At 64.6% G+C, this 57,671-nt stretch carries 52 protein-coding genes and 1 pseudogene (2 of these 53 cut by a window edge); 28 read left to right on the top strand and 25 right to left on the bottom strand.

Annotation, left to right across the window (positions count from 1 at the left end; translation table 11 throughout):
* The 20 genes from B5F40_RS01695 to B5F40_RS01615 all read right to left on the bottom strand — a co-directional run.
* Positions 1-340, bottom strand: the beginning of a protein-coding gene (locus B5F40_RS01695; protein WP_140396378.1) for a hypothetical protein. It extends 1,109 nt beyond the left edge of the window; 340 of the gene's 1,449 nt are visible here — the first part of the coding sequence; its start codon is at positions 338-340; the stop codon falls past the left edge of the window.
* A gap of 10 nt (positions 341-350) precedes the next feature.
* Complete coding sequence (locus tag B5F40_RS01690; RefSeq protein WP_087192650.1) at positions 351-2,039, bottom strand: PBSX family phage terminase large subunit; 1,689 nt, start codon at positions 2,037-2,039, stop codon at positions 351-353.
* Positions 2,040-2,152: 113 nt separating this feature from the next.
* A complete protein-coding gene (locus B5F40_RS16145; RefSeq protein ID WP_162610857.1) occupies positions 2,153-2,818 on the bottom strand; it encodes an HNH endonuclease signature motif containing protein in 666 nt (221 codons plus the stop codon).
* Positions 2,815-3,054, bottom strand: coding sequence for a hypothetical protein (locus B5F40_RS16140; RefSeq protein WP_162610856.1), 240 nt, complete (start codon positions 3,052-3,054; stop codon positions 2,815-2,817). The genes B5F40_RS16145 and B5F40_RS16140 overlap by 4 nt, the downstream gene beginning before the upstream one ends.
* A 175-nt stretch (positions 3,055-3,229) precedes the next feature.
* The gene (locus B5F40_RS16135) at positions 3,230-3,661 is read right to left on the bottom strand and encodes a RusA family crossover junction endodeoxyribonuclease (RefSeq protein WP_162610855.1); all 432 of its coding nucleotides are present in this window, start codon (positions 3,659-3,661) and stop codon (positions 3,230-3,232) included.
* Complete coding sequence (locus B5F40_RS16130; protein ID WP_162610854.1) at positions 3,658-3,858, bottom strand: hypothetical protein; 201 nt, start codon at positions 3,856-3,858, stop codon at positions 3,658-3,660. Before B5F40_RS16130 ends, B5F40_RS16135 begins: the two co-directional genes overlap by 4 nt.
* Complete coding sequence (locus tag B5F40_RS01675; RefSeq protein WP_087192647.1) at positions 3,855-4,118, bottom strand: hypothetical protein; 264 nt, start codon at positions 4,116-4,118, stop codon at positions 3,855-3,857. Before B5F40_RS01675 ends, B5F40_RS16130 begins: the two co-directional genes overlap by 4 nt.
* 387 nt (positions 4,119-4,505) lie before the next feature.
* Complete coding sequence (locus B5F40_RS01670) at positions 4,506-6,755, bottom strand: AAA family ATPase (protein ID WP_087192646.1); 2,250 nt, start codon at positions 6,753-6,755, stop codon at positions 4,506-4,508.
* A 3-nt stretch (positions 6,756-6,758) separates the two neighbouring features.
* Complete coding sequence (locus B5F40_RS01665; protein WP_204217287.1) at positions 6,759-8,369, bottom strand: DEAD/DEAH box helicase; 1,611 nt, start codon at positions 8,367-8,369, stop codon at positions 6,759-6,761.
* The gene (locus tag B5F40_RS01660) at positions 8,369-8,902 is read right to left on the bottom strand and encodes a hypothetical protein (protein ID WP_087192645.1); all 534 of its coding nucleotides are present in this window, start codon (positions 8,900-8,902) and stop codon (positions 8,369-8,371) included. The genes B5F40_RS01665 and B5F40_RS01660 overlap by 1 nt, the downstream gene beginning before the upstream one ends.
* Before the next feature lie 16 nt (positions 8,903-8,918).
* Positions 8,919-9,953: an ATP-binding protein gene (locus tag B5F40_RS01655; RefSeq protein ID WP_087192644.1), complete on the bottom strand. Its 1,035-nt coding sequence runs from the start codon at positions 9,951-9,953 to the stop codon at positions 8,919-8,921.
* Entirely contained in the window at positions 9,954-11,372 is a 1,419-nt protein-coding gene (locus B5F40_RS01650; RefSeq protein WP_087192643.1) for an AAA family ATPase, read from the bottom strand.
* Between the two features lies 1 nt (position 11,373).
* Complete coding sequence (locus B5F40_RS01645; RefSeq protein ID WP_162610853.1) at positions 11,374-12,666, bottom strand: ParB/RepB/Spo0J family partition protein; 1,293 nt, start codon at positions 12,664-12,666, stop codon at positions 11,374-11,376.
* A gap of 44 nt (positions 12,667-12,710) precedes the next feature.
* Positions 12,711-13,277 carry a hypothetical protein gene (locus tag B5F40_RS01640; RefSeq protein ID WP_087192641.1) on the bottom strand — a complete coding sequence of 189 codons (567 nt, stop codon included), beginning with the start codon at positions 13,275-13,277 and terminating at the stop codon, positions 12,711-12,713.
* On the bottom strand, positions 13,274-13,666 hold the full coding sequence (locus B5F40_RS01635; protein WP_162610852.1) for a hypothetical protein: 393 nt from the start codon (positions 13,664-13,666) through the stop codon (positions 13,274-13,276). Before B5F40_RS01635 ends, B5F40_RS01640 begins: the two co-directional genes overlap by 4 nt.
* Positions 13,657-13,779, bottom strand: a complete 123-nt coding sequence (locus tag B5F40_RS16790; RefSeq protein ID WP_255396399.1) for a hypothetical protein — start codon at positions 13,777-13,779, stop codon at positions 13,657-13,659. Before B5F40_RS16790 ends, B5F40_RS01635 begins: the two co-directional genes overlap by 10 nt.
* Entirely contained in the window at positions 13,776-14,018 is a 243-nt protein-coding gene (locus B5F40_RS01630; RefSeq protein ID WP_087192639.1) for a hypothetical protein, read from the bottom strand. Before B5F40_RS01630 ends, B5F40_RS16790 begins: the two co-directional genes overlap by 4 nt.
* Before the next feature lie 72 nt (positions 14,019-14,090).
* Complete coding sequence (locus B5F40_RS01625) at positions 14,091-14,447, bottom strand: hypothetical protein (protein WP_087192638.1); 357 nt, start codon at positions 14,445-14,447, stop codon at positions 14,091-14,093.
* Positions 14,448-14,469: 22 nt separating this feature from the next.
* On the bottom strand, positions 14,470-14,688 hold the full coding sequence (locus B5F40_RS01620; protein ID WP_087192637.1) for a hypothetical protein: 219 nt from the start codon (positions 14,686-14,688) through the stop codon (positions 14,470-14,472).
* Between the two features lie 47 nt (positions 14,689-14,735).
* The gene (locus tag B5F40_RS01615) at positions 14,736-14,954 is read right to left on the bottom strand and encodes a hypothetical protein (protein ID WP_087192636.1); all 219 of its coding nucleotides are present in this window, start codon (positions 14,952-14,954) and stop codon (positions 14,736-14,738) included.
* 117 nt (positions 14,955-15,071) lie between these two features.
* Between B5F40_RS01615 and B5F40_RS16905 the strand changes: the two are divergent.
* The 4 genes and pseudogenes from B5F40_RS16905 to B5F40_RS01600 form a co-directional block, all read left to right on the top strand.
* A pseudogene (locus B5F40_RS16905) lies at positions 15,072-15,242 on the top strand (helix-turn-helix domain-containing protein); the annotation flags it as partial.
* Between the two features lie 69 nt (positions 15,243-15,311).
* Positions 15,312-15,734, top strand: coding sequence for a LexA family protein (locus B5F40_RS16525; protein ID WP_239442847.1), 423 nt, complete (start codon positions 15,312-15,314; stop codon positions 15,732-15,734).
* Positions 15,735-15,800: 66 nt separating this feature from the next.
* Positions 15,801-16,664 carry an SHOCT domain-containing protein gene (locus tag B5F40_RS01605; protein WP_087192634.1) on the top strand — a complete coding sequence of 288 codons (864 nt, stop codon included), beginning with the start codon at positions 15,801-15,803 and terminating at the stop codon, positions 16,662-16,664.
* Between the two features lie 183 nt (positions 16,665-16,847).
* Complete coding sequence (locus tag B5F40_RS01600) at positions 16,848-18,140, top strand: tyrosine-type recombinase/integrase (protein ID WP_087192633.1); 1,293 nt, start codon at positions 16,848-16,850, stop codon at positions 18,138-18,140.
* A gap of 111 nt (positions 18,141-18,251) precedes the next feature.
* Here the strand turns inward: B5F40_RS01600 and B5F40_RS01595 are convergent, their stop codons facing one another.
* On the bottom strand, positions 18,252-19,916 hold the full coding sequence (locus B5F40_RS01595) for an FAD-dependent oxidoreductase (RefSeq protein ID WP_087192632.1): 1,665 nt from the start codon (positions 19,914-19,916) through the stop codon (positions 18,252-18,254).
* A gap of 260 nt (positions 19,917-20,176) precedes the next feature.
* Between B5F40_RS01595 and B5F40_RS01590 the strand changes: the two genes are divergently transcribed.
* From B5F40_RS01590 to leuB, 7 genes are all read left to right on the top strand, one after another.
* Positions 20,177-21,694, top strand: a complete 1,518-nt coding sequence (locus tag B5F40_RS01590) for a response regulator transcription factor (RefSeq protein ID WP_162610851.1) — start codon at positions 20,177-20,179, stop codon at positions 21,692-21,694.
* A 28-nt stretch (positions 21,695-21,722) separates the two neighbouring features.
* On the top strand, positions 21,723-22,772 hold the full coding sequence (locus tag B5F40_RS01585; protein ID WP_087192630.1) for a polyprenyl synthetase family protein: 1,050 nt from the start codon (positions 21,723-21,725) through the stop codon (positions 22,770-22,772).
* Between the two features lie 177 nt (positions 22,773-22,949).
* A complete protein-coding gene (locus B5F40_RS01580; RefSeq protein WP_087192629.1) occupies positions 22,950-23,855 on the top strand; it encodes a peptidoglycan-binding domain-containing protein in 906 nt (301 codons plus the stop codon).
* Between the two features lie 736 nt (positions 23,856-24,591).
* The gene (locus B5F40_RS01575; RefSeq protein WP_087192628.1) at positions 24,592-25,137 is read left to right on the top strand and encodes a hypothetical protein; all 546 of its coding nucleotides are present in this window, start codon (positions 24,592-24,594) and stop codon (positions 25,135-25,137) included.
* 230 nt (positions 25,138-25,367) lie between these two features.
* Positions 25,368-26,636: a 3-isopropylmalate dehydratase large subunit gene (leuC, locus tag B5F40_RS01570; RefSeq protein WP_087192733.1), complete on the top strand. Its 1,269-nt coding sequence runs from the start codon at positions 25,368-25,370 to the stop codon at positions 26,634-26,636.
* Positions 26,637-26,686: 50 nt separating this feature from the next.
* Complete coding sequence (locus B5F40_RS01565) at positions 26,687-27,181, top strand: 3-isopropylmalate dehydratase small subunit (protein WP_087192627.1); 495 nt, start codon at positions 26,687-26,689, stop codon at positions 27,179-27,181.
* 181 nt (positions 27,182-27,362) lie between these two features.
* On the top strand, positions 27,363-28,472 hold the full coding sequence (gene leuB / locus B5F40_RS01560) for a 3-isopropylmalate dehydrogenase (RefSeq protein WP_087192626.1): 1,110 nt from the start codon (positions 27,363-27,365) through the stop codon (positions 28,470-28,472).
* Positions 28,473-28,609: 137 nt separating this feature from the next.
* Here the strand turns inward: leuB and B5F40_RS01555 are convergent, their stop codons facing one another.
* Complete coding sequence (locus tag B5F40_RS01555) at positions 28,610-28,837, bottom strand: hypothetical protein (RefSeq protein WP_239442846.1); 228 nt, start codon at positions 28,835-28,837, stop codon at positions 28,610-28,612.
* A 55-nt stretch (positions 28,838-28,892) separates the two neighbouring features.
* Entirely contained in the window at positions 28,893-29,690 is a 798-nt protein-coding gene (locus B5F40_RS16125; RefSeq protein WP_162610850.1) for a response regulator transcription factor, read from the bottom strand.
* Between the two features lie 836 nt (positions 29,691-30,526).
* Here B5F40_RS16125 and B5F40_RS01545 point away from each other — a divergent pair.
* From B5F40_RS01545 to B5F40_RS01520, 6 genes are all read left to right on the top strand, one after another.
* Entirely contained in the window at positions 30,527-32,143 is a 1,617-nt protein-coding gene (locus B5F40_RS01545) for an FAD-dependent oxidoreductase (protein WP_087192624.1), read from the top strand.
* Between the two features lie 183 nt (positions 32,144-32,326).
* Positions 32,327-32,455, top strand: a complete 129-nt coding sequence (locus B5F40_RS16520; protein ID WP_342395009.1) for a hypothetical protein — start codon at positions 32,327-32,329, stop codon at positions 32,453-32,455.
* A 434-nt stretch (positions 32,456-32,889) separates the two neighbouring features.
* Positions 32,890-37,977: an SHIRT domain-containing protein gene (locus tag B5F40_RS01540; protein WP_087192623.1), complete on the top strand. Its 5,088-nt coding sequence runs from the start codon at positions 32,890-32,892 to the stop codon at positions 37,975-37,977.
* Between the two features lie 376 nt (positions 37,978-38,353).
* Entirely contained in the window at positions 38,354-38,899 is a 546-nt protein-coding gene (locus tag B5F40_RS01535) for a PadR family transcriptional regulator (protein ID WP_239442844.1), read from the top strand.
* A gap of 177 nt (positions 38,900-39,076) precedes the next feature.
* Positions 39,077-39,457 carry a NifB/NifX family molybdenum-iron cluster-binding protein gene (locus tag B5F40_RS01530; protein ID WP_087192622.1) on the top strand — a complete coding sequence of 127 codons (381 nt, stop codon included), beginning with the start codon at positions 39,077-39,079 and terminating at the stop codon, positions 39,455-39,457.
* Positions 39,458-39,948: 491 nt separating this feature from the next.
* Positions 39,949-42,687: a hypothetical protein gene (locus B5F40_RS01520; protein ID WP_239442843.1), complete on the top strand. Its 2,739-nt coding sequence runs from the start codon at positions 39,949-39,951 to the stop codon at positions 42,685-42,687.
* 435 nt (positions 42,688-43,122) lie between these two features.
* Here B5F40_RS01520 and B5F40_RS01515 read toward each other — a convergent pair whose 3' ends face one another.
* On the bottom strand, positions 43,123-43,455 hold the full coding sequence (locus B5F40_RS01515) for a CGGC domain-containing protein (protein ID WP_087192620.1): 333 nt from the start codon (positions 43,453-43,455) through the stop codon (positions 43,123-43,125).
* An 81-nt stretch (positions 43,456-43,536) separates the two neighbouring features.
* Entirely contained in the window at positions 43,537-44,469 is a 933-nt protein-coding gene (locus B5F40_RS01510) for a LysR family transcriptional regulator (protein WP_239442842.1), read from the bottom strand.
* A 421-nt stretch (positions 44,470-44,890) separates the two neighbouring features.
* Between B5F40_RS01510 and B5F40_RS01505 the strand changes: the two genes are divergently transcribed.
* The 11 genes from B5F40_RS01505 to B5F40_RS01455 all read left to right on the top strand — a co-directional run.
* Entirely contained in the window at positions 44,891-45,754 is an 864-nt protein-coding gene (locus B5F40_RS01505) for a respiratory nitrate reductase subunit gamma (RefSeq protein WP_087192618.1), read from the top strand.
* Between the two features lie 3 nt (positions 45,755-45,757).
* The gene (locus B5F40_RS01500) at positions 45,758-47,368 is read left to right on the top strand and encodes a (Fe-S)-binding protein (protein WP_087192617.1); all 1,611 of its coding nucleotides are present in this window, start codon (positions 45,758-45,760) and stop codon (positions 47,366-47,368) included.
* Between the two features lie 131 nt (positions 47,369-47,499).
* Positions 47,500-48,825 (top strand): glutamyl-tRNA reductase, encoded by a 1,326-nt coding sequence (gene hemA / locus B5F40_RS01495; protein WP_162610849.1) that lies wholly within the window; start codon positions 47,500-47,502, stop codon positions 48,823-48,825.
* Complete coding sequence (hemC, locus tag B5F40_RS01490; protein WP_087192615.1) at positions 48,822-49,748, top strand: hydroxymethylbilane synthase; 927 nt, start codon at positions 48,822-48,824, stop codon at positions 49,746-49,748. Before hemA ends, hemC begins: the two co-directional genes overlap by 4 nt.
* Before the next feature lies 1 nt (position 49,749).
* Positions 49,750-51,285 (top strand): uroporphyrinogen-III C-methyltransferase, encoded by a 1,536-nt coding sequence (gene cobA / locus B5F40_RS01485; RefSeq protein WP_087192614.1) that lies wholly within the window; start codon positions 49,750-49,752, stop codon positions 51,283-51,285.
* Positions 51,282-52,256, top strand: coding sequence for a porphobilinogen synthase (hemB, locus tag B5F40_RS01480; RefSeq protein WP_087192613.1), 975 nt, complete (start codon positions 51,282-51,284; stop codon positions 52,254-52,256). Before cobA ends, hemB begins: the two co-directional genes overlap by 4 nt.
* Before the next feature lie 9 nt (positions 52,257-52,265).
* The gene (gene hemL, locus B5F40_RS01475) at positions 52,266-53,555 is read left to right on the top strand and encodes a glutamate-1-semialdehyde 2,1-aminomutase (protein ID WP_087192612.1); all 1,290 of its coding nucleotides are present in this window, start codon (positions 52,266-52,268) and stop codon (positions 53,553-53,555) included.
* A 61-nt stretch (positions 53,556-53,616) separates the two neighbouring features.
* On the top strand, positions 53,617-53,805 hold the full coding sequence (locus B5F40_RS01470; RefSeq protein ID WP_087192611.1) for a 4Fe-4S dicluster domain-containing protein: 189 nt from the start codon (positions 53,617-53,619) through the stop codon (positions 53,803-53,805).
* Between the two features lie 33 nt (positions 53,806-53,838).
* Positions 53,839-55,029, top strand: coding sequence for a dissimilatory-type sulfite reductase subunit alpha (gene dsrA / locus B5F40_RS01465; protein WP_087192610.1), 1,191 nt, complete (start codon positions 53,839-53,841; stop codon positions 55,027-55,029).
* A gap of 105 nt (positions 55,030-55,134) precedes the next feature.
* On the top strand, positions 55,135-56,190 hold the full coding sequence (dsrB, locus tag B5F40_RS01460) for a dissimilatory-type sulfite reductase subunit beta (protein WP_087192609.1): 1,056 nt from the start codon (positions 55,135-55,137) through the stop codon (positions 56,188-56,190).
* 138 nt (positions 56,191-56,328) lie between these two features.
* A protein-coding gene (locus B5F40_RS01455) for a YeiH family protein (protein ID WP_087192608.1) crosses the window boundary here: on the top strand, positions 56,329-57,671 show its 5' portion. 25 nt of this gene lie beyond the right edge of the window; only the first 1,343 of its 1,368 coding nucleotides appear in the window; the start codon lies at positions 56,329-56,331; its stop codon lies off the right edge, out of view.

Raw genomic sequence — 57,671 nt, 5'->3', positions numbered from 1 at the left:
GGGCGCGGTCCGCCCACATGATGCGGGCGAGCCACTGCTGCAGCCATGCGTCGGCGCCGGGGTCGTCGGGCACGCTCACGCTCGCGCGCTCGTTGTAGATGAGGCCGGCCATGTCCTCGCACACCATGCCCGCGGGCGTGCAGCTGCGCACGGGCACCTTCACCACCTTGCCGTTCTGGTCGCGCTCCTCGCGCACGTAGAACTCCGCCTCGGCGTTGACGTAGCCCCACCACTCGCGGATCTTCGCGTCCATCGGGGTCGCGAGGCTCGCCGCCGGATACCCCAGCGACGCGAGCCAGTCCGTCATTGCTCCGCTTCGTTCTGCTATCGCCACGACCATGATCTGCTCCTTACGCTATGTCGGGGTCCGATATGAGGTCGAACGCCGCGTAGCGCACGGCGTCGATGGTATGGTTGTCCTTGTCGGGAAAGCCCAGGAAGCGCCCCTCGTCGTCCTCCAGTGCCCGGTACCGCGCGAACTCCTGGTAGGCGAGCGGGCAGCGCCTGCGGTCGATCACGATGCGGCGGCGCTTGGCGAGCCATCTGATGCCGTCGGCCACGGGCACGCGCTTGCTGGCGGGCACGCACTCGATCCCCAGCGACCGCCACGTGGCGATGTCCTTGGGGGCGGCAGCGTCCGCACGGCACTCGTTCTCCGGCTTGCGGCGCTCGAACGCAGGCGAGCCGTCGGGCAGGCGCAGAACCGCGCCGCTTTCGTCGTGCTCGGCCATGCGCTCCTTGACGGCGCGCACGTTGTCGGCGTCGAGCACGCCCGTCGAGAACACCTCGTCGGCTATGTACAGCGTCGCGGTCTTGCGGTCGTAGCCGACCGTGAGCCACACGAACGGATCGTTCGCGAAGCCCCAGTCGATGCCTCGGCGCACCCATTTCATGGCCGCCACGTCCTCCGGCGCCACCTCCGCCGCTTCCACGTTATTAAACACGCGCCCGGTGAGGCCCACGGGCTCGCCGAGGTACTCGTTGCGGTACGCCTCCTCACTCACGGACTTGAGCCGTTCGGCATCCTTGAAGAACTCCTCGCCCAGGAACTCGGGCGGCACGTCCAGATACGTGCTGCGCAGAACAAGCGCGTCGCCGGATTCCTCCATACGTTGCGCGTAGAGGTGCGCCCAATGCTCGGGGTCGGCGGGGGTGTTGAAAGCGCGGAACGTCCAGAAGCGCGGGGCGGCGCCGCGCTTGACGGTCTGCTCGACGCGGCGCACGGAGCGCTCGCCCTTGATCTGATCGAACTCCTCCCAGCAGGCGAAACCGATGTAGAGATCAGGGCTGTCGAGCGTGAGGGACTTCGCCTTATCCTCGTCATCCAGGCCGCGGAACATGATCGTCTGGCCGGTGGAGGGGCGCAGGATGCGCATGGGGGAGCTCGTCCACTCGAACTCGGACTCCGCGCCCAGGCGGCGGATCGCGCTCACGAGCGACGCGAAGATCGAGTCGCGCAGGGTGTTCCCGACTCGCCGGAACGCCACGCCGCACAGGCGCGGGTCTTTGAGCATGAGGACGACGGGGGCGAGCGACAGCAGCACCGTGGACTTGAGCGAGCCGCGCCCGCTCTCGCCGATGTACTCCGAGTGCCCGTGCTCCATGATGTCGCGCCACGCGTCGGCGTAGCATCCGGGGACGAGGGACGCGGTGTCGATGAGGGGCAGGCCCCCCTCGCGCCCGGAGGCTGCCCCTGCGGCCCGCTCCGCCTCCTCGGCGGCCTCCGCATCGTCCAGCGCGCCCATGTTGCGCGACAGGGCCTCGTACGCCTTGACGTCGCCGCCGGCGGCGGCCATCACCATGCGCGCCGTGACGAGCGCGGCGTTCGTGCGCTCGTCCGGATCCAGCCCGAGGGTCGCCAGGTTCTCCCGCGCCTCGGGGCTCACCACGTCCATCGACAGCACCACGCGGGCGGCCTTCCGCAGGCTGGCGAGCTCGCGGCGGCGCGCGCCCGAGCGCAGGCCGCCGGCGCGGCCCTTCTCCCGCGCTTCGCTCGCGGTTCGGATCTTGTGCGGCTCTATGTTCTCGGGGTTCGGCATGGCGCCAATGATGGGGGACGCGTCACAGGGAGGCGGCCCGCGGCAGGGGGACCGCGGGCCGCCCGAGGAGGGGCCGGCCCTCTCGGCCGGCGAGGTGCATGATGGGGGAGGTGTCACCCGCGCGGGTCGCGCGCCCTCCCTTTCGCCGCCCTCTTAAGCTTCGCCAGCGCGCTGCACGCCTTCAGGGACTCCGCGTCGTAGTAGCGGGGCATCTTCGTGTTGTTCAGCAGGTTGTAGTCGCCGCGGCTGACGCACACGAGGTTTTCCGGCGCGAAGTTGCGCTTGTCTCCGTCCGCGAACACGATGAAGGATTCATCGGGGACGGGCTTGCCGTTCTCGCGCTCCCACGCTAGGTGATGCTTCAAGCGCCAGCACTGCGAGGACTTCGCACCCGTGGCCATCGCATCGCGCGAACTCTCGCACACCTTCACGTACACGTAACCGTCCTTGCCCTCGCGCTCGGAACCGACGGGGTAGCGCATACCCTTTGCCGACATGTTCCCCGGCTTGTATAGGTGCGCTCGGATGTGCTCCTGCTGCTCGGGCGTGTACAGATCGTCCCACGTCTTACCCTTGTTCGGCGCGGTCATGCCCTTGTGAAAGCGTCCTTTGTTGACAAGCCCTCCTATTCCGTTGGCCCTGCACGCCATGTAGATGGCCTTGCGGCTCGCAGTCGTGCCGAACCTCGAATTGAACATGTCGGCCAACTCTTGCGCTGAATGGCCGGGGGAATGCTCTCTCAGGAACCCGACGCGCTCGGGCGTGTACCTCGTCCTCACTCTCCGTCGCCCCTTCCGAGGAGCATCTTGGGAACCTGCACGGACTCCGCCGTGGCCATACTCGCCCTGCTGGCCTCGAGCACCAGCTTGCCGTTGCCGATGATGGTCTCGGCGATCTTGCACACGCTGTTGGCGCGGCTCACCTCCGTCTCGAGCTCGTCGGACGTTCCCGCGCCCTCGATTCGCTCGAGCTGGCGGAACAGCGCGTCGTTCAAGCCCTTCAGGTTCGCGTCCATGAACCTCTCTGCCTCCTTCGCACCATTGGATTCTCTTTTCGCCGCGGTCTCGCTCGTGTAAGGCCTCGGCCTGCCGCAATCCGGGCAGAACCGCTGCGTCCTGCTTGCGGGCAAGTAGGCCCGCAAGCATCTCTCGCACACCCTCTCCGTCTCGCCGGGCCTGGCCGCTTCGAGTCTAAACCCCATCGCACGCCGCCCCCTCCCCGCGCGATCCCGGCAGCTCCTCCATCCTCGCGTAGATTCCCGCCGGGTCGCTCCACAGCTTCGCCGTCGTGTGCAGCGCGATCCGGCTGTCGTTTTCGAAGAACCCGAGGGAGGCCATGACGTCGAACACGGTCTTCTCCACGTTGTCGGCGTCCGGCTTGACGGCGTGGGGCGCCCCTTGGGGATGGGTTCCCCCCGTCGGCCAGCAGATGCGCATCTCGACGGAGATCGGGCCCCTGAGGGGCGCTGCAGGGGCGTGGCGGGCCAGATGCGCGCGCCATGCCGCCTCCGCCTCGAGCAGCGCGTCGGACTTGCGGATCGAGGGCCTCCCTCGGCGCATGCACGGCTCCAGGTCGTTGTGCGTGGCCGTCGGCGGCACCATCGGCTCGAAGAACTCGATCATGGCAGCACCCCCATGGCCTTGAGGGCGGCCCAGCAGACGATGGCGACGCAGGCTACCGCCGCAACGGGCTTGGCGAGCCGGCACAGCAGCGCCCAGGCAAGGAATGCGATGCAGGCGAGGATCATCGCTGCGGTCATCAGCGCCATGGCGAGGTAGTACGGCAGCTCGTCGCGCAGCCACATGGCAGCCGTCCTCATGCCCCAGGCTCCTTTCGCCTGCATGGCAAGGCAACGCTGTTGGCGTCATGCATCTCCTCGCAGTTCCAGCAACCAAGGTTCCACCGCTCGGGATCCGGGCAGCCTTTCGGGCAGTGCCTTTTCGCCCATTCGCGCTCGTCGATCTTGCCGCACGCGTAGTCGGGCACCGCGCACGTGCCGCACGCCGTGTACCCCTTGCGCCTCGCCTCGGCCGCGTCTTCGTAAGGACACGTGGTTGTCGCCTCCATTTCCCAGCTCATGATGCATCGCCTCCCTTCTCGGGGCGCATGGTGGCGGTGACGCCGTTCTCGTCCGCCGCGATGTCCGTTCTCACGATCCTGCCGAAATTCATATTGCTACCTTTCGTCTATCAGTTAGACTTGAGAATTGCATGCTTTGTCAGAGGCAGGGGAAGGGAGGACGGCGGGCGCAGCTTTAGCCCGCCTTCCTTTCCCCTCTGACCGGAGGGAAGGGAAACCCTTTACCCCCCGTAGGGGGGTACCGTTACTCCCGGATCGGGAAAATAGCCGGGATTCCCGCTTTTTTCCTCCCGATCCGGAAAAGGGAAAATAGCGGAGGTTTCCCGATCGGGAAGGAAGGGAAAATAATCGCTATTTTCCCGATCAGGGAGCAGGGAAGCGAGCACGCTATTTTCCTTCCTTCCGTCTTCCGATCGTGCCGCCCTTGACCCAGAACCCGCCGTGCTCCGCGGCCCTCGCGCGGGCCGTCTTCTCGCTCACGCCCATGAAATCGGCCACCTCCTTGACGGTCACGCCCTCGCCCATGTCGCACGCCCCGAACGCCTCCTCGACGGCCTGCCTGCGCTCTGCGGCCTTCTCCGCCTTGCTCTTCGCCTGGCGGTTGCGCCCGGGCCTCCCCGCCCAGGCGTTGCCCGCCCCGTCGCTCTCGAGGTCCGCGAGCGCGCCCGTGGCGTCCGTCCGGTGCACCGGGTGGTCGAACCACAGGTTCAGCGGCTCGAAGCGAGGGAACTCGCGCAGCGTGCCCTCTATGCGCCACGCGGTGCGCTGGGAGGCCGCCTTGCGCGCCGTGTGCACGGCGTCGAGCATCGCCCGCTCGTCCTCCCGGCCGAGGAGCGCCCGCGCGCCCTCCAGGAACCGCTCGGCGCTCGCGCGGTCGTCCTCCCCGACCACGTCCTGCCAGCCGCCCGGCCCGCGCTCGGCCATGACGCGCTCGAGCGCGGCGCACACGGCGGCGTCCTCCTGCTGCCGGCGCAGCGCGTCGGTCTGCTCCAGCTCGATCATGTCCAGGAGGGCGTCGGGGTCGCGGGCGAACACGCCCGAACCGCTCACGCGGTCCATGCTGCGCTTCTGGCCCTGCAGTCCCTTGCTGTGGTGGTGGCAGTACACGACGGCGCACCCCAGCTCGGTGGCCACGCGGTCGAACTGGTTGCAGAACGCCGCCATCTGGTCGGCCGAGTTCTCGTCGCCCGTGATGACCTTGTAGATGGGGTCGATCACGACCGCGATGGGCCGTGTCTTCAGCGCGCGGCGTATGAGCGAGGGGGCCAGCCGGTCCATGGGCTTGCCCTTGCCGCGCAGGTTCCACACGTCGATGCTGGCCAGGTTCGCCGGCTCCACGCCCATGGCGTCGTACACGTCGCGGAAGCGGTGCAGGCAGCTCGCCCGGTCCAGCTCCAGGTTCACGTAGAGCACGCGGCCCTGGGCGCAGCCGAAGCCGAGCCAGGGGACGCCCTCCGCGATCGACACGCACAGCTCGATGAGCGCGAACGACTTGCCCGCCTTGCTGGGGCCGCCGAGCATCATCTTGTGGCCCTGGCGCAGCACCCCGTCGATGAGCGGCGGGGACAGCTCCGGCAGGTCGTCCCAGACGCCGGCCAGGCTCTCGGGATCGGGCAGGTCGTCGTTCTGCTCGTCGATCCACTCGCGCCATTCGTCCCACGACGCCTTTCCAACGTCCGTGGCCACGAGCCACTGCTTGCGGCCGGAGCGCATCACGCCCGGCATGCGGGACAGGCGGCTGGGGTTCTTGTTCTGGGTGTCGATCTTGAGCCCGTTGTCGAGGCATGTCCGGTAGAGGTAGTCCACGCGCCTGCGGTACTCGTCGTAGTCCTTCGCCTCCACCTTGACGACGGCGTGCAGGCTCTTGTTCCCGCTGTGCACGAGGGCCGCCACGGGCAGCTCCAGCTCCTCGATGATGGCCAGCTGGCGCTCCACGGGCATGTCGTCGCTCTCCACGAGGGCGTGGCGGTACTCCGCGACGTTCTCGTTGCGCACGCCCTTGCCGTCGAGCGGGTTGAACCGGATCCACGCGCCCGCCTCGGGGTTGGGCTGCCCGATGGACGCGCCGAGGTCGTCCTTGTATTTTGTAAGCGCCGCCACGAGCTCTCCGGCGGTGCGGCCGTGCGGCCCCTTGCCGGACGGCACCCATCGCCCGTCCTTGTCCCAGGCCTCCACCACGTAGCCCACCACCTCGTCGGCGTCGAACAGCGCCTCGAGGTAGCGCACGGCCTCCTGCCAGCCGCGCCACTCGCCGGCCGGCTCGACGACCTCGCGCGCTTCGACCCACGACGGGTCGACGATGCGTCCGCCCGTCCCGTCGCCGCCCACGTCGTCGTCCCAGCCCAGCGCCTCGCCGCGCCCGTCCGCGCCGTCCGGCGACCATCCCGCGTCGCGGGCCATCTGGACGAGGGTGCCGCCCTTGACCTCGCTCGGCGACCGGCCGAAGCCGCGCCACTTCTTCGCGCACTCGCCCTCGCGGAAGCGCGCCGTGTCGCGCCGGCTCCACGCCTCCCACACATCGCAGCCGTACCCCTCGGCGTGCAGGGCCATGCCCGCATGGAGCCACTCCTCGTAGCTCAGCGAGGCCGGGTCGATGGCGGCCAGGCACTCGGCCAGGTCGTATCCTCTCCCGTCCATGGCCTACCTCCCCAGGGCGGGGTCGTACTCGGCGGGGCGGATGCCGGCGGGCGTGCGCCAGCCGTTGGCGGCGATGCGGCTGATGAGCGCCGACGCCTGGCCGGCCGTCCATTCGCCCACGCGCCGGAAGCCCCGGCCCTCGAGCTGCCGTATCTGGCGAGGGGTGGCCAGCCCCTCGGCCCTGCGCTTGGCCAGGCGGTCGAGCAGCAGGCTCGCCTTGCCGGAGCACTCCACGCCGTCGGGGTCGATGCCGGCCCTCTCCAGGGCGCTGCGCTGGGCCTCGCTCGCCGGGGCCGCCTCCCAGCCGAACGACGGCACGTAGCCGGACAGGTCCTCGGCCATGATGCTCATCTCGTACTGGAGCGGGTCCACGAGGCGGCGCTTGCGCCTGCGCATGGACGCCAGCTCCTCGGCCAGCCTCCGCTCGCGCTCCTCCACCACGTCCTTGGCGGCCTCGCGCTCCACCTCCTCCAGGTCCTCGGGGCGCCCGGCCGCCTCCAAGCGCGCGGTCATGGCGCGGGCCACCTCCTCGCCCTCGGCGACGAGGTGCGCGGGGCGGCACAGCTCGTGGCGCTCGACGTGCCACAGGAAGTCGAGCAGGAGCAGCTCCGTCTTGCCCGTCTCCGGGGACAGGCGCGTGCCGCGCCCGACCATCTGGCAGTACAGCGAGCGCACCTTCGTCGGGCGCAGCACCACCACGCAGTCCACGCTCGGGCAGTCCCATCCCTCGGTGAGCAGCATCGAGTTGCAGAGCGCGGTCCCGCCTCCCGCCGCGTCGAACTTCGCCAGCACTTCGGCCCGGTCGAAGCTCTCGCCATCGACCTCGTATGCGTTGAAGCCCTTGGCGGCGAGGATCCCGCGGAACTTCTTCGCGGTCTTGACGAGGGGCAGGAAGCACACGGTCTTGCGCTCCATGCAGCCCGCCGCCAGCATCTCATCGGCGATGCGGTCCAGGTACGGGTCGAGCGCCGTGCCGAGGTCGCCGGCCGCGTAGTCGCCCGACTGCACCTTCACGGCGGACAGGTCGATCTCGAGCGGCACCGTCTGCGCCTTGATGGGGCAGAGGTAGCCCTCCTTGATGGCGCGGGGCAGCGTGTACTCGTAGGCGATGCTGTCGAAGAGCGCGCCGAGGTTTTTGCGGTCGCCGCGGTCGGGCGTGGCGGTCACGCCGAGCACGCGCGCCTCCGGGAACCAGTCGAGCACCGCCCGGTAGCTGTCGGAGAGCGCGTGGTGCGCCTCGTCCACGACGATGTGCGTGTAGTGGTCGTGGCCGAACCGCGCAAGTCGGCTCTCCCGCATCAGCGTCTGCACGCTGCCCACCGTCACGCGGAACCATTCGCCGAGGCTCGTGCGCTCGGCCTTCTCCACGCTGCACCCGAGCCCCGTGGCGGCCCCTATCTTGTCCGCGGCCTGCTCCAGCAGCTCGCCTCTGTGGGCGAGCACGAGCACGCGTCCGCCGGCGTCCACCGCGTCCTTGGCGACCATCGCGAACACGACGGTCTTCCCGGTGCCGGTGGGCAGGACGAGGAGCGTCTTCGCGCGCCCCTCGCCCCACTCGCGCTCGACGGCCTCGCGCGCCTCCTGCTGGTACGGCCTGAGCTCCACCGGCGCCATCACATGTCCCAGCTCTGGTGCGCGGGCTGGGCGGGCGCGGGCTGCTCGTGAACGGGGATGCTCGTCTGCGCGGGCTCGGGCCGCTCGGGCCACTCGGCGGGCCTGAGGTAGGTGTCCACGTCGTTGGCCTCGCCCTCGCCGCCGTCCTTCTTGGCGTACGTCCGCACCTTGATCTTCGCCCAGCCCTGCCTGCCGACGATCTCGTTCCAGTGGGGGCGCATGACCATCTTGCCCTCGGCGTTCGGCTCCTTCTCGAACCCGAGGCTCTCGAAGAACCTGGCCACGCGCCATGCGGTCTTGGTGTTGAGCATGAGCCGGTCCACAAGCGGCACCCATCCGGTGTCCGTGAGGACGTTGAGGGTGACCGCGGCGCGCGGGCAGGGAGCCATCTTGTTCGATCCCTCGAAGTACTCCTTCTCGACCTTCGCGACTTCGAACGGGTACGTCCCGGCCGGCAGGAGGGTGAACCCTCCCTCGTCGGACACCTCGTCGTCCCAGTCCAGGGCCTCGCCCAATTCGGTGTTGTCTGCCATGTGTCGGTCCTCTCTCTTAGATCTTGGTCATGTCCGGAGCGCCGAACGGCACCGGCTCGCGCTCCTTGCGCAGCTTGCGGATCTCCTCGACCCACTTCGGCCACTGCGCCACGATGCATCCTTCGACGTAGGCCTGCTCGTAGTTCTTGGCGGGTGTGTCGGTGGAATGGTGGCCCTTCGCGGCGCTCACCGCGCGCACCTCGTCTACCGTGGCCCCGATGCCCTCCATGAGCTGCAGGGCCGGCGCCCAGAAGCCGGGCAGGGCCGCGTCGGGCGTCCCGCCATGGGGCGCGGGGGCTTGAGGCGCCGGGGCGGGGGACGCCTCCGGCGCGGAGGCTGGCCGGAGGAACGGAGCGATCTGCCCGTAGTCGGCCGGGACCTCGTCGGGGAGCCCCCAGCGGTTCTTCGCGTCCCAGCACGCGTGGTGCTGGCAGAACATGGTGCGCCTGGCGTTGCGCGCCTTGGCCTTTCCGTCCCCGACGGCCTCGACGGTCGTCTTCCAGTTCAGGAACAGCACCGCGTCGGCCCATTCCTTCACCATCGGCGCGGTCTTGCGCTGCAGCTTGAGTTCCCACCGGTCGTAAGCGCTCGCCTCGTCGGGCTGCTCGAACTTCCGCATCATGGCGTGCGCGCACACCGCGACGTGCATCCCGGCCGCGGCGACGTCGGAGAGCAGGTTGAGCAGCTTTCCGAACTCCTCGGCGAGGTAGGTGTAGCCCTTCCCGTAGCCCGGATCCTCGATGCCCTTCCACTTCCGCTCGGCGCACACGTGGGCGATGCAGAGCTGCTCGGCCCAGTCGGCGGTGTCGAGCACGAGCGTGGCGCAGGGGCGCTCCGCCTTGACGGCGCGCACCGTCTCCAGCAGCGCCTGCCAGCTCGCCGGCGCGGGGTCCACGCGCGCCACGTCGCAATGCCCGGTCGATCCTTCCACGTCGATGAAGAGCGGGTCGGGGAACTGCGCGGCGAGCGTCGTCTTGCCGATTCCCTCGGGGCCGTACACCACGACCCTCTGGGCCTTGTCCATCTTGCCGCGCGTGATGTTGAGGGCCATTTACATCACCCACTTCGCGGCCGGATCGATGGCCTCCTCGGGGTCGTCCGCGCGCTCGCACGTCCCGTTGCGCGGGATCGAGCACTCGCCGCAGCCGTTGCCGTCGGCGCACTCCGCCAGGCTCTTCGAGACTGCGATCTCCTCCGTCGCCCTGTCCGCGGCCATCCCGTAGCCGTCCTCTATCACGATGCTGCACTCGCCGCCGGTGGACACGCGGGTGGCGATCACCTGCAGCCCCTCGGCCTCGGCCCACTCGCCGAACCCGCGCATCGTCTCCGCGTCCATCTGCTCCAGCTTGTCCACCAGGACGAAGCCGCACTCCGGCTTGAGCCTGCGCACGATGGCGGTGGCCACGCGCAGCTGCTCGGACCCGCTCATGCAGTCCCATCGCCGCCCGCCGTAGGCGAGCGCGCCGCCCTCCACGGAAAGCCCCGGCAGGGGCAGGTCGGCCCCGTCGAGGAGCGCCCGCTTGGCGGCGCGCACGGCCTCTATCCGCTCGGTCATGTCCTCGTACTGGGCCGCCAGCTCCTCGGCCTCGCGCGTTGCGTCGGCGCGGCGCTGGTTGTCGCGCACCTTGGCGTTCACCGTCTCGATCCGCTCCAGCTGCTCCTCGATCTCGACGGTGGACTCGTCGACCAGCTGCTCGGCGGTCTTCGCCGCCTCCGCGCATTCGGACGCGATGCCCGCGAGCCTGCTCTCCGCGGCGGCGAGGCGCTCGTTGGCGAGGCGCACCTGCTCCTGGGCCGACGCTACCTCGGCCGCGGCCGCGCTCCGCTCTCCCTCGAGCTCGGCGCGCCGCTGGCGCTTGCGCTGGTTCTCGCCGTTGCGGGCCAGGATCTTCTGCTGCGCCTGTATCAGATCCATGGCGCTCACGGGCTCGGCGGGCGCGTCGGGGTGCATCGGCATGTCCGCGGCGGCGCCCCGCTTCCGGTCGCGCATCTGGCCGATGCCGGTCCGCTGGTTGTAGAGCGTCCGCTCCTTCTCCTCGAGGCGCGCCAGCTCCTCTCCAACGCCGATGATGCGCAGCAGGTCGTCGGCCTTCTCCTTGTCCGACTTCATCAAGAACTTGGGCAGGTCGAGGGCGAGCGCTTCGACGAACGAGTCGAGCAGCTGCTGGCCGCCCTTGCGCCCCTCGGGGTCGGTCACCCTGAGCGACGAGTTCTTGCCCTTGCGCTCCACGACAACGCCGTTCGAGAGTGTCACCTTGAGATGCGGGTCGGTCGCGCTGCCCTCGCGCCTCGCGTCGGTCGGGCGCTTGCGGTCGCCGCCGAGCGCCCACGCGATGGCGTCCAGCACGCTCGTCTTGCCCTGCCCGTTGCGCCCGCCGATGACGGTGAGTCCGCTCTCGGACGGCTCCATGGCGACGGCCTTCACCCGCTTGACGTTCTCGATCTCCAGGCTGCTGATCTTCACGGCCATGCTACTCCTCCTCCTCTCGTGCGGTGGCCAGCGCGTCGTCGACCATGTCCGCCAGGGCCTCGTCGGCCTCGTCGGCCTTGTACCCGTCGAGGCAGCACGTGTTCAGCCACCGCAACCACCGCTCAGCATATCCGACCTCCCATTCGCGCAGCCTCCCTCCGTCGACCAGGTTGCGGGCGTACCAGAGCGGGAGCTCGCCGTTCTCTGTCTCGTACAGGTACGCCGCCATCGCGCCCGACAGCGCGCGGGGGATATCGGGCGCGATCCCCGCGCGCTCGACGAACCTCTCCAGTTTGTCGGTCGGATCGCTGTCGAGCCTGGACTCGTCGAAGAAGGAGTCGAGCAGCATGCCCCTCACGTTGGGGCACGCGTCGGCGTCGGCGACCGTCCGCGCGAACCAGCGCAGCCTTCTCTCCGCGCCCGACTTGATCATCCCCTCGGCCTCGTGGGCGAGCTCGGCGCGCCTCTCTGCATCGGGGTCCGCCGCTCCGTTCACGGGCCAGTAGAAGCGCACCTCGGGGCCGCCGTAGCTCTTCTCGCAGAGCCACGCGAGCGAGCCCTCGGGGAGCCTTCCGAACGCCTCCGCCACCGCCGACGGGCGGCTCTCGCTCGTCCGGTACACGTAGCCGTCCTCGTAGCCCGGGACGTCCTCTTCGAGCGCGATCCCCGCTTCGGCGCACGCGCGGCGCAGGGCCTCGGTCTTCTCGGCGGTCTCGCGCTCCTCGCGGATGCTGCGCGCCACGGCCGACCACTCGGCCTCCCGGCAGCTCGCCAGCCGCTCCACGGCCTCCGCGTCGCCCGCCTCCTCGAACTCCGCGATGGCGAGCATCCGGTCGAGCGTCATGTCGTCGCCCGCGTCGTCCACGGCCGCCCGCGCACGGCGCAGCCTGGCGGCGCTGCCCTTCGGCATGCGGCCGACCCGCTCGACGCGCTCCGGGTCGACTCCCAGGAGCAGCATCTGCTGCACGCCGCGGCTGCGCTCGATCTCCGAGAGCTGCTGCTTGTCGTCGGTCGCCACCATGGCCACCAGGGAGTTGGCCTCGTCCAGGTCCTCGCACACCACGGCGTGGCAGCGCTTGAGCTTGTTCATTTTCATCGCCTTGTACCGGCGCTCGCCGTCCACGATGCGGTAGATACCCCCGTCGGCCACCACGACGATCGGGTTCACCGGCTCGCCGGGGCTGATCGCGTTGAGCATGCAGCTCTCGGCGAGCGCGGCGATGTCGCCGAAGTCCTTCCTGGGGTTCTTCTCGTCGGGGTAGACGTCCTCGACGGGTATCTCTCTGAGTTCCACTATTCTTCTCCTATCTGGGGTTTCTGTCGAAACCCCCACTTATTTCATTGTTTCAAACTCTTTCGCGGGTTCGTCCCCGTCACTTCCCGCATGCGGCGCAGCCTCGTCTTGGCGGCGTCGTAGGGGAGCTTGAGGCGGCGGTGCTCCCATTCCTCGATGTCGAGCAGGTAGGCGGCCTTCGCCCGCTCGCGCTCGTAGCGGCTGATGGGGCAGCTCCCGGCGATCCTCGGCTTCGGGCGGGCGGGGAACCGCCTCGTCCCCCTCTTGGCCTCGTTTTCGTCGTACACGGCGCGCTGCTCCGGCGTCATCGCCGCGAGCGCCTCGGCGCACGCGGCCTCGCGTCCGGCCAGCCTCTCGCGCATCGCGCACACGCGGCACCTGCCGTCTTTGTCGATGCGGGAGCGCCAGCTGGCGCACTCGTCGCACCAGACCAGCTTGGACACGTAGCATCGAAGCGACAGGCCCAAGCGGGCTGCGGCGTGCTCCACCGACTTGCGCGAGCGCTTGAGCTGCCGGCATATCTCGCGTCGCGTGATCCTTCCGGCCATGTTTCTGAGTGCCTCGACGTCGTCGGTCGTCCACGGCCTCTGGGCCGAGCCCTTGCGCGTCACAGGGAGGCGCACCCCCTCCTGGGCGCGTGTCGCCAGCTGCGCACCGCCGGCCGCCGTCCCGTCACGCGGTGGAACTGCAGCTGCAGCCATGCGACGCCGGCCTGGCCGTCGAGCGCCTCGACGTACTGGGGGTGTACCCTCTCGGAGAGATCGGGCCGGTCCATGACGAGCATGCGCGACAGGCACGCCCAATGGGCCATGCTCAGGCCCGGCAGGTCGAGCACGACGGGGGTTCCGGGGTCGTTTTCCCGCACGGCGCGCAGGGCGTCGGCGAGCAGCCGCTCGTAGTTGGTCTCTCCGGGCGCGCCCCCGCTCTCCTCCATGGCCCAGGCGACGGCGGCCTCGGCCGCGGCCATGGCGGGGTTTCGCTCGACCATGGTCACCACCATCCAGCCTGCATGCCGTGGGCGACGAGGAGCATCGCCGCGTAGCCGGCGGCGAAGATGCCGATCAGGAGCAGCCCCTCGACGAGCGTCCTCGGGTCGAGCCTCGGCGCCCTCATTCGAGCCCCGCTTTGCGCCGGAGCCATCCGGGCAGCTCGCCGACTATGACGCGGTAGGTGCTCCTCCCGGTCTTGAACCCGGGCAGGCGGTCCCGCGGGTTGGCCACCTTGCTCTGCCCAAGAAGGTACTCGTACGAAAGCCCGGCGATCTCCGCGGCCTCTTGGAGAGAGCATGTGAGCCGCCCCCGCGGCGCGGCGCGCTCCTCCCCCTGCTCCGACGCTGCTGCAAGCGCCTCCATTGTGGTATCCTTTCTCTCGGATGCGGGCGGCGATCCCTGCAAGGCGCGCCCGCTCTTTCTCGGGGCCGCGGCTCATGCCGTGGCCTTCTTCGTCACTACGTGGCCCGGCAGGCGCATATCGACCGCCGTGACCGTCTGCCCGTTGCCCGTGCGGACGGTCATGGTCGCCTTGCCGCTCCGCGCGGCCGCTCTGATCGACGCCTCCACGACCTTCCGCGGATCGTCGCGGTCCATCGGGCTGATCTCGTCGCCGACGGCCACGGGGACCCCGTAGGCGTCGGCCAGCCCCAGCCGATCGGCCAGCTCGTCGGCGTCTATCCAGACCGAGGCGCGCTCGGCCTTCGGCCCCAGGCGGGCCTCGAGGCGGCCCACCGCCTCCTTCAGCTCCTCGAACTCCGCGAGGGTGGGGTACTTCCTCGGCGTTGCCACTTCATCTCCTTTCCTTCGCTTCCTATCGGCGGCTCTCGTCCCGCCAGATGGAGAGCTCGCCGTCATTGACTTGGTACTCGATGCCGCAGACCTCGAACATGCAGTAGCGCGAGGGGTCGTCGTCGGCTTCGAGGGGGACCACCTGAAAAGGATCGAACCCGAACGTCCTGTTCGCGATCCTCCTCACGCGGTCGCTGACGATGGCCGCGCTGCGCAGATCGGCGGCGTTCTTCTCGGTCATCTGGTAGCTTCACCTCCTTTGCAATTTCGTTAAACAGAATTTTGTACTCAAAAAAAGATGCCGTAGATAGCATCTCGCAGCAGCTTCTTTCCGGATTCGTTCATCGAAGCATTGAGGGCTGCCAGTTCTGACAGATGGAAGTCCCCGGCCTTCTTCTCGCGAAGCTGGTAAGTCTGACGAGCAATTCCACAGATAGATGCGGCATTTTCAAGAGTGAGGCCGGATGCTCTTCGTGCATCCGCAAATTTGGAGCTGTCGATATTCATTTGCCACCTCCTTTCAATTCCCCATGATAATCTGCAATTCCGTATAACGCAAGAACTATTTTGGAAAAGAGAACTAACACAGTGTAAAATGAATAAAACGCAAACTAAGGAGAAGAGATGGGCCTACCGGAAAACATCGACGCGTTGCTCGTGAAATTTGACATAAATCAGGATGCGTTGGCGCGTGTTGCAGGTGTGGCTCCTTCTTCGGTTACTCGTTGGCGGAATGGTGCCCAGATGAGGCGTGAACCGCTTGAAAAAATTTGCGACTATTTTGGCCTTACCGAGGATGACATGTTGTCCAGTAGTGTTGGTCTCGCCGCGAAAGAGCATGGTTACGTGCTTCCGAAAGGTGCCATGCCCGTCTACTCTTCCGGCGAGGCGACCGTCCCGCTGCTCACCCTCGGGCGCGTCCATGCGGGTGCGTTGACCGACGAGGAGGGGGTGGAGCGCCGCGTGGAGGTACCCGCGTCCATCTGCTCGCGGCATCCGCGCGCCTTCGCCCTCGTGGTTGAGGGCGGCTGCATGAACCGCGTGATACCGGAGGGCTCGCACGTACTGGTCGATCCCGACCGCGAGCCGCAGAACGGCTCCATCGTAGTGGTGGAGACTGAGGGCTATCAGGCCGTGATGAGGCGATGGTACCGGGGGAGCAGCACGCTCATGCTCACCGCTGACAGCTACGAGAAGCACGAGGACATGGTTTTCGGCATGGACGACGGACCGGTGCGTGTCGTCGGCACCGTCGTGTGGTTCCAGCCAAGTAAGGAGATGGAGTAAGGAGATGGAGTAAGCTCGCTCAGGACGGGGTGGCACGCAAGGAGAAGCGAAGAGAAGGGATTTGAAATGGGATTGTTCGGCAAGGCTAAGGAGATGGCGGCGAGCGCGGCAAGCGCAGCCGGCGACATGGCAATGCAAAAAGTGGACGAGGCAAAGCAAGAACAGATCGCAAAGGCCGAACGTAAGGAGCTGGACCGTCAGGCGAAGGATGCCGACAAAGCTCAACAGGACGAGTACAAAAGGATTTTCCACGCAACAAACGATATGGGAGACGTCTCGATAGACAGCACGAACGGCCTGTTCAGGGTGAGGCGCGCATCTGCTGACATCCCCAAGCAGTCCGGAGCGATGATGAAGGCCATGAAAGCGACTGCTGCCGTCTACACACTCGGTGCGTCGGTGGCTATCGAGCACGCCATGAAGCCGAGCGACCGCATCTTTCGCTTCGAAGAGATCCGCAGCTTCGAACTCCTTGAAGACGATTCTCAGGTGGTCGGCGGTGGCGTCGGCATGGCGCTTGTCGGAGGGGCTTTCTTCGGCGCGGCGGGAGCCGTCGCCGGCTCTATCGCCGGAGGGAAGAAGACTAAGAAGACCTGCGACAGCATGATCCTGCGCATAGACCTCAACAGCGTCGATATGCCATGCATCCTCATCCCCTACGTGAAGAAGACGGTGAAAAAAACGAGCAACGACTACCGGAAAGCGCTGAGCGAGGCGCAACAGACCGTGTCGTGCTTGCAGATGATCGTGGATGCTTTGGAAAAGATGAAGCCCGTCGAGCCGCAGCGCGTCGTTGTCGAGCACGCAGGTGCTGTAGCACAATCTGATGACTCAATCGAGAAGGTGAAGAAGCTCAAAGAGCTTCTCGATATGGGGGCGCTAACCCAAGAGGAGTTTGATGCGAAGAAGCGAGAGCTGCTCGGCCTGTAGAATAGCGTCGTCGGCGACAGCGTGGTGATGTTCTAGGAAAGGAGGGACAGGTCATCATAGAAGGTCCCGAATCCATACTTATCTACGATGACTACATAGAGTGAATAGCGCACCCCCGCGCTAGTTTGGCGACCGGGGCGGGGGTGCAACCTAACCTGAACGGAAAGGCAGGTGCATTGTACCATGAAGCGCAAGCCGTACAGCGTCGAGCCGCTCGAGCCCGGCGTGCCACGGGAGAAGTGCAGGCGCTGGATGATCCGCGTGTCGGCCGGCCACGATCCCGTGACGGGCAAGCGCCTGCGCCCCTACGAGACCTTCGAGGGGACGGAGACGGAGGCCAACCTGCGCGCCATGGCCATGAAGGTGGAGCGCGGCCTCGTCCCGACCACGGGCCTGACCGTCGCCGAGTACTTCGTCGGCGTCTACCTCCCTTGGGCCAAGAGCCGCGTGCGCCGGGGGTCCTACGACGGCGGCCCTCGCGACAAGGGTAAGATCACGCGCGAGACGTACCGCAACTACGAGCAGACGGTCCGGCGCAGCATCGTCCCCATGTTCGGGAGCATAGGCCTCACGGACCTGAAGCCGTACTACGTCGAGTCGCAGCTGTCCACGATCCCCACGATAGGCGCGCGCAGGGTGGTGTACAAGGTTCTGCGCCAGGGCTACCGGCGCGCCGTCAAGTGGCAGCTCGCGACGTTCGTGGTCACGGACGCCGTGGACGAGCCCATGCCCGAGAAGGCCGTGAAGCCCGTCGTGAAGTCGAGCCAGATGTGGGACTACATCGACGCGTTCGAAGGCGACGAAGCGCTGGCCGCCGTCGTCATCGCCTTCGCGGTCGGGCTGCGGCGCTCCGAGATCCTCGCCATCGACCGCGAGGAGATCGACTGGTCGGTCTCGACGCCGGAGGCTCTCGGTCGGTTCCGCGTCTGGCGGTCGTACCACTACATGGACGGGGAGGGGTACTTCGAGCCGCCCAAGTCGTTCACCTCCGCGCGCACGCTGCTGCTCCCGCGATGGGCCGGGGAGATCGTGTGGCCCCTTGCGCAGGGCACGGGTCCGTTGGTGGTGCACGACGGCAAGCGCATGCGCCCCGACCACCTGTCGCGCCATTGGCGGGAGGTGACGAAGGCCGCCGGGCTGCCGGTGGACATGCCGCTGAAGAACACGCGCCACAGCTGCGGCACCATGCTCGTGCGCGAGGACGGCCTGCCTATCGCCGACGTGCAGCAGCTGCTCGGGCACAGCACTCCGGTGGTCACGTCGGAGTTCTACGTGCAGGCGGGGGAGGAGTCGGTCGAGCGCGCCGTGGCCGCCATGAACAAGAGGGCTCGCCCGACTGGCCCAAATTGTCCCAAACCTCCGAAAAACGACGGAAAACGCCCGGAGGGCAATGGTGGGAATGATCTTAAAAACATCGTTTCACCTGGTATTTTCAAGATCATCAAGCCTGACTTCAAGCGAGCCTCCAACAGCTGACGGCTCTTAAAATCTTCCGACTCCGGTCGTGCGGGTTCGAGTCCCGCCGCCCCTACCAGACGCTAAAAGCCTAAGGGCTCGCCATGGCGAGCCCCGTCTTGCTCGACGTCGCTACGCGCTCCACATGCCTTTCACTTCATCATATGCTGCGGGTTGAGATGGCTCGAGCCCTCCCGTCAGGGCATGGATTGCGGCATAGCGCCCCATGGTCATGTATGAACCGCAGCAAAGGCCTCCTTGGTACAGGTTCCACTCCAGCCCTCCGCATACGTTGCCGGCTCCCGAGCCGACCGAGTACAATCCTGGTATGGGCTCGTCGTTCTCGTCGAGCACGCGGCAGCACCCGTCCACGACGACCCCTGCGTTGATAGCGCTGCATCGTATCCATTGACGAATCCCCCAATATGGAGGGGTGTCGATGGGCTTGAGCTTGTCGCGAGCGAGCCCGAACTGATCGTCGGCTCCCCGGGCGCAGCACTCGTTCCATGCGGCGACGCTTTTCTTGAGCGCTTCGGCCGGAATGCCGAGCGCATCGGCCAGTTCTTCGAGCGTGTCCGCCCGGTGGGTGTCGATGAGGCCTTCGTAGACCCCTTCCGGGTTCTCCTTGAATCCCGGAATGTAGTTCTCGAGCTGCTCGGTCGTGACGCTCGCTCCGTACTTTCGTGCGAAATCGTTGTCGAAGATGCGGAAGAAGCGGCCAGGGTCATCCGCATCTTTGTTCCATTGCAGCGAGAGGTCCCAGGATTCCATGGGGATATCCTCGTTCATGAAGCGCTCTCCATGATCATCGAGCGCCATGAAGGGCAGGCCGGTCAAAGCCAAAGGGGCCGCATCCATGTCGTGCATGGTCTTCGCATGGTTGACGGGAACCATGCGTGCCCCTACTGCCATGCTCATGAGGATGCCGTCGGCGGTCATGTTGGACTGCTTGCGCTGGAAACGGACGACATCCGGAGAGTATCGCGCAACGAGGCTCTCGTTGTTTTGGTAGTCGCCGGCTGCCACGATCACCGCTTTGGAGGCATTGAATTTGACATAGCTGTTCCCGGTCTTGCCGACCACCCCCTTCACTCTTCCGTCCTCCGACCGGACGAGCTGGACGGCAGGCGTCTCGTAAAAGAACTCAGCGCCTGCGCCTGCGGCCTCCTCGGCGAGCCTCGTCATGATGTCTTGGTTGTTGATGGGCTTCGGCCCGAAGTAGTTGCTGGCAACGGTGATGTAGCTTCCCTCGTCGAAGTCCGTTCGAGCCTTGGACGCCTGGGGAGGAAGGCCTGCCGACTCGCCTTTGCGCATCATCCACATGATGGTCTCTCCGGCATGGTTCACGTACAGGTCGAGAAGATCGGGATTCATGCGGTACCCTCCGGCGGCGCGCCAAGCTTGTTTGTACTGCAGGGCGCCTAAGGCAGTGCTTTCCTCGAGAATAGGTCCCGAAGAGCCGTTTCCGTGCGCGATGACGACGGATTCCTTTTGAAGGCAGGCGACGCGGGCGCCTTCCTCGAGCGCGGTGCATACTGCGGGAACGCCGGCGGTTCCCGCGCCGATGACGACGATGTCGAAATCCTTTTCCTCCGAGAATTCGTCCACGGGCTCAAGTTCCACGACGGAGTTCTGGAAATCTTCGTGGGTCGTGCCTTTTGGATATTGGCCGCTCTCGCTGACGGGATCTTGATCGGCCTGCTTTTGAGGCTGGCAACCCGAAAGCAGGCCCCCGATTGCGGCGGCGCTTCCGATCGTCGCCGCGCCTGCGAGGAAGCGTCGTCTGCTCAGATCCATTTTTGTCTCCTTTCCTTCGATGTTTCGCGGCCGCGCCAGTGCTAGCGCAGCTCGGGTCGATTGTCTGCCGAAACACGAGGATCGCCTTCCCCTGAAATCCGGGAAATCAAGGAGGACCCGATGTGCGGGTCGCCCATAAAAGAGGGGAATGTTGATAAGTCGGCATTTTGCGAACGGGAGCTTTCCGCTTCCGTGATAGGATTTTCCGATGGGGAAGGGGGCGCTCCGTGGAACCGAGACCGATGGCCAAGGAATTCGCGATGCCTTTTCTCGGCATGTCGTTTTTCTGGGTGTATTTTCGCTACCAGTCCTTTTTCGGGCTGCTCTATCCTTTCGAGACCGAGGGGCTCTCCTTGGTTTACCCGGCGCTGCTCGCTCTCCTGCTTGTGTTGTGCGCCGCCGCGGTTTCGCTGGGTGGGTTGCTCGGACGTGTCATGCATGAGAGCAAGCTTTTCGTGCCGCTTGCAGGTGTTTTTGGGTCGGCGGGCGTCGCATTGAGCTTCGCCGCCGCCGAGGGCCTGCTTCCTCCATGGATCGCATGGGCGGCTCTCCCCTTCGTGGTCTTCGCCTTCGAGGTAGGCTGCTTGGCGTGGGCTCTGTTCTTCTGCGAGCGGTTCTCCTTCGAGAGCGTCGCGGTGATGGTCGCCTCCTTCGGAGCGAGCCTGCTGGCGCTCTCGCACGGACTCCCTCATCTCGTTGCGGTGGCGGTTCCCGCGGTTGTTGGTGTGACGTGGCGCTTCGCGCCCCCTCTCCGTGCTTGCCGCTGGGAAGGTCAGGGGCTTGTTGCTCTCAAAGGGGGAACGCCCTGCGTAGTTTTACTCATCGCGTTTCTGATGGCGGGAAGCGTTTTGAGGGGCGTTGTGGACACGGTCGAGCCTGGCTCCGACTCCGCAGGGTTGACGTTTCGATGGCTGCTTTCGATCGTATTGTCGGGAGGGATGCTTGCGTGCGTCGTGCGATGCGCGCAAAGTCGGAAGGGCGTCGGACGGGGCGCTTCAGGCGAAGGCGGCGCAAGCCCGACCCAGTTGGTTGAGCGAATGACGTTCAAAATGTGGATGGCGCTCTCCCTCCTGTTTTTCGCCGCGGTCTTCGGGGGCGTTCTGGAGGGAACCTACGTTTTTTCGGGGAATGCCGTCGTGGCGGTGCGCTCGATGTTCGATGTGCTTTTCTGGGTGGCGCTATGCGGCTTGTCTCATGCGAGGGGGGTCTCTCCGGTTCTGGTGTTCTCCGTATTCGGTATTCCGACCGATGTCGTTTCGTGGGCTTTGAGCTACGTGGCAATTCCCGGCATCTCGGGCATTTGGATCGACGGCGGCTCTGTCGGGGCTCTCGACGCTCTCATCCTTTTGGCCGCGTTCGTCTCGCTTGCCTCTGTCGTCGTGGTTTTGGGGGCGTTGCTAACGAAGAGGGGCTTTCCTGTCGGTTTCGCTGAGGGGGACGGGGGTTCGGCGCTGCCGATTGCGCATCCGCCCCGATTCGGCACAGGCTCATTAAGCCTGACGGAGCGCGAGGTTGAGGTTGTGTCGCTGTTCGCTCGCGGGTACAGCGTGAAGAAGGTTGCGTCGCTTCTGTTCGTTTCGGCAAGCACTGTTCAAAGCCATATGAAAAGCGCGTATCGAAAACTCGGGGTGCATTCGAGGGATGAGCTCATAGAGAGGCTCTCTGGCGACGGTTTGGGTCGAGCCGGCTTTGTCGAGGGGCAATTGCGGAAATATGCGCCGCTTGAGGGTGGCGGAGAATGCGGTGGGGTTTCTTGTGATACCATGACCGGGCGGTAAAACTGTCAGGGTCGACCAAGAAAGCGCCATGAATACCATCAACGAGATCATCGCAGCGGTGGAGGAGCCTCCCCAGTCTTTCGAAGAGTACCTTTCCTATTATGCCGATCGCGTGGGCGACCTGGTGAACGAGTATATTCCGCGCGGTTCGCACCCTGATATGGACCGGTACCTCTACAATCCGCTGCTCGACTACAGCCAAAACGGCGGCAAGCGCCATCGGCCGCTCATCTGCTTCGCAGCCTGCCGCGCGGTAGGCGGCGACATGGCGCGCGCCACGAGCGCCGCGGCTGCCATCGAGCACTTCCACACGGCGGCGCTCATCCACGATGACATCGCCGACGAGGCCGAGCTGCGCCGCGGCGAGCCCTGCCTGCACCTTGTCGAGGGCATGGGGCTGGCCATCAACATGGGCGACCTCGCGCTGTCGCTGGTGAACGGCACGGTTATCAATGACCCGCTGCTCGACGACGCCACGAAGGTGCGCGTGGTGAACGAGCTCATAGAGATGACGCGCCGCACCATCGAGGGCCAGGCGCTCGACATCGGTTGGGCGCGCGACGGCCGCTACGACATCCTGCCCGAGGACTACCTGGTCATGGCCACGCACAAGACGGCGCACTACTCCGGCGCCGTGCCGCTGGCCATCGGCGCCATCATCGGCGGCGGCACCGAGACCGAGATCGAGGCGCTGCGCAACTACGGTTTGGACACGGGCCTCGCGTTCCAGATCCAAGACGACCTGCTGAACCTCATCGGCTCCGAGGAGTCCACGAAGAAGGACTTCCGCAACGACATCACCGAGGGCAAGCGCACGCTCATGGTGGTGCACGCGCTGCAGCACTCCGCCGATCGCGACCGCCTCATCGACATCCTGTCGTCGAAGGAGAAGGACCAGGCCGTGCTTGCCGAGGCCGTGGGCATCATGGAGGCCTCGGGCAGCATCGAGTACGCCCGCAACTACGCCGAGAACCTCACGAGCATAGCGAAGAACCGCCTGGTGGACATGGTGCGCCCGTCAGCGTCGCGCGATCTGCTCGTGAGCATGGCCGACTGGTTCGTGAAGCGGTTGCGCTGATTTGGCCGTCGGCGTGGCGCTTTGTTGCTTCGAGGCCCCCTTGCTTCCCGATGCGCGGTGGCGCGGGGCTGGCGCTTTGTCCTGCCGTCAGCGTGATTTCGATTCGGAGGGCCTTCGCTGTCTTTGGGGGGGGGCTGCGCGCATGGTTCCGAACGTCCGTCGTGGTTTTAGGATATAATGCCCCATATGGAAACCATCAAACGACATGATAAGGGCCCCGCTGTCGAGGACGTGCAGCAGCGGCTTGTAACGGTTGGCGTGCTCGACGAGGCCGACGTGGACGGCGTGTTCGGCGATGCGACCGCCGCGGCTGTACGTGCCTTCTGCGAGCGTTCGGGGTTGCCTTCTTCAGACGAGGTCACCGACAAAGTGTGGTCGGCGCTGGTGGATGCCTCGTTTCGCCTGGGCGACCGCACGCTCTATTTGCGCATGCCCCACTTCCATGGTCATGACGTGTTCGAGCTGCAGCATGCGCTGGGGGCGCTTGGTTTCGCGTGCGGCGCGGTGGACGGCATCTTCGGCGCGTTCACCGAGCTTGCGCTGCGCAAGTTTCAGCTGAATCTCGGGCTGCCTTCGGACGGCATCGCCGGCGCGTACACCTACGAGGCGATTCGCAACCTTCATCATTCATGGGAAGGCAAGGAGGCCGTGCACGGTACGGATCATCTCGGTTTCGCCCGCGCGGCCGACGTGCTCGAAAGCAACGCGCTGTGCCTGTTCGGTACGAGTGGGTTCACGCGCAGCGTCGCTTCGCGCATGTCGAACCTCGCGCTGGCCACGAATCCTGCCTCCAAGATCATGAGCGCGGACTCGTTGCTGGTCGCTCCCGACGAGAGCATGCTGCTCGTCCATATCGTCCTGCCCGAGGAGCGGATGGTTGAAAACGTTCCTCGCGTGAGTTTTGAGGACGAGGGTACGCTGTCGCTGCGTCTCGAGACGGCCATCGGCGTGGCCGATGCCGCATCGCCCTCGCGCATTGCCGTTGAGCTGCCCGGCATCAAATGGGAAGATGCGGGCGAAGGCCGTTCCGCGCAGCATTTCGCCATCACTCTCCTCGACGCACTCTGCGTGGCGTTGTCGTAATTGGGAATTCCGCTTCTTCTTGCGTCGTCTCGAGGTCGACCCTTGCTTTTTGCGATGGGGCTTTGGCTGTTCTTCGGTCGGGATGCGGCCTTGGGCGCTGCTTGCTCGGCGATCTGGATCGGGTCTATTCCTTGCGAATGCGCGCCATATCGCGGTGCGGAGTCGCCTTTCGCTCCCGGAACGTTGCGTCCTTTCGACGATGGCTCAGGGTGCCCGTTTTCGGGGGGGGGTCGATCCTGCGTGGCGCATCGGTGTACACGGTCCTGCTGGCCGGCGCGGTTTTGCCGACGTGCGCCCACGACGAGCGCTGCGCCGAGCATCGGGCGATTACGGCGGAGGGCGTTCCTGCAGCGCCGTCTAAGCTGCTCGATGTTCGTCCGAGGGCCGACCGCCCGAATTGCGACGATGCGCGGTGGCTGGGGTTGACCGCTTGCTGCATTGGGATTCGTCTGGAAGGGCGGAGGGCGGTTTCTCGCAGTGCGTGAAAGGCGCGCCGCAAGATCAATGTTGGATGAGGGCGGCCGTCTGCTTCCGCCTCGTCGCTGTTCGTGCAATCTTTGCGTCATGCGGTGTATTTGCTGTCGGTTCCATGGCGATTGTTCCGAAGTCTGCGGTTCGCGCCGTATACTGGGTGCGAACCGCGGAGTAGCCGCGGACGTCGCATCTTTCCGCAGCGCCCTGCGCGGGCGGTTCGGATAGATGCGACGGATCGTCTCACAATGAAAGTAGGTGCACCATGACCGAAGAGCAGCGCAACGATCAGGGCGTGCCCAAGCCGCCGCAGTCCATCGATCCCGGCAGCCAGCAGCCTTCCGTCGCGCCGCCGACGCCGCAGCAGCCGCCGATGGGCCAGCAAGTGTCGCCCGCGCAACCGCAACCCCAACAACCGCCGATGCATTCGGCGCAGCCCCAGCCCCAGCAGCCTCCGGCGTACGCGCCCCAACCTCAGCCGCAGCATCCTCCGGCGTACGCGCCCCAACCCCAGCCCCAACCTTTCTATCCGCCTGCGCCGCTTATGCAGCTGACCGGCGGCATGAAGTTCGGATGGCTCGTTGTGGGCCTGTTTATCGGCGTTGCCGGCGTTGTGATAGCCTGGTTGGTGAATGTGGACAAGTTGCCGCAGGTGAAAAAAGATGCGGTGAAGTTCTCCCTCATCGGTTTTGCCATTTCGATCATTTTGTGGCTGTTGTACAGTTTCGCGATCGGCAGTCTGTTCGCTGCCGCGCTTTTTGGCGCCGTGGGAGACTATGGCGGACACAGCAGCTATTACGGAACGTGGTAGGCCACAGCTTATCGGGTTCTGATGCGTGGATGCGAGGCGACTGCGTGGATGCCGGTCGTCGCAGGTCGTGTCCTTGTCGACTTCGATGAAATCTGGAAATCGCTTCACAACGAAGGGCCCTTCGGGGCTCTTCTCTTTTGCACGCTAAAGCGAGTGCTACAATGATGGACGATTTTCGTCTGCCCGCCTCGCGCGGGTTCGCACGGCCCACCGCAACCAAGGAGCAGCCCATGCCACGTCCCATGACCATGGCGGAGAAGATTCTCGCCGCCCATGCGGGGCTGGACGTTGTGGAGCCGGGTCAGCTGATCGAATGCGATCTCGACCTCGTGCTGTCCAACGACGTCACCGCCCCCATCGCCGTCAAAGAGTTCCGCAAGATCGGCGTCGAGCGCGTGTTCGATCCTACGAAGATCGCCCTCGTTCCCGACCACTACGTCCCCAACAAGGACATCAAGAGCGCCGAGCAGGCCAAGATCGTGCGCGACTTCGCGCGCGAGCAGGGCATTACCCACTACTACGAGGTGGGCTGCATGGGCGTCGAGCACGCGCTGCTCCCCGAGCAGGGCGTCGTCGGCGCGGGCGACCTCATTATCGGCGCGGACAGCCACACCTGCACGTACGGCGCGCTCGGCGCGTTCGCCACGGGCGTGGGCTCCACCGACGCGGGCGTGGGCTACGCCACCGGCAAGGCGTGGTTCAAGGTGCCCGAGTCGCTGCTGTTCAAGATCGAGGGCGAGCTGGCCCCCGGCGTCACCGGCAAGGACGTCATCCTGCACATCATCGGCATGATCGGCGTGGACGGCGCGCTGTACTGCGCGATGGAGTTCACGGGCAGCGCCATCCGCACCATGGGCATGGACGAGCGCATGAGCATCTCGAACATGGCCATCGAGGCGGGCGGCAAAGCCGGCCTCATCGAGGTGGACGACGTGACGCGCGCCTACCTGGACGGCCGCGTGGAGCGCCCCTACACCGAGTACCACTCCGACCCGGATGCCCAGTACGCGAAGGTGTACGAGATCGACGCCGCCTCCATCGTGCCCACCGTGTCGTTCCCGCACCTGCCGTCGAACACGCGCCCGGCCGCCGAGGCGCGCGACATCAAGATCGACCAGGCCGTCATCGGCTCCTGCACGAACGGCCGCATCGTCGACATGCGCCAGGCGGCCGAGGTGCTGCGCGGGCGGAAGATCCACCCCGACGTGCGCTGCATCGTGATCCCCGCCACGCAGCAGGTGTACCGCCAGTGCATGGAGGAGGGCCTCATGGACGTGTTCCTCGACGCGAACTGCGCCGTGTCCACGCCCACGTGCGGCCCGTGCCTCGGCGGCTACATGGGCATCCTCGCCGCGGGCGAGCGCGCCATCGCCACCACGAACCGCAACTTCGTCGGCCGCATGGGCGACCCCACGAGCGAGGTCTACCTGTCCTCGCCGGCCATCGCCGCGGCGAGCGCCGTGCTCGGCCACATCGGCCTGCCGGAAGACTTGGACTAGTGTCCCAAATGGGGACTGTCCCCATTTGGGACATGTTGAAAGGATCGACCATGCACTTCAAAGGAACCGCGCATCGCTACGGGCGCGACATCGACACCGACGTCATCATCCCGGCCCGCTACCTGACCACGTCCGATCCGGCCGAGCTCGCGAAGCACTGCCTTGAGGACCTCGACACGTCGTTCATCGAACGCGTGCAGCCGGGCGACATCATCGTGGCCGACGAGAACTTCGGCTGCGGCTCGTCGCGCGAGCACGCGCCCATCGCCATCAAGGCGGCCGGCGTCGACGTGGTCGTCGCCAAGAGCTTCGCACGCATCTTCTACCGCAACTCCATCAACACCGGCCTCGCCATCATGGAATGCCCCGAGGCGGTGGACGCCATCAGCCAGGGCGACGTGGTGAGCGTGGACGCCGACGCGGGCGTCATCGTGGACGAAACGACGGGCCAGACCTTCCAGGCGCAGCCGTTCCCCCCGTTCATCAAGGAGATCATCGAAGCCGGCGGCCTCATCAACCGCACGAAGGCGAAGCTGGGGAAGTAGGTTGTTCCGCCGTTCTGCCGAACGGCGGAACGGCTCGACGCTGCGGCTTTCTGGGGCGGCCCGCCTCGCGGCGAATCCGAAGGCTCGCGTACCGAAGTACGCGCCGCCTTCGCCTTCCCCACGATCCGGACTACCGCAGAAACCCTCGCCGACTTTATCGAACCTGCAAAGTGAGGAACTCATGACCACAACCTACACCATCTGCCTGCTTCCCGGAGACGGCATCGGGCCTGAGATCATCGCCGAAGGCGTGAAGGTGCTCGACGCGGTGGGCGCGAAGTACGACACGACGCTCTCCTACACTGAGGCGCTCATCGGCGGGTGCGCCATCGACGCGACGGGCACCGCGCTGCCGGACGAGACGCTGCGCGCGGCCGAAGCCTCCGACGCGGTGCTGCTGGCGGCCGTCGGCGGCCCGAAGTGGGACACCACCGATCCTGCGAAGCCGCGCCCCGAACAGGGCCTGCTGGGCATCCGCAAGGCGCTCGGCCTGTACACGAACCTGCGTCCCGTGCAGATTTTCTCCGCATTGGCCGATGCGTCCACGCTCAAGCCCGAGATCGTGGACGGCGTTGACATGATGATCGTGCGCGAGCTGACCGGCGGTTTGTACTTCGGCCGTCGCGAGCGCTTCTACGACGAGGAAGGTTGCGGCACGGACGGCGCTGTCGGCCAGCGCGCCTACGACACGCTCGAGTACCGCGAGTACGAGGTCGAGCGCATCGCGCGCCAAGCCTTCGAAGCCGCGCGCAAGCGCCGCAACAAGGTGACGAGCGTCGACAAGGCGAACGTGCTGGAGACGAGCCGCATGTGGCGCGAGATCGTGCACCGCATCCACGACGAGGAGTACGCAGACGTGGAGCTCGAGGACCTGCTCGTGGACAACACGGCCATGCAGCTTATCAACCGCCCGGCCGACTTCGACGTCGTGGTGACCGAGAACATGTTCGGCGACATCCTCTCCGACGAGGCGGCCCAGATCACGGGCTCGCTCGGCATGCTGGCCAGCGCCAGCCTCGGCGACGGCACGGCGCTCTACGAGCCCAGCCACGGCAGCGCGCCTGACATTGCGGGGCAGGGCATCGCGAACCCGCTCGCGCAGATCCTCTCCGTCGAGATGATGCTGCGCTACAGCTTCGACATGCAGGATGCGGCCGACGACGTCCGCCGCGCGGTGACCGCCGTCCTCGACGAGGGCTGGCGCACCGGCGACATCAAGGGCCCCGACACCCCGGCAGACAAGCTGGTCGGCACCGTGGCCATGGGCGACCTCGTGGTGGAGCGCCTGTAGAAGAAGGCGGCCCGGCGGATCGGAAGGTCCGGCGGTGCGGCAGGCACGGACAGGGCGGGTCCCGATCTGGCGGCAGATCGGGACCCGTTTTCCGTTGGGCGGGAACGGATGTTTCACGTGAAACATCCGTTCGTGTGCTAGCCGCTGGGCTGCTCCCTAGGAGCGCGGGCCAGGTCGGCCTTCGTCATGCCGTCGGGCAGGCCGGCCTTCGGCATGTCGAGCGTGCCCGCCTTCTCGCGGCGATGCAGGTCCCACAGCATGAGGGCCGCCACGACGATGAAGGCGCTGCCGCCGATGATGCCCACGGGCAGGAGGCCCACGAACGGATTGCCGCCCGTCGCCGAGAACAGCACCGCCGCGCTCACGAACCCGTTGATCGCCCCGTGGCCGATGGCCGCCGCCAGGCAGGCGAGGATCGTCCTAGAAAACGCTCTCTTCCGTTCGCAAGCGATTGACCAATTCGATGAGCTCCTGCTTGTTGTCCACCTTGAATTTGCGGTAAACATTGCGCGCGTGTCCTTTGACCGTGCTATGCGAAAGCACGAACCTCTCCTCGATAGCGGGCAAGCTGTAGCCCTGAACGAGCAGTTCGAACACATCGGTTTCGCGTTTTGTCAATCCGTAGCGATGGGCTGTAGCCCGGAAGTACGCCTCCTGTCCTTCTTTCCATCCTGGAGCGCGGAGCGCCTCTTCTTCGCGTGCGCACGGGATCGGCCTTTTGCGAAGCAATAGCATGCCCACCGACAGCATGTAAACGATCACCAGCGCGAGCGCGGTGAGCGACAGCACTCCTTCGCTTACTTGGGTTTTGAAAAGCGCTGCCAGAGGGGCGGCGGCCAGCAAGAGCGTGTTCATAACCGTCCATCCGCCCAAGAACGCGAATAAGGGATCCTTGTCGCGTCCTTTGCCCAGTTCGAACAAGACCAACCACATTATGGTGTAGAAGAACGTCCAGCTCGATTCGATGATGGCCACTGAAATCGAGGACATGAACTCGCTCGATAGCGGAAGCAGCGCTACGCCGACGACGGTGAGGAACAGCAACGGAAAGATGATCTGTCTGGTGCTGGGCTCGAATCGCGTGCGAGCCATGTACGCTAACAATAGCGCCATCCCGCCGATGCGCAAAAGGGAGGCATAGACGAAACGCAGCTGCTCATCGTGCACGGGAAAATCGAAAAACACGAGTATGCGAAACACCATCGCGTAGCTAGCCATGAGGATGATGAGCTCAGCAGGCAGGTTCGCGAGGGCCTCTCGCAGCGATGTGGGCCGGGAGGAAGCCCGTCGCACTGCATGCGAGCTTTCTGAGGTCGGTTCAGAGGGAGCGGCATATCGCGACGAGAGGAGAGGAACGATGCTCCCCAGTGTTATGGCCAGGAAAATCGGAGCTCGAAACGGCCATGGGGCAAGCCCCACCAAAGTGAACAAGACGACGGCGATGAGGGCCGAAAGGGCGATGCAGTGGTTTCGCGTCGTTGCTTTTAGCCGGGATAGGAGATCTGCCCAGCAAGCGAGCACCCATGCATGCGAGCTGCCTATGAGGATTTGCCCCGCTAGATAGACGGGCAGGCTCGAAGATGCATACAGCGTTACCGTCGCTCCCGTCATGAGCATGATTCCGCTCGCGCCCAGCATCCTCCGAAGGTCGAGCGGGCGCGTTCCCCGGCGCACAACGGCGATGGCTGCAACGAGGACGATTACGGAAAGGACGCGAGCGAGCCAAAGGCTCAGCGTGGGGTACGCCTCGATCTCTGCCCTCCAAAGCGAATACGACGGGGTTTGGCGAAGGAGTCCCAAGGTGGCAAGCTGGCAGGAAAAGAGGAGCAACATCCTAGAAATGCCTGTTGAAATTCCGTTTTGAGCCATATACCACCCCTTTTGGTCGGTAGGCTCTTTCTTCGCAGGCTCCGCAAAACCAACCGGTTGGGACGGTGCGCCATCCTCGGCGAGACGCCATACTCGAGCTATGCGAGGTTCGGAGAGCGGGCGTCTGAAAGGCGACGCCGATTCGGATCGAGCGAAAAAAGAACTCGTTTGAAGGGGATGATACCATGAATCTTTCACGCAGAAGCTTCCTTAAAGGGGCCGCCTTGGGCACCGTTGGAGTCGGGGCGGCGTCAGTCGGTTTGCTCGAGGGGTGCTCGCCGCAAACGATGAAAGTCGATGCTGGGCCAGGCGAAGCGAACGGAAGCGAGTCCTATCCTGTGCAGGAGGTCGGCTCCATGGAGGCTCCGACCGAGTCGTTCGAAGGCGATGTCGTTGTGCTCGGATGCGGCCCGGGAGGCATCGCGTGCGCGACGCGCCTTGCTGAAGAGGGCGCCAGGGTGCTCGTCATTGAGAAGACCTCCGCCATAGGCGGAACAGGGATGGTCGCGTCGGGCAACTGCTACATCTCGCTCAACAGCGAGTACCAGCTTTCCCGAGGCCTTGAAGCAGACGTGCCGGCGTTTTACAAAGAATGGCTCGAGGCCGTCCATTACCACTGCGACCACGAGGTGCTCAGCGCCTATCTGCGCAACTGCGGGCGAGTGGTCGACTGGCTTATCGGATACGGCTTCGAGTTCGATATGAAGGAAACTCCGAGCACGAACGGTCTGTCCGGAAGCGCATACCGCATCTCGCAACCGCCGAAGGATGGCGGCAATCGCGAGGAAACCTACGGCAAGATGATGGACGCCGTGAGCGCGGCGGGCGGGGAGCTCCATTCCAATTGCACTGGAACGGAGCTCATCGTAAACGAGCAGGGCGCGGTTGTCGGCCTGCGCGCCAAGCGCGGTGCCGATACCGTGGATTTCATGGGCAAAGCCGTGGTCATCGCCTCGGGCGGGTACGGCGCCAACGAGGATTTGATCAAGCAGTACGCAAAGGTCCCCTTGCTCGGTCGCGATCCTGTGCTCAACAATGGCGAGGGCGCGCAGATGGCATGGGCTGCCGGTGCCGCTAAGCCTTGGAATTTGGGAATCCTCTGCGTAGACACGCTGTATCCTATCGATGCGAATTATGTTTCGTACCCTGGCGGTGTGCAGGCGCTTGGCAACGTGATGCAAGACCCGGCAAAAGCGCGTATGCACGTGAACCAGATTGGTCGGCGCTTCCATTCTGAAGACGCGTTTTGCTGGGTGCCCACGTATGGCGGCGCGAACGGGGTGTCGTACAACGAGCCGTGGCTGTTCGTCGTTGCCGACCAAGCGGCCGTAGACGGTTTGAAGGAAAGTGATCGAACCGTGGACGATGCGTATTTGACTTCGATGGAAGATGCCGGCGTCTTGTTTAAGGGAGACTCGCCTGAGGAGCTCGCCGAGGCGGTTGGCTGGGACCCGAGGACTTTCGCCGAGGAATTCGAGGCGTATGGGAAGTTGTGCGAAGCGGGCGAGGACCCGGTGTTTTTCAAAGGCGCAAAGTATTTGGTCCCTTATGGCCCTGGTCCGTATTACGCCGTACGCATGGCGCCCACGCCGTTCGGCACCTGTGGCGATTTGAGCGTAACGTCCAAAATGGAAGTGCGCGGCATAGAACCGGGAGCGATAGTCGAAGGCCTGTATGCCGTTGGCACCGAAACGGTGGGAACGATGCACAACGATTATTACTGGGCCCTCGGCCAGACGGTGGGATGGGCTCACACGTCCGGCGTGCTGGCCGCCGAAGAGATTGCGGCATCGGTTTTGTAAGTTGTGTCTTTCGGCGTCAGCTCGTGCGGCAGGTCTCATTTTCCTTTCCTGCCGCGACGCGAACCGTCAAGGGCCTCGGGCCCTTGACGCGTTTGGCGTAGGGGCGTTTTACGCGCAGATGCCGATCGCGAGTTCCCGGGGTGGGGCGCCGCGGGTCCGCTCGCGCAGATCCTGTCCGTCGAGATGATGCTGCGCTGCGGTTTCGATATGGGCGAGGCCGCCGACGACATCTGCCGTGCGGTGACCGCCGCGCTCGACGAATGCTGGCGCATCGGCGACGTCAGGGCCCCGGCGCCCCGGCCGACAAGCTGATCGCCCCCCCCCCGACCATGGGCGACCTCGTGGCGGCAAGGCTGCAAACCCTGTTTCGTGCGCCTTTATGCGGCCTACCCGAATCATCGGGAAGGCTGCTGCGCGTAAGAAGGGGGTTGGAGGGGCGCTGCCTGCGGCAAAGGGGGGATCGTATCGACGCTGATAGGTGTCTGCGAAAACGCGCATGCCATCATCGCGAGATCGCGCTCGCTTCGCCGTGTCGTGTGCGGCAGTTGCCCCAAATGCGGCGCTTCCTACCCACCATACTCCCTGTTCACGAGTTTGCATCTGCATGACGCCGCGTGTCCGCCATCGTTCGGCGTGCAGGTTGAGCCCTCTCTTGCTTTTTATATGGTATTAAACTTATACTATTAAGATTGCATTGCCAGAGGGCATGCGCGTGAATGTCTCGTTTGCACGGATGAGGGGTGCGCATGAAGCATCAAAGCAAAAAGGTTCTCTCCGCCACCGTCGCAGTGGCTTTGTCGGTCGGTTTGACGTTTCCGGCCTATGCCACGCCGTCCGCTCTTGCGGTCGCCAACGCGCAGGTCGTGTCCGACGTGCAGGGGGAAACGTCCGACTCCGCTCCTAAGGAACAGCTCGACGTGCCGACTGCGCTCGACTCCTGCACCTCGATCGCGCCGACTGCATCCTCTGCGTTCGATGATGCTTCTGCAAGCTCGCTCCCCTTCGTCGTCGCGCAAGGCAACGATCCGGCTGCGCCCGATAAGCAAGCCTCCCTCGAGTCCAACGATCAAGCCGAAACGGTTGAGCCGGCGTCCGTCGATTCCGAAGCCTCCATCAAGCTGCGTCCTTCCTCGGGCGAAGAACAGGTGTTCAGTACCCTGCAGGCCGCTTTCGATGCGGCGGGAGACGGGGATGCCGTCGTGGTATCCGGAAGCATCGCGACCGATATGGTCGTCTTGGAGAACAAGGGCACAGTGACGCTCCAGACCGATCCGGGCGCGCCTGCCGCTATCGTTCGCTCCGAAGGGCAGGGGGTCTTGGGCTTCGGCATTTTCGAGACAAAGGGCAACACCGTCCTGAAGGTGCAAGGCGCCGAAGATGCCACGCTGACGCTCGATGGCGAGAACCGAAACGCATCCCATCCGCTGCTCGTGGCGCGCGTGAATTCCGAACTGCACTTGCTTTCCAACGTCGAAGTGGTAAACAACAAGGAATCCGGCCACGAATGGGGCATGCTGGAGAACGAGGGCTTGCTGGTCATCGACGGTGCCACGATTTCCGGCAGCTACGCTAGCCGCAACGCCATCTTCTCGAACAAGGCAACCGGTACGATAGAGTTCAAAAGTGGCGTCATGACCGGTGGCAGCGTCTCCTACAGCCAGGCGGTGGGAACCAACCGCGGCACGTTCGTCATGACTGGCGGCGAGATACGCGGCAACAGCACGAAGTATTCGGACGGCGTTCTCAACGTCAGCGGCAGCACGTTCACGATGACCGGTGGAGTCATCAAGAACAACAGCTCTGGCAACGCGGCAGGCCTGCATATCAACGGCGGTGCCACGCTCAACATCGGCGGCACGGCTCGCGTCGAGGGCGGCGACAGGATCGTCATCGACAAGAACGCCATCGTGAATTTCACGCAGAACATCGGCGAGGGCGGCGCCACAAAGGACTCGCCGCTCATCTTCGTCGCCGGGGGAAGCGCGGCGTACCCGAAGGGCGCGAAGGTGATCTCGTTCATTGACGGAGCGACGGTCGAACCGAACCGCAGCGCCATCAAGTTTTTGTGCGACGGGCTGGTGGTTCCTCTGGAGAGCAGGGACAATGCGCTGTACGTGGCCAGCGAGGACATGCAGGCGTGCTTCGACCTCCTGGACAACCCCTTCGCCGACAACCTCGGTTTCACGTTCAAGGACGAGATCGCCGATGACGGTCGTTTCGCCGAGATCGAGCGGAAGGTCACCGAGTTCTACGAGGGCGTGGACTCCCAGGAATCGGAGGACAGGCTTGCACGTCTGGAATGGGTCAAGCGTCAAAAAGCCCATCTTGCCGAGCATTACGACGAGATGGCGGCGTCGGTGATGGACGTGTCGGCGCTGGGGGATCCGGTCGCGGATATCGGGAGGACCGGGCAGAGCTTCCAGTTCGACAACCTGGATATCACGGGGTATTACATCAAGCCGGAGGGGGGCACGTTCACGCTGTACGTCGATGGCGCGAAAACCCCCGACAAGCTCAAACTCGTGTGGCGCCAGGTGGGCGAGACCTCCAGCAACAAAAGCGAGTTCCTCAGTCGACGCGTCAAGTCGGGCTTGCGAAACGGCCCCAACCAGATCACCATCAACCCCGGGCAGAACAAAGGCTGGATGCTGTTCGTGGCGAACGATTCCGCGGAGGATACAGGCGTGAGGGTGCGCTTCGAGGGGTCGGACGCCAACGTAGAGGGCAACGACCCTATCGCCGGCACCGTTCTGCATAGGCATCCGTACTACATCCACGACACGGAGCATCCCGAAAAATTCTGGGACTACGTGCAGGAGATCCGCGAGTACGAGAGCACGCGCGTTTCGGAGGGTGCGTCCAACATGACGGCCATCCAGATGGGCGATAACGGGAATGCCCAGTTCAGTCTGCGTTCTCAAGCTGCAAAGGACATGTACTCCTCCATCAACAGCGTTGACGACGCCATTGCCTACATCGAGAAATCGAACGATGCCATCCAAGAGCGCCTGGAGATGCTGTGGAGGTTCGACGGCTTTGACGAGAACGATCCCAACCCCGTGCATCGTCCTAGCGCCATGCGCGTGCATACGTGCTTCACCAGCACGGTGACAAAGCCGTCGACGATGTTCGCGTCTGGATGGTACTTTCATATGCCGGAAAGCTCCGCGGCGCAGTTCCTCTCAGGTCAGATAATGTACGCTTGGGGCATGTCGCACGAGTACGGCCATATGCTGGACAACAGAAACACCGTCATCACTGAGCAGACGAACAACGTGTACTCGGTGCAGTGCGTGTTTTACGGCATTCTCGGGAAGTACCGGCAAGACGGCCAGATTCATTGGGAGGATTACCATCCCCAGATCAAGAACACCTGTCTGACGAAGCATTACGCCCTCAACAAAGAAAACGCGCGCAACCCGCAGGGGAAGGCCGTCGTCAGCGGCGTGAGCGACAGCTTCTACAACCCCATGATGTGGTGGCTGGGCACGCATTTCTTCGATGAGTGGGATTACTCAGACTACGATTTCGATTCCAGCCCTTACACGCCAGAGCTGGCCGAGCAGGTGGGCAGGTACGGGGCGTTCGGCACGTCGATGCGCATCCTGCGCGAGAATGCGAGCGCCGTCACGAACGTTACCGCCGACAAAGCCATGCGCATCATCGTGGCGCACACGATGAGCACGGGCTACAACTTCGCCGAGTACGTGGAGTCGATGGGCAAGACGAACGTCTCCCAGGAGGTCAAGGACTTCTGCTCGCAGTACCCCTCTCTTCCGCGCAAGGTTCAGTACTTCACCATCGACTCCGCGAACAATGACGGGGTCGGTCGCAAAACGTACGACGAGTACGGCATGGAGGTCGCGCCCATCGTGTTCGTGGGGGAGAAAAACGCCGATGGCCAGATTCCCGTGACCGCCACGATGCCCGCCGTGGACGGTTTGAGCGCGTCAACCAATGGATACGAGCTGTATCGCGACGGACAGCTCATCGACTACGATCGCTACGGCGACAAGCTGCTGGATGTCAACCCGCCAAACGACGGCGCGGATCATGTCTACAGCGTGGTGGCCTACGACAACCGCTGCAATTCCAGCTCCGTCGGATTCGCGAGCGACGACATTCCGTCCGATGCGTTCGACATCGACCCCATCGAGTTCGCGTACGGCGAAGGGCAGACGTTCGAGCTTCCTGCGAGCGACTCCGCCGGCATCTACCGTTACACCTACGAGATCGCCGACGAGGGCGTCGCTCGCATCGAGAACGGATCGATCGTGCCGGTGTCGGCGGGTTCCACCGAGCTCATCGTTCGCCTGTACGCCGTCGAGAGCCGTCCGGGGCCGCTTTCTTCCGCGGCCGAGACGAGCGTGTCCGAAAAACGGGTACCGATAACGGTGGGCAAGCGCAGTTTGTCCTACGAGGTGCCCTCTGCCGAAATTTACGCGGGAGAGACCTACGATCCCGCATCCGTTTTCGTTCCCAGCCTTTCGGGAGGCTCCGTGGTAGGGAACGACGTCGCGGTGGGGAACTGGACGTTGTCTTTCGCCGACGTGGCCACTGGCGTGGAGGTCGAGCAGCCGATGGAGCCGGGGGAGTATACGGTGACGGCCATCCCGGAGAACGTGCACGCGTGCTACGACGTGTCCGTGCAGACCGGTACGCTCACGGTGAAGCAGGATGTGCCCCAAGGCGATTGGCTTGAGGCCTTCGATGCGGACGGTAATCCTGTTGCGCAGGGCGCGTGGACGAACAGCGGGATGGTGAAGCTGAGCCCGTCTGCTAAACTCTCTGATGGCGAGGTCCCGTACACGCTCGTCGCCGAAGAGGGCGGGGAGTTCGCCGCCTCGGTCGTCGTCGACGCAGAGGGCGTTACGGAGGCTTCGCTGACGTTCGCTGCGGCCGCCGATGCTCTACGGCATGCTGGCGCCCGCAGTGCAGCGCTTGCGACCGAGGTGCGCATTGATCGCACTGCCCCCGAAGTGGCCCTCGTGCTCAGCGAGGACGGGTCGTCCGTGCTCTTCGAGGCGAGCGACCCCGCCGCCGCGAACGTGCGGCAATCAAGCGGCGTGAGCTCGGTGTCGTGGACGGTGCGCGCTGCTGACGGCACGCTGTTGGCCGAGCAGGTCGTCGGTGCCGCTGATGCGGCTGGTGCGGCCGAGGGCGTCTTCGAGGGAGCCATCGATCTTTCGGGCCTCGATGTGGCGTTTGGCGGAAGCGTCTCCGCGACTGCGCAAGATGCGGCCGGAAACGTGAGCGCCGAGACGACTGTGCTGCTCGACGCCGCTGTTGTTACGGCCACGTTCGAATTCGCCGCGGAAGACGGGCAGGAATTGCCTCAGGAGGTTCTTGACGTGCTGCCGACGGCGCAGTCCTTCACGGCGGGCGCGGCGCTCTCCGCGCCGCAACCCGTACGGACCGAGGTGGTCGTGAAAGGGTCGGGCACGTGGACGTTCGTCGGATGGAGCGAGCCTCCCTCCACCGTCCCCGGCAGCGACTTCGTCCTCCGGGGCGTCTGGTCTTTCGCACCTGAACAGGAGGTGGGACCGGTGCCCGAACCTGACCCGCAGCCCGGGCCGGGAGACGGCTCGGCGCCCGGCTCCGGTTCCGAGGCGGATGGGGGCGACGGCGTTGAGGTCGACACCGGCGTCGAAGGCGGCGCAGTCGAGGACGGCGTCGTCGAGGACGATGCCAAAAAGGACGAGGGTGGGAGCAGCGTCGAGGGCGGGCTTTCCAAAACAGGCGATGCCGGAATTCACCTTGTCCTTTTGGTCGCAGCGGCCGTCGCAGCCGTCGTGGCGGCCGCGATGATCGCCCGTTGCCGCATGCGCAGATGAAAATGCGCAGGTGAAAAAAGAGCTTCGATGAGAGGCGCCTGCACCGTTCCGACGGTTGCGGCGCCTCTCTGCGTGAGAGCGCATCTGCGGTTCTTCCTCATTCCAACGAACCGGCTAGCGACCTTATTCCGCTTTGCCGCCTCCGCAGAGCGGCCTCTCTCCGCCTTGCCGCGGCTGACGCTGCGAGGCGCCGACTTGCCAGTGTCGATCAGTCGAGAAGAGAAGATGGGGAGCCGCGGTTTCGGCTTTTCCGGCGTTCGGCGCTGTGACAGGTGTGTTTCGTCGCAGTATATGTTGACAACATACATGTTTCGGGAGTATATATGTTGTCGGCATATAAGTGAAAAGCGGGTTCGGACGACCGGAGGAGAAGGAGGTGCGGACCACGTTGGACGATGGGAGCGAATTCGCGGCTTCGTGCGGCTCCTCCGTGCCAGACGGAGGCCCTGCGTTGCCCGCGTCGGTTCCTGCCGTGCGCAGGCCGTGCTGCCGCAGGCGCGGCGGAGGGGGCGGTGCGCTCGTCGAGCCGGCGGCGCTTGCGGCGCTTCTGTATGCGGGCGGTTACGGCTACGACATGCGCAAGACCATCCTCGAGAAGACGGGCGGCGCGGTGGACGTGGATGTGGGCGGCCTGTACCGGAGCCTTCGCCGCCTCGAGGAGGAGGGCGCGGTCGTCTCGCGTTGGTGCGACGACGAGTCCGGTCCGCGCAGACGCGAGTACGAGCTCACGCATCAAGGCGTGGAGCTTGCCGAGCAATGGCTCGACGCCCTGCGCGACCGTCAGCGTTTGGACGAGCTTTTGGTGGGTTTGTTGGAGGGCGGCCTGAAAACGTTGCAGGATGCGTCCATGCCGCGCGAATCCAGGATTTCCGATGCAGGCGACGATTCTGCGGATCCGGACGGGGGCTTCGGCGGCACTTGACAGTAGGCTGAAAATCGTGGTTCGGGATTGCGTCTCCATTGGAGACGGGCATGTTTCTTGGAACTGCGAAACCGACGTGGGGCTGTCGCCGTGCTTTTCAAACGGTTTCTCGCGGCGAAGGCGTGGCGTGGCAACTAAGGCACCGGGGCGCGAACGCTCCGGAGAAAGAAGGCGAAAATGGGCGAGACGATGAAATTGGCCGTTCCCACGATGGGCGCGGCAGGGCTCGACTCCCAAAGGGCGGGCCATTTCGGACATTGCGATTGCTTCACGGTGGTCGAGATCGCAGACGGCCAGATCACGGGCACGACCGAGGTCGCTAACCCGCCGCATGAGGAGGGAGGTTGCCTGCGGCCGGTGGGCCTTCTGGCCGACGCGGGGGTGGATGCCATCGTGGCGGCCGGTATGGGCATGCGTCCGCTCATGGGCTTCAACCAAGCTGGGATCACCGTGTACTTCGACAACGAGCATGCCGTTGTGGGCGATGCCGCTAAGCTCGTCGCGTCTGGGCAAGCGCCCATCATGGGTGCAGATCAGGCTTGCAACCATCATCACTGATCGCGTGGGCCGATGATCGGGCGGCATCGGGAAGCGGTGCTGCGGACGTTGCGCTTCATTCCAGTGGCGGGGATTCCTGGCACGGTGGGTCGCGAGGCCCTGCCATGTTGGGAATCCCCTCGTTTTTGGCCGCGGATTCCCGTTCTGGCACGGATGCGGCCATCCGTGCTCTATCGAGAATGCGGCGACCTGCGGTTTTCCTTGCCGCGCGTTTCGCATGTGGGAAAAAGGGAGGGTAAAGTGACGGTGTGCGTGCCAGAACGGGATTTCGCGACCAAAAAGCGGGCTGTTGCTCGCATGGCGGCTCTGCAGGGCGTCGGCTCCGTGGCGGTGCGATGGCATGCCGCGCTTCGAACGGTCGCCGCCTTGCGGTCTGCGTGCGATTCCGTAGTGTCGCCCATGTCCGCTTTGTGTCGCCGCTTGGTCATGTTATGCTGCTGCCGGACGGAAAGGAAGGCGACGACGTGCGACGACGGCCAGAGGCAAGCGCAGTGCTTCATCTGAAGGGGCGCGCGTTTTTCGGAGCGAAGAGGAGGGTTCTGGCGGGCGCGGTGCCGCCGGTGCCCGGAGCCTCCTCGTCGGAGCATGCGGTGTACGGGTGGATCGAAGGCGGCATTGCGACTCCTGCCACGGGAGGTGCGTACGTGGTCGAGTTCCTCGGCAAAAACGACGTGGTGGTTCTCGCTTACCTCGATCCGTATGGCCGTGTGTTCTCGACGAACACGGCCTTATCCGTCCCTCCGGCTCGCGAGCCCGATTTGGCGTTCGTGCGCTGGAAGGACCAGCCGGGGTCGGATGGAGAGCTCGGATGCGTCGAACTGCATGCGGAAGACGGCGTGAGAGAGGTCGCGCAGTACTGCTGCGTTCGCAACCGTTACCAGCTGTTCGATGCTTGGATCGATTTCGGGCCTTGCGCGTCGGAGCTTTCGTACGTCGATGCCCTGGCTCGTGCGTATCTTGCGTTTGTCCATCGCCCCAAACTTGGCGCACGAGACGTTCCCGAGCGCGGATTGGCCGGCGTATTCTCTTGGTTGCGCTCCGAGAAGCCCCTTGTTGCGTTCGAGAAGATCGTGGCCGAGGTGCGCGAAGCGGCGACGGACCCCGCGTATCGTCCGCCGGCTCTCGTGCGCTGTCTGGCGCGGTGGCTGGATGAGGCGGGCCTAGGCGAGGTGCGCGAGCGCGGCGCGAAAGACGGAGCTTTGCGTCTCGTGCGCACCGCGCGCTATGCGAACACGTTTTACCTGGCCGTCGAAGATGAAGATGCGGGCATCGAGATGCGCACGGTGTGGGCGCTCGAGGCGTCGCTCAATCGTTTTCTGCTCGTGGCCGAGGCGTTCGGCGATGCGGCCACGGCAGCGACCGATGCCGATTGCGCGCGTTGGGACACGTATCTCGTCGAGACGGTGGCCGTGCAGCGCCCGTCCCTCGATCAGGTCGTGGATGCGCCGCCCGCACCGCGCGATGGCGAATGGGGATTTCGCTGCGCTGTGGGCGGCGCTCTCGAGCGGCTTCGACTGCCCGTGCGCTTAGAAGCCGTTGTTGACGCCGACCTGTCGGCGGGCGTCGTCGCGTTCGACGCGTCGGTGCCCGATGCATCGCTCATGCCCGCGTGGACGTGGGTCGAGTCGGCGCGGTCCGACTTGGAGGGGTCGTGGAAACAAGCGGACGCGGGGGCGCGCGAAGCGCAGGCGCTTCGCTACGCCGAGCATCTCGGCATTATGCTGGCGAGCATTGCGTTCGAGGCTTCGTCTGCGGTGCAACGGGTGGAGGTGGTCGCGCGTGCGATTGCCTGCCCGGAGGACGCCGAAGGCGCAGAGGGGATCGCGCGTGCGGAGGAGTTTCCGCAGGGGGCGCATGGTCCGGCTCTTTACCAGGTTGCGTTTGACCGCGCGACGTACGAGGCCTCGGATGGTTTCGGAGCGGCTCGTGCGGGTGATCCGAAGCCCCTGTTTCACAGGCTCGGCGCTTGCTTCGACCTTCCTGAGGCCGATGCGTTCGGCATGCTGCGGACGTTGCCGTCGGCCCGGCTGCGCGGCGACCTTCCTGAGGCGGAGGATGCTCTGTTGCCGGATTCTGCTCGGGAAGCGCTGGGGACTGATCGATGCGGCGACATGCGCATCAGCTATGATGCCGCGCTGCGACGCGCGGGCGAGGGCCTGGCGGATCGGATCGTGAGGGCGCCGAACATCACCGAAGCCATACGCATCGTGCGCACGGCCCAGGACCGCGCTGTTGCCGAAGCCGACACCCGCGCGGTCTCCGCCTGCATGCGCCTTATGGCGGCGCTCGCCGAAGGGGAGGTGGATGTCGGCGACCAGAACGCCGTGGTCGGCAGGTTTCTCGGAGAGGATCGCTGCTTGGCGGCGCTCGCACATGCTCGAACGCTTGCCCCGCGCGATCCCGAAGGGGCTGCAAACGCGCTCATCGGCGCTGTCGCCGACGCCGTTGCGCTTGACGGGTACTCGGACGGCTCTTCCGAGGTCTACCGCTCGTTCGACCTGTATGCGAGCCGCGTGCTCTACAATCGCGCCCTTTGCGCCTATCGTGGCGAAGCTTCTTTCGATGGGGCGTATGCGTCTGTGATCGCACGCGTCGCTCGCGATGCGGACAAGCGCGTCGTCCTTGTTCCGGATTCGTTCTACCTCTGCCATCTCGAGATCGTGCGCTTGCTCGAGCACTCGTTCGAGCGCGCCGACGAGGCGCTCCGATTCGGTCAGCGTGCCGTGGAGATGGCCCCCACGGTCGCAGCGGGTTTCTGCCGGCTCGGGCGGGCCTACATGCTGGTGGGCGATATGGAGAATGCGGCGGAGATGCTGGTGGAAGGCTTGCGCGTTGCCGTGCAGCCGGGTGATATCGCCCTTCTGTATTACCAGCTGGCCTACGTGCTATGGAAGGCGGGCAAGCCGGATGCGGGCGCGGCGTGCTATGTGAAGTCCCTTTCCGTGTCACCGGCTTTCGTGTTGCAGGTCAGCGCTGAGTTGCAAGAGCTTATCCAGGAGACGGGCGAGACGATGCCTGATCGCGAGGAGGTGGACATCGCGCTCGCTCGCCTCGGCATTCCGGTCGCTCCTAGCGAGGAGGTGCTCGATGCGCTTGGCGCTGGAGCGGTCGCTGCGACGAACGCCGGTGTGTTCGTCGTTGCGCGCAGCCTGCTCAGCTTGCGCCTGCGGTATCGTCCCGACGACGCGCTCGTGAACGTGCTTCGCTCTTTAGAGGCCGTTTCGGCTTAACCTCGTTTCGGAGTGTTTGACCGCCCTTCGCCGGACAAGGCAAGGGGCTCTTCGGTGGTTGCGGCGCGGTTGTCGGCTTTCGAAGCGGCGGTCGACATTGTGGGAGATCCAGCGGCGATCGAGACCGCTGCGGACGGTTCGCATGCGACGGCAGGCGTTCGTTTCGGCGGACGGCCCGCATGGGCCGACGACGTCCCCGCCCAAGGTCGCCTCGCGGATTTGGCGGGTTTTGGGGATGCGCCGATACGTGCACGCCTGGCCGGCAAGGGGCCCGGCGGCGCCCTGCGCGCCGGCGCATCACGGGAAAGGGCCGGGATGGGACCCGGGCCTTTCTGGGGCTTGGGCGAGGCTTGGACCCGTCCGGGGCGATGGCTGGCGAGGCCAGCCTGGGCGGCGGGTTCGCGGAGCCTCCCGACCTCGGCTTGACGGCGAGGGCTAATGCGTATGGTCGAGGATGCGAATGGCGCCGCCCACGTTCTTTTCCACCACCGTGCGCATCTTCTTGGCGAAGGGGCAGGGATATCCGATAGGCGTGCCGTTGGTGATGCAGGACGAGAACACGATGGTGTCGGCTCCGCGTTTGACCATGTTTTTGGCACGGAAGGCGGCCTTTTTGCCAGGGCAGCCGCCGCACGAGACGAACCCGACTATCTCTATGTCCTCATCTATGCCCTCGAACGCGCCGAAGCGCTCGTCCATCGCTTGGAAGCAGCCCTCGCCGGGGCATGCGTCCTCGGTCTGCATGCAGCGGATGACTCCGACCTTCATCAGGATCTCCCTTCTGGATTCACAATGATCTCTTGCGGCCTTTCCCCTTGCGACGGATCCCTGCGAACTTGGGCGATTCGCTTAGGGCACAGAGGGGGCGGGCAGTATCTCCCCCAGGCGGTGCTGGTCGCGCAGCAAGAGCATGAAGGCCAGCTCGTCGGGAGTGAAGGCGCCTCTGGAGTGCGTAAGGATGCTGAGATCGCGCGCGAACGAGCAGTCCTGCACCCGCAAGGCGGCCATCTTGCCCTGTCGGCATTCGTCCTGCACGGTCAGAACCGAGATGATGGCGATTCCCATGTTGCACAGCACCGCTTGCTTGATGGCCTGCGTGCTTCCCAGCTCTAAGCGGATATGCAGGTCGCGCGGGTTGAATCCGTTGCGCGACAGCGCCGTTTCCATAACCTTCCTCGTGCCGGATCCCTGCTCCCTCATTATGATCGTTTCGGTGGCCAGCTCGCTGAAGCTGACGGTCTCGCGCGTGCTCCACGGGTGGCTCGTCGGCACCACGACCACCAGCTCGTCACGCCAGAACGTCTTGACGTTGAAATTGGGCTCCTCCGGCACGGGCCCTTCGATAAGCGCGATGTGCAGGTGTTTGTCCATGATCTCGCGCGTGAGGGTCTCGGTGTCGGCGATGCGCGCGTCGATGCGATGCTCGAGGTTGCCGACGCAGTACTCTTGGATCAGATACGGAAGGATGTACTCGCCGATGGTGAACGTGGCTCCGATGTGGATGCCCCGGTATCCGCTGGACATCTTGTGCACAGCCTCGCGGGCTTCGGATATGAGCTGCACCACTTCCTTGGTGTAGCCGTAGAAGACCTCCCCGCTTTCGGTGAGCGTGACGCCTCGATTGGTGCGGTTGAGCAAACGGACCCCGTACTCCTTCTCGAGGTTCTGGATGTGGATGCTGACGCTCGGTTGGCTCATGTGCAGCCGTTCGGACGTGCGGGTGATGTTGCCTGTGAAGGCGACGTCGTTGAAAACCAGGAACTCCTCTAACGAACTCATCATGCTCCTCTAGCGCTATGGCGAGCAGACGACAGACTCTGGATGACGATTCGCGTCCGGATAAGAGAAATATACGCGCTGTTCCCATCATTTGACGATAAAAAGGACTGCGGGCGCCATACGGAATTTCAATCGCGGGGTTCCTCATGCAAGCGATGAGGGGATCGAACAGGGCGGAGGCCCGCGCCAAGGCAAGAAGAAAGCCTGGCGACGATCATGGTTGGGTTTGCCATGAGGAGGCGAAAAGACCTCGTCGGAGGGTGAAGGCGCATCAGGTCATAGCTTCTTTTTATGCCATGATCGCAAAACCGAATTTTACACGTTGGCAACGGGGGCGTACTTTTGAAACAGCCGAATTGCGTCGCCGCGGGGGGAACAGGCCAAGGCGACGTTCGGACGGACAGACGTGAGGGGGCGATTCGCCATGACGATCGACATGATCGTGTCGGTGTTCATCATCGTTGCCATGATCGGCTTTTTCGCGCTTTCCCTAAGGAAGGCGGCGCAGTTCGCCCGCATGCGAATTCATGCGCGCTTGGATCTGTACCCGATGCCTCGCGAAGGCGGGGGCCGTGCTGCTTACGGCGGATCCTACATGGAGGAGCCCGAGTGGTGGACGAAGCCGCGGCAGCTCGACGAGGTGAACGAGTTCAAGGACATCCTGAAGGAGATGCTGTTCATCAAGAAGCTGTACGTCAATCAGCGTGCGCTGTGGGTGGGGTCGTTTGCCATGCACATGGGCTTCTACGTGCTGTTCGGTTGGTCGATTCTGCTGCTCATCAGCGTGTTTTGGCATCCTGATTTCTTCGTGACCGGAACGTGGATCGTCGGTGCCGTGGGGTTTGCCCTGGGATTGCTCGGCACGGTGATCCTGCTCGTGCGCCGTACGACCGATCGCGTGCTCGTCAAGTACACCACGCCGCTCGAGTACGTGAATCTGGTGCTGTTGCTGTCGGTGCTTCTGACGGGCGCGTACGTGTGGATGTTCGAGGCGTCGCCTTTCGTCGTGGCGGAGCGCGTGCTCACGTTGCAGGCCGAGGGTCTCCCTCCGATCATCGTCGTTCATCTGGTGCTTCTAGGCATCGCCTTCTTGTACATCCCGCTTTCCAAAATGAGCCACTACGTGGGCAAGTTCTTCGCGTTTCACAAAGTGCTGTGGGACAACGATCCCAACCTGCCCGGCAGCGATGTCGAGCGTCGGCTCCAGCAGGCCGCGGCTCGGCCCGCGCAGACCGGCTGGTCGGCCTCGAAGCCCGCGCAGCCATCCTCGGAGACGTTGAAAGGATAACCGATGGCACTCGAGCACAAAAACCTCAAGACGTCCGACATCTCGCGTCGCGAAGGGTTGCTGAGCGAACTGGACGATTTGGCGACGCTGCCTGCGCCGTATGACGCAAACGGTCTCGAGCCCGATTTCAAGTCCCCCAAGCCGGAATGGGCAGAGACGAACTGCTGCTCGGTGGACGGCATGTGCGCCATCGACACCATGAAGCGTCCTGAGACCAAGGCCGAGGAAGAAGAGCTGTGCCGAAAGTTTCTCGCAGGATTGGAAAAGCTGTTCGAAGATGCTAACGGCACGTACATGCAGCCGCTCAGCCTGACGATGGAGTACTGTGCGAAATGCAACACGTGTAGCGAGGCGTGCCATATCTACCTTGCCACCAACGGCGACGAGGCATATCGTCCTATCTTCCGTGCCGATGTGCTGCGCAAGCTGTACAAGAAGTATTTCACGCCATCGGGAAGGCTTTTGGGGTCGTTCGCGGGCTGCGATGTGGATCTGAATTGGGAGACGATCGCGCGCTTGGGCGAACTGGCCTATCGCTGCAACCTGTGCCGTCGCTGCGCGCAGGTGTGCCCCATGGGGCTCGACAACGGCATGCTGGCGCGCGAGATACGCAAGATATTCAGCATGGAGCTGGGATTGGCCCCCACTCCCGTGCATGACAAGGGCACGCAGCTGCAGCTGAAAGTGGGCTCTACCACGGGCCTGTCCAAGGCGGCGCTGCTCGATACGCTGGAATTCATCGAGGAGGACATCGAAGAGCGAACCGGCAGGAAGATCAAGTTCCCCGTCGACAAGAAGGGCGCCGATGTGCTGCTCATGCACAATGCCGGCGAGTTCCTTGCTTGGCCGGAGAACCCCGCTGCTTTCGCCATCTTGCTCGACGAGGCTGGCGTGGACTGGACGCTTAGCTCGGACATGATGGGCTACGACAGCGTGAACTACGGCATTTGGTACGACGATGTGCAGGCCAAGAACGTGGCCATGGGGCAGTTCGAAGCCGCGAAAAAGCTGGGCGTGCGGCGCATCGTGGTGGGCGAGTGCGGTCATGCCCACAAGGCGTCGGTGGTGGGCGCGGACCGTATGGCCGACAGCGCGCAGCGCGGAGTGCCGGTGGAGAGCTTCCTGCCGATGATGGCCGATCTTGTGCGCACGGGCCGCTTGAAGTTCGATCCGTCGAAAAACGACTTTCCGGTGACGCTGCATGATCCGTGCAATATCGTGCGGCAAATGGGCATCGTCGAACCTCAGCGCGAGATCTTGCGCGCCATTGCGCCGAAATTCCGCGAGATGACTCCGCACGGTGTGGACAATTACTGCTGCGGTGGTGGCAGCGGGTTCGCCATCATGAACTCGTACAACTTTGGCGACTTCCGCGACAAGGTGAGCGCACGCATGAAATTCGCGCAGATCATCAATGCTTTTCCGGAGGAGTTCGAGGACAAAAACACGGTGAAGTACGTATGTGCGCCGTGTTCGAACTGCAAGGGCACCATCCGCGACATTCTGAAGGTTTACAAGGTCACGAAAACGTACAACGTGCAGTACGGGGGGCTGGTGGAGCTCATGGTGAACGGATTGGCCAGCATGGAGAAGCCCTATCTCGAGTTTCTGTAGGCTTTCGCAGGGCCGTGCGTCCCGTTTGGGACAGCGCGAGCGGCGACGGTCGGGTTCGCGCCTAAGGCGCGGTCGGAAAGCGAGGCGCGTCCGCGTTGCGCGCGGGCGAGAAGAGAGAGGGAGGCGGGATCGTGCATACCATCGTCGTAGGGCTCAACATCAAGCGTGCCTCCATTGAGGCGCTCGAGCGTTTGAGCGTCCATCATTCGGGCAACGCGCAGCGGGCCCGCGACCTCAAGGCGGCTGCGGGGCTTGCTGGAGTTGTGGTGCTGAGCACGTGCAACCGCTTGGAGCTCTATGGAGTGTGCGAGAGCGCGGACGAGGGCATTGCGCGGCTGTGCGACTGCCTGCTGGACGGTGAAAGCGCCGCGACGGCCGAGGAGCTGCGTTCGCTGCTGTACGCCTACGACGACGAGCGCGCCGTGCGCCATCTGTTCGAAGTGGTGTGCGGGCTCGATTCGCTCATCATGGGCGAGAGCGAGATAGCAGGCCAGGTGTCGCGCGCCTACCAGGCGGCTTGCAGCGCGGGCGCTGCTGACAAGATCATCAACGTGTGGTTCCAGCGGGCGCTTTCGGTAGGCAAGAAGGTGCGCACGCAGACGCGCATCGGACGGTACTCGACGTCCATCGGGCGCATCGCGGTCGATCTGGCCGTGCGCGAGTTGGGCGGCGTCAAGGATAAGCGCGTGCTGATTTTGGGCGCTGGCGAGATGAGCGAGCTGACCATGAAGTACCTCGTGGCGCAAGGCGTTTCGGTTGCCATGGTGTCCAACCGCTCGCTCGGCAAGGCGCAACAGCTGGCCGAACAATACGGCTTCGACGCATGCCCCCTTTCCGAGATGGAGCGGTGCCTGGAGGTTGCCGACGTGGTGTTCTCGGCCACGGCGGCGAAAGGGTTCCTCGTCGAGCGCAATCAGCTTGCGGATGTTATGGAGCGGCGCGCGCAGCGTCCTTTGCTGTGCATTGATATGGCCCTTCCGCGCGACATCGATCCCGCAGTGCGCAGCATCCCTCATGTCAGCTGCTACGACATCAACGAGCTGCGCGACGTGGCGGATCGTCACCAAGCGGAGCGGGTGCGCGCCGCGCGCAAGGCGTCGCAGATCATCGACGAGGCCGTGGCGGATTTCGCCCGTTGGCAGAACTCCCTTGCGTACGCGCCCACGATCGATGCGCTGTACCGCAAGGCGGATCGCATCAAGGCCGACAAGCTCAAGCGCGCCATGTCCAAACTGTCGGATTTGACTCCGGCTCAGAAACAGACGGTGCAATGTCTGGCGACCTCTATCGCCCATCAGCTGGTTCACGATCCAGTGTCCCGCATGAACGCGCTGGCTGGCACCGAGAAGAGCCGTGCGTATGCTGCGATGCTGCAAGAGCTGTTTCGTTTGCAGCCCGAAACGGCGTCTTCGTCGGCGTCGGCCATGCGGGACGATGCGGAGGAGCGTGCATCATGAAGCGCTTGGTCATCGGGACGAGGGCGAGCGAGCTTGCCATGTGGCAGGCGCAATGGGTGAAGGACCGTCTGGCCGAGGCGCACCCCGACCTTGAAGTTGAGCTGTCCGCTCTGGATACGGCGGGCGATCGAGATCTGTCCACGCCCTTGCCGCTCGTGGACGGCAAGGGCGTGTTCACGGCCGAGATCGAGCAAGGGCTTTGCGATGGAAGCCTGGATGCCGCCGTGCACAGCCTGAAGGATCTGCCTACCACGTTGCCCGACGGCTTTGCCATAGGGGCGTACTGCCAGCGTCACGATCCGCGCGACGCGTTCTTGGGCAAAGAGGGCCGCACGCTGGCGGAGCTGCCCGAAGGCGCGCGCGTGGGCACGTCGAGCTTGCGACGTGCCGCCCAGGTGCGGCGCATGCGCCCTGACGTGGAGTGCGTGAGCATTCGCGGCAATCTGGCAACTCGTTGGCGCAAGCTGCAGGAGGACGAGGGCATGGCCGGCATCGTGCTGGCGGCAGCTGGCGTGGCGCGCCTTGGATGGCGCGACCGCATCACCGAGTATTTGGCTCCCGATGCGGTCATGCCGGCTGCGGGCCAAGGCGTCATAGCCGTGGAAGTCGCCGCCGACCGCGCCGACGTTGCCGAGCTCGTGCAGGCCGTGAACCACGGAGACTCCGAGCGCGCGGCTCGTACCGAGCGCACGTTTCTGGCCGAGCTCGAAGGCGGCTGCCAAACCCCCATAGGGGCTTTGGCTGTGTGCGTCGGCCGCACCATCAGGTTCTTGGGCATGGTGTGCAGTTTGGATGGGACGCGTATGGTGAGGGTGTCGCATATAGGGGAGGACCCCGAGGTCGTAGGGCGAGAGGCTGCGGAAGAGGCGCTGGCACGCGGTGCCGCAGAGTTGTTGACGCATCCCGAAGGACGGGGGGCGTAGCATGGCGCATGCGAGTTCGAAGCCGCTTGTGTACCTGGTGGGCGCCGGCCCGGGCGATCCGGGTTTGCTCACGCTCAAGGGACGCGATGCCATCGCGTGCGCTGATGCGGTGGTGTACGACCGCTTGGTGTCGCCGCGCACGCTCGATCATGCGCGACCGGATGCTGTGCGCATCTACGTGGGCAAGGGCCCGCGTAGCCACGCGATGCCCCAAGAGGAGATCAACGGCCTGCTCGTGCGGTTGGCTCGCGAGGGAAACGTGGTGGCGCGCGTGAAGGGCGGCGACCCGTTCGTGTTCGGGCGCGGCGGCGAGGAGGCCGAGGAGCTGCGGGCTGCCGGTATCCCGTACGAGGTGGTGCCAGGCGTTACGTCGGCTGTGGCGGCTCCCGCCTATGCGGGCATCCCCGTGACGCATCGAGGGACGGCGTCGTCGTTCACGGTGATCACCGGGCACGGTCGTGCCGGCAAGGAGGAGCCGGCTGTTCCGTGGGACCAGGCGGCGCGCCTCGGGGGCACGCTCGTGTTCCTGATGGGCATGGAGCGCCTGCCCGAGATCGCCGAGGGCCTGATGGGCGCTGGCATGGATGGCGCGACTCCCGCAGCCGTCGTGCGTTTGGGAACGTGGCCCGAGCAGCGCACCGTCGAGGGCACGTTGGACGGCATCGCTGATGCGGTGCGCGATGCGGGCGTGGAGAATCCTGCGGTTGTGGTGGTGGGCCAGGTGGCGGCGTTGCGTCCGCGGATTCAGTGGATCGAGCGCAAGCCGTTGTTCGGCAGGCGCGTCGTGGTCACGCGCGCCCGTCGTCAGGCGTCGCGTTTGACGCGGGCGCTTGAGGCGCGCGGTGCGCAGGTGACGGAGTTTCCTGTCATTGAAATCGCCCCGCCCTCTTCCTCCGAGCCGCTTGCTCGGGCGGCGCGGAGCGTGGAGGCGTACCAATGGGTCGTTTTCACAAGCGCGAACGGGGTGGAGGCGTTTTTCGAGGCGCTCGATGGGGCTGGGCGCGACGCGCGCGCGTTGGCTGACGCCGAGGTGGCGGCCATCGGGCCGGCCACGGCGGCCGCTCTTGCGCGCCACGGCATCACGCGAGTGGGCATGGGGCGCGAGTACTGCGGGGAGGGTTTGGCCGAGGAGCTTGCGAAGTCCGTGCGACCGGGTCAGCGCGTGCTGGTGGCGCGCGCCCAGGAATCCCGCGACGTGCTGCCGCGCATGCTCGAGGCGGCCGGTGCGCACGTGGACGACGTGGCCGCTTACCGCACGATTGCGGTGGGCGAGGGGGCGCCTGATCTGGCAGCCGAGCTGCGCGCCGGACGAGTGGACGCCGTGACGTTCACCAGTTCATCGACGGTGACGAACTTGTTGGCCTGCCTAGGCGGCGACACGGCGCTTTTGAGGGACGCGGCGCTGTGCTCCATCGGGCCGGTGACCACGAAAACCCTGCGCGATGCGGGTCTCGAGCCCGCCGTGCAAGCCGATGAGTACACGATTGAGGGGCTGGTGGACGCCATCTGCTCCCTTTGGAAAGGGGGTTCGCGATGATGATGCGAAAGCGTCCTCGTCGTCTGAGGAGCAGCGCCAGCTTGAGGGCCATGGTGAGGGAGCATAACCTGCGACCCGACGACCTCGTGTACCCGCTCTTCGTGTGCAGCGGGAAAAAGGTGAGGGAACCTGTAGTTTCCATGCCCGGCGTGTTTCACTATTCGGTCGATCAGTTGGGATCGGTGATCGACGAGGTGGAGGGTCTGGGCATACCGGCTGTGCTGCTGTTCGGTCTGCCCGCGTCGAAAGATGATCGAGGCACGCAAGCTTGGTGCGACAACGGCGTGGTGCAGCAGGCCGTGGGCTTCATTAAGAGGCGCTGCCCGCAGTTGACGGTCATCACGGATGTGTGCCTGTGCGAGTACACGACTCACGGTCACTGCGGCGTGGTGGAGGGCGACCGCGTCCTCAATGACGAGACGGTGGCGCTCTTGGCCGCCACGGCCGTTTCGCATGCCAGGGCCGGTGCCGATGTGGTGGCTCCGTCCGACATGATGGACGGTCGCGTGGCGGCGATTCGCGACGCGCTTGACGGTTGCGGGTTCGAGGACGTGGCGATCATGTCCTATGCGGCGAAATTCGCATCGTCGTTCTACGGTCCTTTTCGGGAGGCGGCCGATTCCGCTCCGCAGTTCGGTGATCGGCTCACCTATCAGATGGATCCCGCGAACGGAGACGAGGCGCTGCGCGAGGTGATGCTCGACGTCGAGGAGGGTGCAGACCTGATCATCGTGAAGCCGGCGCTCGCCTACGGCGATGTGCTGTACCGCACCAAGCGCGCCAGCGGGCTGCCGGTGGCCGCATACAACGTGAGCGGGGAGTACGCCATGGTGAAGGCTGCTGCCTCGCAGGGTTGGATCGACGAGAGGCGCGTGGTCACGGAGTCGCTTTTGAGCCTCAAGCGTGCAGGAGCGGACATGATCATCACCTACCACGCCTTGGACGCCGCCCGCTGGATTTCGGAAGACTAGGAGGAGCGCATGCTCGAAACGTGCAAGAGCGATCAGGCCTATCGGCGCGCGTGCCAGGTCATTCCCGGAGGGGTGGACTCGCCGGTGCGCGCGGCGCGCGCCGTCGGCCGCACTCCGTTGTTCCTCGCGCATGGCGAAGGGGCGCACGTGCAGGACGTGGACGGCAACCGCTATGTGGACTATGTGGGTTCGTGGGGTCCGCTCATCTGTGGTCACGCGCATCCTGAGGTGGTGGAAGCCGTGTGTCGAGCGGCTCAGGCGGGCTGTTCGTTCGGCGCGCCCACCGAGGCTGAGACCGAGTTGGCGCTCGAGGTGCGCAAGGCGTGCGACGCGGTGGAGATGGTGCGGTTCGTGAACTCCGGCACCGAGGCCACCATGAGTGCGCTGCGCCTGGCGCGCGCCGCCACCGGTCGCGACTACATCGTGAAGTTCGAAGGGTGCTACCACGGTCATTCGGACGGTCTGCTGGTGAAAGCCGGAAGCGGAGCGCTGACGAACGGCGTGCCGAGCTCGGCCGGCGTGCCGGCGGATGTGGCCGAGAAAACGCTTGTGGCTCGCTACAACGACAGCCAAAGCGTCGCCGATCTGTTTGATCGCTATCACGAGAAGATCGCCGCCGTCATCGTGGAGCCGGTCGCAGGCAATATGGGCGTGGTCCCGCCCGATCCCGGCTTCCTGCTCGACCTGCGGGCCCTGACGCTTTCGGAAGGCGCCGTGCTCATCTTCGACGAGGTGATGACGGGTTTCCGCGTGGACAGGGGCGGAGCCGTGCGCTACTACGGCGTGCTGCCCGACTTGGTGTGCTTGGGCAAGGTTATCGGCGGAGGGCTGCCGCTTGCGGCCTTCGGGGGCCGAGCCGAGCTCATGCGCGGCCTCGCGCCCGAGGGCCCGGTGTACCAGGCGGGTACCCTTTCGGGCAATCCGCTGGCAGTGGCCGCTGGCCTTGCAACGCTCAGGTTGTTGCAGAAGCCCGGCGTATTCGAGCGGTTGGTCGACGCGACCGAGACGTTGGCGGCCGGTATCGAGGGCATCGCTGGGCGCGCGGGCGTTCCCGTGCAGGTGAACCGCGTCGGCGCCATGTTCTCGGTGTTCTTCAGCGACGAGCCCGTGACCGATTACGAAAGCGCCTGCGCTTCCGACTCCCAGCGGTACGCGCGTTACTACCGCGCCATGCTGGAAGCGGGGGTGTACTTGGCTCCCAGCCAGTACGAGGCGGCTTTCATGTCAACGGCCCATACCGATCATGACATCGCGTTCACGCTTGAACAGGTGGAGCGCGTCATGGATGAGATCAAGTGACGCACGCCGTGCCGCGCGTTGCGGCTCGGATGCAGGTAAGCGCCGAAAGGAGGTGATTCGAATGTACATGGTTTCTTTTGACGAGGAGGCGTGCACCGGGTGCGATTCGTGCGCCGACGGTTGTCCTGCCGGCATTCTGCGTTTCGACGGGGAAAAGGCGTCGGTAGCGGGCGACCCGTGCGATTGCATGGGCTGCGAAGCCTGCGTCGCGGTGTGCCCGGCGGGGGCATTCACCGTGACCGAATTGTAACGCCACCGAACCCCCCGAAAACAGGAGGATATTATGGCAGAGAAGAGAGAGACCCCTCAGCTCGACGAGCTGGAGAAGGGTCCATGGCCGAGCTTCGTCACCCAGATGAAGCGCGCGGGCGAGAAGAGCCCCATGGCCGAAGAGCTGGTGGGGCTTCTCGAGCGGTCCTACGAGGACAAGGTGGGCCACTGGAAGCACGGCGGCATTGTGGGCGTGAAGGGTTACGGCGGTGGCGTCATCGGCCGTTACACCGACCTGCCCGAAGAGTACCCGCATCTGAGCGAGTTCCACACGGTGCGCGTGGCTCAGCCGAGCGGCTGGTTCTACACTTCCGACATGCTGCGCGAGATCTGCGACGTATGGGAGGAGCGCGGCAGCGGACTTACGAACATGCATGGCTCCACGGGCGACATCATCCTTTTAGGGACGACGACCGAGCAGCTTCAGCCCATCTTCGATGACATCAGCGACCGCGGGTTCGACTTGGGCGGCTCCGGTTCCGACCTGCGCTCGCCGAGCTGCTGCGTGGGTCCCGGCCGCTGCGAGCATGCTTGCTATGACACGCTTGACATGTGCTTCGACCTCACGAACGAGTATCAGGACGAGATCCACCGTCCCATGTGGCCGTACAAGTTCAAGTTCAAGATGTCCGGCTGCGCGAACGACTGCGTGGCGGCCCAGGCGCGCGCCGACTGCTCGATCATCGGCACCTGGCGCGACTCTATCATCATCGACCAGGACGAGGTCAAGCAGTATGCGGCAGATGGATTGGACATCCAGGCCCGTGTGTGCGACATGTGCCCCACCCGGTGCCTGACTTACGATGCCGAGGCTGGAGAGCTTTCGGTGAGGGCCGAAGACTGCACCCGCTGCATGCACTGCATCAACGTGATGGGCAAGGCCATCAAGCAGGGCAAGGAGAAGGGCGCCACCATCATGATCGGCGCCAAGTCGACCATCGTGAAGTCGGCCTTCATGTCGTGGGTCATCGTTCCGTTCATGAAGCTGGAGCCGCCTTACACCGAGTTCAAGGAGATGATGGAGCGCATTTGGGATTGGTGGGACGAGAACGCCAAGACGCGTGAGCGCATCGGCGAGCTCATCTACCGCAAGGGCATGGGCGAGTTCTTGCGGGCCACGGGCATTCCCGCCGTGCCGCAGATGGTGTACCGGCCGCGCGCGAACCCCTATGTGTTCTGGCAGAAAGACGAGATTGAGAACTAGCGCACTTGTGCTCGCACGCATTCCGCACTGCCTGCCGGACCTCGGCGTCCGACCGGCCTGCGATGCGCAGAAACGTATCCGTATGTGTTGAGAGAGGTGAATTCCATGCCCAAAATCGACAATGGACCCCCGGATTACCGTCTTAATCTGCCGCCCATCGTCAAAGAGAACTACGGCAAGTGGGAGTACCACGAGTCACCGCGCCCCGGCGTGCTGAAGCACGTGGGACCGGCGGGGGCGCTGTATAGCGTGCGCGCGGGATCTCCGCGCCTGGTGAGCGTCGACTTCATTCGTGACGTGTGCGCGCTGGCCGACAAGTACTGCGACGGCTACCTGCGCTTTACCAGCCGCAACAACATAGAGTTCTTGCTGAGCGACGAGGCGAATGTCGAGCCGCTGATCGAGGAGTGCGAAGCTCAAGGGCTGCCTGTCGGCGGCACCGGCGCCTCCATCAGCAACGTTGTGCACACTCAGGGATGGGTGCACTGCCACACGCCCGCGACCGACGCCTCGGGCATCACGAAGGCGGTCATGGACGATCTGTTCGAGTACTTCAAGCGCGACGACCTGCCCAACAAGCTGCGCATCGCCATGGCGTGCTGCCTGAACATGTGCGGAGCGGCCCATGTGAGCGACATCGCGCTTGTAGGCGTGCACCGCACCGTGCCGCGCATCGATCACGAGGCGGTTCGCAAAAGCACCGAGATCCCCAGTCTGGTGGCATGCTGCCCCACGGCGGCTATCCGACCGGATCCGAAGAACAAGAGCGTGACGGTCGTTGAGGAACGCTGCATGTACTGCGGCAACTGCTACACGATGTCTCCCGGTATGCACATCATGGACGCGAAAAACGACGGCGTGGCCATCCTGATTGGCGGCAAGGTGTCGAATGCCCGCACGGCGCCTGCGTTCTCGCGCATGGTCATTCCGTTTCTGCCGAACAACCCGCCGCGTTGGCCGGAAGTCACCGAAGCGGTGCGCGGCATCGTCGATCTGTGGATCGCGAACGCTCGCAAAGGCGAGCGTCTGGGGGAGTGGATCGAGCGCATCGGTTGGGAGCGGTTCTTCGACCTTTCGGGTATTCCCTTTACCGACAAGCATATCGACGATTACATCTTCTCGCGCGAGACGTTCCGCACAGGTGCGGCGTTCAAGTACTGAGGAAATCGACGCCGCCGGCCCGCGCCGGGGCCGGCGGACGGATCGGGCGGCGGCATCTAGTTGGCGTTCGGGATGCCGCTGCCCATGGCGGCGGGGCGGGGCCATCGCCGCCATCCTAGATAAAAAGGGGATAAGATCATGTCAAACGACATTTCAACGAACAACACCAAAACCAATGGCGGAGGGCTGAAGAGCCTGTATCTAAAGGAAGACTGGTGGGCCGTATGGATCGGCTTGGGAACCGTGATCGTCGGCCTGCTGCTGTGGCAATTCGGCGGCTCCCTCAAAGCGATCACCGTGTCCTTCAAGAGCTATGAGAATCTGGCCGAGATTCCCGGCATGGTCGCTCCGCTCCTTCCGGGACTGGTGGTCCTGTACGTCATCATGGCCGTCGTGTTCTGCATCGCCATGGCCATCATGAAGAAGAAGGTGGGCCATTTTCTTGCAGGCTTTACGGTCCTGTACCTCATGGCTATCGTCGTGCAGGTGCTGGGTGAGTGGCAGGTGGCCAAAACGCTCAATCTCGAGGCGCCGGTCATGGCCTTGATCGTAGGCATCATCTTGGGAAACTTCCTCAAGATCCCGGACTGGTTCGAAGCGGGCATGCGCACTGAGTTCTATGTCAAAACCGGCATCGTGCTCATGGGCGCCACGCTTCCGTTCACGCTCATCCTGCAGTCCGGTCCCGTCGCGCTCCTGCAGGCGACCGTGGTGGCCGTGTCGACGTTTTTGACCATCTATTTCGTGGGAACGCGGCTGTTCAAGATCGACAAGCCCTTCGCAGCCACGCTGGGCGCCGGTGGCTCCATCTGCGGCGTGTCCGCCTCTATCGCCATCGGCAGCTCCGTGAATGCCAAGAAGGACCACGTGTCCGTGTCCATTTCGATGGTGGTTATCTGGGCCACGATCATGGTGTTCCTGCTTCCCATCGTGTGCCGCGCCCTCGGCTTGTCCGACGGCGTCTCCGGCGCCCTCATCGGCACCTCTGAATTCGCCGATGCGGCTGGCATCGCCGCTGCGGCTCAGTTCGGCGACGGCGCCATGACGACTTTCACGCTGATGAAGGTTGTCGGTCGCGACATCTTCGTGGGCATCTGGGCGTTCATCTTGGCGGTTATCTCCGTTACGATGTGGGAGAATGGCAAGTCCGCTGACGGCGCGCGCCAGAAGCCGAGCGCGGGCGTCATCTGGGAGCGCTTCCCGAAATTCGTCGTCGGCTTTTTCATCGCGTCCATCATCGTCACGCTGGTGAACTTGGCTGTGGGATCGCCCGATCTGGTTGCGGCCATCGATTCGTCGGTTATCTCTCCGGTTAAGAACCTGCGCGGATGGGCCTTCGTGCTGTGCTTCCTGTGCATCGGCCTGACCACGCGTTTCAGGGATCTCGCCGCCACCGGCTGGAAGCCGTTCGCAGCGTTCACCATCGGCGTCGTGGTCAACGTTGCTCTGGGCTTTTTGCTCTCCGTGTTCCTGCTGAACGA

The sequence above is a fragment of the Gordonibacter sp. An230 genome (genome assembly GCF_002159915.1).
Classification (GTDB): Bacteria; Actinomycetota; Coriobacteriia; order Coriobacteriales; family Eggerthellaceae; genus Rubneribacter.
This window is presented reverse-complemented; position numbering and strand designations above follow the sequence as displayed.

Coding starts and splice junctions, on each gene's coding strand:
- B5F40_RS01690 (WP_087192650.1), bottom strand. CDS start 2,039: ATGCCGAACCCCGAGAACATAGAGCCGCACAAGATCCGAACCGCGAGC.
- B5F40_RS16140 (WP_162610856.1), bottom strand. CDS start 3,054: ATGGACGCGAACCTGAAGGGCTTGAACGACGCGCTGTTCCGCCAGCTC.
- B5F40_RS16135 (WP_162610855.1), bottom strand. CDS start 3,661: ATGATCGAGTTCTTCGAGCCGATGGTGCCGCCGACGGCCACGCACAAC.
- B5F40_RS16130 (WP_162610854.1), bottom strand. CDS start 3,858: ATGAGGACGGCTGCCATGTGGCTGCGCGACGAGCTGCCGTACTACCTC.
- B5F40_RS01675 (WP_087192647.1), bottom strand. CDS start 4,118: ATGAGCTGGGAAATGGAGGCGACAACCACGTGTCCTTACGAAGACGCG.
- B5F40_RS01670 (WP_087192646.1), bottom strand. CDS start 6,755: ATGGACGGGAGAGGATACGACCTGGCCGAGTGCCTGGCCGCCATCGAC.
- B5F40_RS01665 (WP_204217287.1), bottom strand. CDS start 8,369: ATGGCGCCGGTGGAGCTCAGGCCGTACCAGCAGGAGGCGCGCGAGGCC.
- B5F40_RS01660 (WP_087192645.1), bottom strand. CDS start 8,902: ATGGCAGACAACACCGAATTGGGCGAGGCCCTGGACTGGGACGACGAG.
- B5F40_RS01655 (WP_087192644.1), bottom strand. CDS start 9,953: ATGGCCCTCAACATCACGCGCGGCAAGATGGACAAGGCCCAGAGGGTC.
- B5F40_RS01650 (WP_087192643.1), bottom strand. CDS start 11,372: ATGGCCGTGAAGATCAGCAGCCTGGAGATCGAGAACGTCAAGCGGGTG.
- B5F40_RS01635 (WP_162610852.1), bottom strand. CDS start 13,666: ATGGTGGTGACCATGGTCGAGCGAAACCCCGCCATGGCCGCGGCCGAG.
- B5F40_RS16790 (WP_255396399.1), bottom strand. CDS start 13,779: ATGAGGGCGCCGAGGCTCGACCCGAGGACGCTCGTCGAGGGGCTGCTC.
- B5F40_RS01630 (WP_087192639.1), bottom strand. CDS start 14,018: ATGGAGGCGCTTGCAGCAGCGTCGGAGCAGGGGGAGGAGCGCGCCGCG.
- B5F40_RS01620 (WP_087192637.1), bottom strand. CDS start 14,688: ATGACCGAGAAGAACGCCGCCGATCTGCGCAGCGCGGCCATCGTCAGC.
- B5F40_RS01615 (WP_087192636.1), bottom strand. CDS start 14,954: ATGAATATCGACAGCTCCAAATTTGCGGATGCACGAAGAGCATCCGGC.
- B5F40_RS16525 (WP_239442847.1), top strand. CDS start 15,312: ATGCCCGTCTACTCTTCCGGCGAGGCGACCGTCCCGCTGCTCACCCTC.
- B5F40_RS01605 (WP_087192634.1), top strand. CDS start 15,801: ATGGGATTGTTCGGCAAGGCTAAGGAGATGGCGGCGAGCGCGGCAAGC.
- B5F40_RS01600 (WP_087192633.1), top strand. CDS start 16,848: ATGAAGCGCAAGCCGTACAGCGTCGAGCCGCTCGAGCCCGGCGTGCCA.
- B5F40_RS01595 (WP_087192632.1), bottom strand. CDS start 19,916: ATGGATCTGAGCAGACGACGCTTCCTCGCAGGCGCGGCGACGATCGGA.
- B5F40_RS01590 (WP_162610851.1), top strand. CDS start 20,177: ATGCCTTTTCTCGGCATGTCGTTTTTCTGGGTGTATTTTCGCTACCAG.
- B5F40_RS01585 (WP_087192630.1), top strand. CDS start 21,723: ATGAATACCATCAACGAGATCATCGCAGCGGTGGAGGAGCCTCCCCAG.
- B5F40_RS01580 (WP_087192629.1), top strand. CDS start 22,950: ATGCCCCATATGGAAACCATCAAACGACATGATAAGGGCCCCGCTGTC.
- B5F40_RS01575 (WP_087192628.1), top strand. CDS start 24,592: ATGACCGAAGAGCAGCGCAACGATCAGGGCGTGCCCAAGCCGCCGCAG.
- leuC (WP_087192733.1), top strand. CDS start 25,368: ATGCCACGTCCCATGACCATGGCGGAGAAGATTCTCGCCGCCCATGCG.
- B5F40_RS01565 (WP_087192627.1), top strand. CDS start 26,687: ATGCACTTCAAAGGAACCGCGCATCGCTACGGGCGCGACATCGACACC.
- leuB (WP_087192626.1), top strand. CDS start 27,363: ATGACCACAACCTACACCATCTGCCTGCTTCCCGGAGACGGCATCGGG.
- B5F40_RS16125 (WP_162610850.1), bottom strand. CDS start 29,690: ATGGCTAGCTACGCGATGGTGTTTCGCATACTCGTGTTTTTCGATTTT.
- B5F40_RS01545 (WP_087192624.1), top strand. CDS start 30,527: ATGAATCTTTCACGCAGAAGCTTCCTTAAAGGGGCCGCCTTGGGCACC.
- B5F40_RS16520 (WP_342395009.1), top strand. CDS start 32,327: ATGATGCTGCGCTGCGGTTTCGATATGGGCGAGGCCGCCGACGACATC.
- B5F40_RS01540 (WP_087192623.1), top strand. CDS start 32,890: ATGAAGCATCAAAGCAAAAAGGTTCTCTCCGCCACCGTCGCAGTGGCT.
- B5F40_RS01530 (WP_087192622.1), top strand. CDS start 39,077: ATGGGCGAGACGATGAAATTGGCCGTTCCCACGATGGGCGCGGCAGGG.
- B5F40_RS01515 (WP_087192620.1), bottom strand. CDS start 43,455: ATGAAGGTCGGAGTCATCCGCTGCATGCAGACCGAGGACGCATGCCCC.
- B5F40_RS01510 (WP_239442842.1), bottom strand. CDS start 44,469: ATGATGAGTTCGTTAGAGGAGTTCCTGGTTTTCAACGACGTCGCCTTC.
- B5F40_RS01505 (WP_087192618.1), top strand. CDS start 44,891: ATGACGATCGACATGATCGTGTCGGTGTTCATCATCGTTGCCATGATC.
- B5F40_RS01500 (WP_087192617.1), top strand. CDS start 45,758: ATGGCACTCGAGCACAAAAACCTCAAGACGTCCGACATCTCGCGTCGC.
- hemC (WP_087192615.1), top strand. CDS start 48,822: ATGAAGCGCTTGGTCATCGGGACGAGGGCGAGCGAGCTTGCCATGTGG.
- cobA (WP_087192614.1), top strand. CDS start 49,750: ATGGCGCATGCGAGTTCGAAGCCGCTTGTGTACCTGGTGGGCGCCGGC.
- hemB (WP_087192613.1), top strand. CDS start 51,282: ATGATGATGCGAAAGCGTCCTCGTCGTCTGAGGAGCAGCGCCAGCTTG.
- hemL (WP_087192612.1), top strand. CDS start 52,266: ATGCTCGAAACGTGCAAGAGCGATCAGGCCTATCGGCGCGCGTGCCAG.
- B5F40_RS01470 (WP_087192611.1), top strand. CDS start 53,617: ATGTACATGGTTTCTTTTGACGAGGAGGCGTGCACCGGGTGCGATTCG.
- dsrA (WP_087192610.1), top strand. CDS start 53,839: ATGGCAGAGAAGAGAGAGACCCCTCAGCTCGACGAGCTGGAGAAGGGT.
- dsrB (WP_087192609.1), top strand. CDS start 55,135: ATGCCCAAAATCGACAATGGACCCCCGGATTACCGTCTTAATCTGCCG.